This is a genomic window from Campylobacter concisus (assembly GCF_003048605.1).
Taxonomy (GTDB): domain Bacteria; phylum Campylobacterota; class Campylobacteria; order Campylobacterales; family Campylobacteraceae; genus Campylobacter_A; species Campylobacter_A concisus_BM.
Map to the genome: position 1 here is coordinate 1 of NZ_PIRX01000003.1, position 57,671 is coordinate 57,671.

55 protein-coding genes and 2 tRNA genes (1 of these 57 running past the window's edge) are annotated in these 57,671 nt (G+C 38.9%); 36 read left to right on the plus strand and 21 right to left on the minus strand.

Annotation, left to right across the window (positions count from 1 at the left end):
• Window positions 1-285: 285 nt before the first annotated feature.
• Window positions 286-2,703 carry an endopeptidase La gene (lon, locus tag CVS86_RS02430; RefSeq protein WP_107790855.1) on the minus strand — a complete coding sequence of 806 codons (2,418 nt, stop codon included), beginning with the start codon at window positions 2,701-2,703 and terminating at the stop codon, window positions 286-288.
• Between the two features lie 8 nt (window positions 2,704-2,711).
• Window positions 2,712-3,359 (minus strand): outer membrane protein assembly factor BamD, encoded by a 648-nt coding sequence (locus tag CVS86_RS02435; RefSeq protein ID WP_021084369.1) that lies wholly within the window; start codon window positions 3,357-3,359, stop codon window positions 2,712-2,714.
• 112 nt (window positions 3,360-3,471) lie between these two features.
• Here CVS86_RS02435 and fliW point away from each other — a divergent pair, with 112 nt between their 5' ends.
• From fliW to CVS86_RS09810, 13 genes are all read left to right on the plus strand, one after another.
• Window positions 3,472-3,855, plus strand: a complete 384-nt coding sequence (gene fliW, locus CVS86_RS02440; protein ID WP_012140104.1) for a flagellar assembly protein FliW — start codon at window positions 3,472-3,474, stop codon at window positions 3,853-3,855.
• Between the two features lie 188 nt (window positions 3,856-4,043).
• Window positions 4,044-8,312, plus strand: coding sequence for a hypothetical protein (locus tag CVS86_RS02445; RefSeq protein WP_159070808.1), 4,269 nt, complete (start codon window positions 4,044-4,046; stop codon window positions 8,310-8,312).
• Window positions 8,313-8,435: 123 nt separating this feature from the next.
• Window positions 8,436-12,695, plus strand: a complete 4,260-nt coding sequence (locus CVS86_RS02450; protein ID WP_107790857.1) for a hypothetical protein — start codon at window positions 8,436-8,438, stop codon at window positions 12,693-12,695.
• Window positions 12,689-13,339: a type II secretion system protein gene (locus CVS86_RS02455; protein WP_107790858.1), complete on the plus strand. Its 651-nt coding sequence runs from the start codon at window positions 12,689-12,691 to the stop codon at window positions 13,337-13,339. Before CVS86_RS02450 ends, CVS86_RS02455 begins: the two co-directional genes overlap by 7 nt.
• Window positions 13,336-14,307 (plus strand): prepilin-type N-terminal cleavage/methylation domain-containing protein, encoded by a 972-nt coding sequence (locus tag CVS86_RS02460; RefSeq protein ID WP_107790859.1) that lies wholly within the window; start codon window positions 13,336-13,338, stop codon window positions 14,305-14,307. The genes CVS86_RS02455 and CVS86_RS02460 overlap by 4 nt, the downstream gene beginning before the upstream one ends.
• Complete coding sequence (locus tag CVS86_RS02465; protein ID WP_199906505.1) at window positions 14,304-14,741, plus strand: hypothetical protein; 438 nt, start codon at window positions 14,304-14,306, stop codon at window positions 14,739-14,741. Before CVS86_RS02460 ends, CVS86_RS02465 begins: the two co-directional genes overlap by 4 nt.
• 80 nt (window positions 14,742-14,821) lie before the next feature.
• Complete coding sequence (hpf, locus tag CVS86_RS02470) at window positions 14,822-15,349, plus strand: ribosome hibernation-promoting factor, HPF/YfiA family (protein ID WP_004317788.1); 528 nt, start codon at window positions 14,822-14,824, stop codon at window positions 15,347-15,349.
• 111 nt (window positions 15,350-15,460) lie between these two features.
• Window positions 15,461-15,535, plus strand: a tRNA-Asn gene (locus CVS86_RS02475).
• A gap of 269 nt (window positions 15,536-15,804) precedes the next feature.
• Window positions 15,805-16,290 (plus strand): PepSY domain-containing protein, encoded by a 486-nt coding sequence (locus tag CVS86_RS02480; protein ID WP_107790860.1) that lies wholly within the window; start codon window positions 15,805-15,807, stop codon window positions 16,288-16,290.
• Between the two features lie 43 nt (window positions 16,291-16,333).
• Window positions 16,334-16,987, plus strand: a complete 654-nt coding sequence (locus tag CVS86_RS02485; protein ID WP_107790861.1) for a hypothetical protein — start codon at window positions 16,334-16,336, stop codon at window positions 16,985-16,987.
• Between the two features lie 41 nt (window positions 16,988-17,028).
• Window positions 17,029-17,688, plus strand: coding sequence for a response regulator transcription factor (locus CVS86_RS02490; protein WP_107790862.1), 660 nt, complete (start codon window positions 17,029-17,031; stop codon window positions 17,686-17,688).
• The gene (locus tag CVS86_RS02495) at window positions 17,672-19,021 is read left to right on the plus strand and encodes a sensor histidine kinase (RefSeq protein ID WP_107790863.1); all 1,350 of its coding nucleotides are present in this window, start codon (window positions 17,672-17,674) and stop codon (window positions 19,019-19,021) included. Before CVS86_RS02490 ends, CVS86_RS02495 begins: the two co-directional genes overlap by 17 nt.
• A 95-nt stretch (window positions 19,022-19,116) precedes the next feature.
• Window positions 19,117-19,278 carry a hypothetical protein gene (locus CVS86_RS09810; RefSeq protein ID WP_159070809.1) on the plus strand — a complete coding sequence of 54 codons (162 nt, stop codon included), beginning with the start codon at window positions 19,117-19,119 and terminating at the stop codon, window positions 19,276-19,278.
• A 130-nt stretch (window positions 19,279-19,408) separates the two neighbouring features.
• Here the strand turns inward: CVS86_RS09810 and nifB are convergent, their stop codons facing one another.
• Genes nifB through CVS86_RS09965 form a run of 4 tightly spaced genes read right to left on the minus strand, consistent with a single transcriptional unit; the run spans window position 19,409 to window position 21,884 of the window.
• The gene (gene nifB / locus CVS86_RS02500; RefSeq protein ID WP_107790864.1) at window positions 19,409-20,236 is read right to left on the minus strand and encodes a nitrogenase cofactor biosynthesis protein NifB; all 828 of its coding nucleotides are present in this window, start codon (window positions 20,234-20,236) and stop codon (window positions 19,409-19,411) included.
• Complete coding sequence (locus CVS86_RS02505) at window positions 20,236-21,048, minus strand: 4Fe-4S binding protein (RefSeq protein WP_107790865.1); 813 nt, start codon at window positions 21,046-21,048, stop codon at window positions 20,236-20,238. The genes nifB and CVS86_RS02505 overlap by 1 nt, the downstream gene beginning before the upstream one ends.
• Window positions 21,049-21,051: 3 nt before the next feature.
• Window positions 21,052-21,756, minus strand: coding sequence for a substrate-binding domain-containing protein (locus tag CVS86_RS02510; protein ID WP_234399216.1), 705 nt, complete (start codon window positions 21,754-21,756; stop codon window positions 21,052-21,054).
• Complete coding sequence (locus CVS86_RS09965; RefSeq protein ID WP_234399217.1) at window positions 21,732-21,884, minus strand: twin-arginine translocation signal domain-containing protein; 153 nt, start codon at window positions 21,882-21,884, stop codon at window positions 21,732-21,734. The genes CVS86_RS02510 and CVS86_RS09965 overlap by 25 nt, the downstream gene beginning before the upstream one ends.
• Before the next feature lie 377 nt (window positions 21,885-22,261).
• Between CVS86_RS09965 and CVS86_RS02515 the strand changes: the two genes are divergently transcribed.
• The 6 genes from CVS86_RS02515 to CVS86_RS02540 are packed head-to-tail and all read left to right on the plus strand — an operon-like array spanning window position 22,262 to window position 30,465.
• Window positions 22,262-22,846: a restriction endonuclease subunit S gene (locus CVS86_RS02515; protein WP_103598527.1), complete on the plus strand. Its 585-nt coding sequence runs from the start codon at window positions 22,262-22,264 to the stop codon at window positions 22,844-22,846.
• Between the two features lies 1 nt (window position 22,847).
• A complete protein-coding gene (locus tag CVS86_RS02520; protein WP_107790866.1) occupies window positions 22,848-24,338 on the plus strand; it encodes a type I restriction-modification system subunit M in 1,491 nt (496 codons plus the stop codon).
• Window positions 24,335-25,483, plus strand: coding sequence for a restriction endonuclease subunit S (locus CVS86_RS02525; RefSeq protein ID WP_107790867.1), 1,149 nt, complete (start codon window positions 24,335-24,337; stop codon window positions 25,481-25,483). Before CVS86_RS02520 ends, CVS86_RS02525 begins: the two co-directional genes overlap by 4 nt.
• 2 nt (window positions 25,484-25,485) lie before the next feature.
• The gene (locus CVS86_RS02530) at window positions 25,486-26,727 is read left to right on the plus strand and encodes a haloacid dehalogenase-like hydrolase (RefSeq protein ID WP_199906506.1); all 1,242 of its coding nucleotides are present in this window, start codon (window positions 25,486-25,488) and stop codon (window positions 26,725-26,727) included.
• 17 nt (window positions 26,728-26,744) lie between these two features.
• Window positions 26,745-29,816, plus strand: a complete 3,072-nt coding sequence (locus tag CVS86_RS02535; RefSeq protein WP_107790869.1) for a type I restriction endonuclease subunit R — start codon at window positions 26,745-26,747, stop codon at window positions 29,814-29,816.
• Window positions 29,806-30,465 carry a M48 family metallopeptidase gene (locus CVS86_RS02540; protein WP_107790870.1) on the plus strand — a complete coding sequence of 220 codons (660 nt, stop codon included), beginning with the start codon at window positions 29,806-29,808 and terminating at the stop codon, window positions 30,463-30,465. Before CVS86_RS02535 ends, CVS86_RS02540 begins: the two co-directional genes overlap by 11 nt.
• A gap of 101 nt (window positions 30,466-30,566) precedes the next feature.
• On the opposite strand, the gene CVS86_RS02545 is transcribed toward CVS86_RS02540, so the two are convergent.
• The 5 genes from CVS86_RS02545 to aspS all read right to left on the minus strand — a co-directional run bounded on the left by CVS86_RS02545 (window position 30,567) and on the right by aspS (window position 34,381).
• Window positions 30,567-30,643 (minus strand) — tRNA-Ile (locus tag CVS86_RS02545).
• Between the two features lie 124 nt (window positions 30,644-30,767).
• The gene (gene ppa, locus CVS86_RS02550) at window positions 30,768-31,286 is read right to left on the minus strand and encodes an inorganic diphosphatase (RefSeq protein ID WP_004317619.1); all 519 of its coding nucleotides are present in this window, start codon (window positions 31,284-31,286) and stop codon (window positions 30,768-30,770) included.
• Window positions 31,287-31,355: 69 nt separating this feature from the next.
• The gene (locus CVS86_RS02555) at window positions 31,356-31,685 is read right to left on the minus strand and encodes a NirD/YgiW/YdeI family stress tolerance protein (RefSeq protein ID WP_265094619.1); all 330 of its coding nucleotides are present in this window, start codon (window positions 31,683-31,685) and stop codon (window positions 31,356-31,358) included.
• A 113-nt stretch (window positions 31,686-31,798) separates the two neighbouring features.
• A complete protein-coding gene (locus CVS86_RS02560; protein WP_107790872.1) occupies window positions 31,799-32,368 on the minus strand; it encodes an adenylate kinase in 570 nt (189 codons plus the stop codon).
• Between the two features lie 255 nt (window positions 32,369-32,623).
• Window positions 32,624-34,381: an aspartate--tRNA ligase gene (gene aspS, locus CVS86_RS02565; protein WP_087580965.1), complete on the minus strand. Its 1,758-nt coding sequence runs from the start codon at window positions 34,379-34,381 to the stop codon at window positions 32,624-32,626.
• 92 nt (window positions 34,382-34,473) lie between these two features.
• Between aspS and CVS86_RS02570 the strand changes: the two genes are divergently transcribed.
• From CVS86_RS02570 to mrdA, 13 genes are all read left to right on the plus strand, one after another.
• Window positions 34,474-35,349, plus strand: coding sequence for an NAD(+) kinase (locus CVS86_RS02570; RefSeq protein WP_103601905.1), 876 nt, complete (start codon window positions 34,474-34,476; stop codon window positions 35,347-35,349).
• Window positions 35,342-36,862, plus strand: a complete 1,521-nt coding sequence (locus tag CVS86_RS02575; protein ID WP_199906507.1) for an AAA family ATPase — start codon at window positions 35,342-35,344, stop codon at window positions 36,860-36,862. The genes CVS86_RS02570 and CVS86_RS02575 overlap by 8 nt, the downstream gene beginning before the upstream one ends.
• An 88-nt stretch (window positions 36,863-36,950) precedes the next feature.
• Window positions 36,951-38,207 carry a diguanylate cyclase gene (locus tag CVS86_RS02580; RefSeq protein WP_107790873.1) on the plus strand — a complete coding sequence of 419 codons (1,257 nt, stop codon included), beginning with the start codon at window positions 36,951-36,953 and terminating at the stop codon, window positions 38,205-38,207.
• Window positions 38,204-38,989 (plus strand): TatD family hydrolase, encoded by a 786-nt coding sequence (locus CVS86_RS02585; RefSeq protein WP_107790874.1) that lies wholly within the window; start codon window positions 38,204-38,206, stop codon window positions 38,987-38,989. Before CVS86_RS02580 ends, CVS86_RS02585 begins: the two co-directional genes overlap by 4 nt.
• 65 nt (window positions 38,990-39,054) lie before the next feature.
• Window positions 39,055-40,266 carry a lytic transglycosylase domain-containing protein gene (locus CVS86_RS02590; RefSeq protein ID WP_012140081.1) on the plus strand — a complete coding sequence of 404 codons (1,212 nt, stop codon included), beginning with the start codon at window positions 39,055-39,057 and terminating at the stop codon, window positions 40,264-40,266.
• On the plus strand, window positions 40,253-41,113 hold the full coding sequence (locus CVS86_RS02595) for a septal ring lytic transglycosylase RlpA family protein (protein WP_009294185.1): 861 nt from the start codon (window positions 40,253-40,255) through the stop codon (window positions 41,111-41,113). The genes CVS86_RS02590 and CVS86_RS02595 overlap by 14 nt, the downstream gene beginning before the upstream one ends.
• A gap of 15 nt (window positions 41,114-41,128) precedes the next feature.
• Window positions 41,129-41,704: an imidazoleglycerol-phosphate dehydratase HisB gene (hisB, locus tag CVS86_RS02600; RefSeq protein WP_035142991.1), complete on the plus strand. Its 576-nt coding sequence runs from the start codon at window positions 41,129-41,131 to the stop codon at window positions 41,702-41,704.
• The gene (locus CVS86_RS02605; protein WP_107790875.1) at window positions 41,701-42,189 is read left to right on the plus strand and encodes a KdsC family phosphatase; all 489 of its coding nucleotides are present in this window, start codon (window positions 41,701-41,703) and stop codon (window positions 42,187-42,189) included. The genes hisB and CVS86_RS02605 overlap by 4 nt, the downstream gene beginning before the upstream one ends.
• Window positions 42,180-42,707 (plus strand): LPS export ABC transporter periplasmic protein LptC, encoded by a 528-nt coding sequence (gene lptC / locus CVS86_RS02610; RefSeq protein WP_107790876.1) that lies wholly within the window; start codon window positions 42,180-42,182, stop codon window positions 42,705-42,707. The genes CVS86_RS02605 and lptC overlap by 10 nt, the downstream gene beginning before the upstream one ends.
• Entirely contained in the window at window positions 42,680-43,156 is a 477-nt protein-coding gene (gene lptA, locus CVS86_RS02615) for a lipopolysaccharide transport periplasmic protein LptA (protein WP_103615407.1), read from the plus strand. Before lptC ends, lptA begins: the two co-directional genes overlap by 28 nt.
• Window positions 43,153-43,764 carry a ribosome biogenesis GTP-binding protein YihA/YsxC gene (gene yihA, locus CVS86_RS02620; protein WP_004317590.1) on the plus strand — a complete coding sequence of 204 codons (612 nt, stop codon included), beginning with the start codon at window positions 43,153-43,155 and terminating at the stop codon, window positions 43,762-43,764. Before lptA ends, yihA begins: the two co-directional genes overlap by 4 nt.
• 1 nt (window position 43,765) lies before the next feature.
• On the plus strand, window positions 43,766-44,257 hold the full coding sequence (locus CVS86_RS02625) for a hypothetical protein (RefSeq protein ID WP_107790877.1): 492 nt from the start codon (window positions 43,766-43,768) through the stop codon (window positions 44,255-44,257).
• A complete protein-coding gene (mrdA, locus tag CVS86_RS02630; RefSeq protein ID WP_107790878.1) occupies window positions 44,254-46,077 on the plus strand; it encodes a penicillin-binding protein 2 in 1,824 nt (607 codons plus the stop codon). Before CVS86_RS02625 ends, mrdA begins: the two co-directional genes overlap by 4 nt.
• A 224-nt stretch (window positions 46,078-46,301) precedes the next feature.
• On the opposite strand, the gene rpsR is transcribed toward mrdA, so the two are convergent.
• The 6 genes from rpsR to CVS86_RS02660 form a co-directional block, all read right to left on the minus strand.
• On the minus strand, window positions 46,302-46,562 hold the full coding sequence (rpsR, locus tag CVS86_RS02635) for a 30S ribosomal protein S18 (protein ID WP_087580958.1): 261 nt from the start codon (window positions 46,560-46,562) through the stop codon (window positions 46,302-46,304).
• A gap of 16 nt (window positions 46,563-46,578) precedes the next feature.
• Window positions 46,579-47,106: a single-stranded DNA-binding protein gene (locus tag CVS86_RS02640; protein WP_103639587.1), complete on the minus strand. Its 528-nt coding sequence runs from the start codon at window positions 47,104-47,106 to the stop codon at window positions 46,579-46,581.
• A gap of 13 nt (window positions 47,107-47,119) precedes the next feature.
• Window positions 47,120-47,539 (minus strand): 30S ribosomal protein S6, encoded by a 420-nt coding sequence (gene rpsF / locus CVS86_RS02645; RefSeq protein ID WP_004317779.1) that lies wholly within the window; start codon window positions 47,537-47,539, stop codon window positions 47,120-47,122.
• Window positions 47,540-47,616: 77 nt separating this feature from the next.
• Complete coding sequence (gene holA, locus CVS86_RS02650; RefSeq protein ID WP_004317781.1) at window positions 47,617-48,615, minus strand: DNA polymerase III subunit delta; 999 nt, start codon at window positions 48,613-48,615, stop codon at window positions 47,617-47,619.
• Window positions 48,608-50,527, minus strand: coding sequence for an RNB domain-containing ribonuclease (locus tag CVS86_RS02655; protein ID WP_107790879.1), 1,920 nt, complete (start codon window positions 50,525-50,527; stop codon window positions 48,608-48,610). The genes holA and CVS86_RS02655 overlap by 8 nt, the downstream gene beginning before the upstream one ends.
• Window positions 50,524-51,342 carry an HDOD domain-containing protein gene (locus CVS86_RS02660; RefSeq protein ID WP_012140069.1) on the minus strand — a complete coding sequence of 273 codons (819 nt, stop codon included), beginning with the start codon at window positions 51,340-51,342 and terminating at the stop codon, window positions 50,524-50,526. The genes CVS86_RS02655 and CVS86_RS02660 overlap by 4 nt, the downstream gene beginning before the upstream one ends.
• 147 nt (window positions 51,343-51,489) lie before the next feature.
• Between CVS86_RS02660 and ilvC the strand changes: the two genes are divergently transcribed.
• Genes ilvC through ruvX form a run of 4 tightly spaced genes read left to right on the plus strand, consistent with a single transcriptional unit; the run spans window position 51,490 to window position 55,111 of the window.
• Window positions 51,490-52,512 (plus strand): ketol-acid reductoisomerase, encoded by a 1,023-nt coding sequence (ilvC, locus tag CVS86_RS02665; RefSeq protein WP_107790880.1) that lies wholly within the window; start codon window positions 51,490-51,492, stop codon window positions 52,510-52,512.
• A 3-nt stretch (window positions 52,513-52,515) separates the two neighbouring features.
• On the plus strand, window positions 52,516-53,964 hold the full coding sequence (locus CVS86_RS02670) for a divergent polysaccharide deacetylase family protein (protein WP_107790881.1): 1,449 nt from the start codon (window positions 52,516-52,518) through the stop codon (window positions 53,962-53,964).
• Window positions 53,961-54,731, plus strand: a complete 771-nt coding sequence (gene dprA, locus CVS86_RS02675; RefSeq protein WP_107790882.1) for a DNA-processing protein DprA — start codon at window positions 53,961-53,963, stop codon at window positions 54,729-54,731. The genes CVS86_RS02670 and dprA overlap by 4 nt, the downstream gene beginning before the upstream one ends.
• The gene (gene ruvX / locus CVS86_RS02680) at window positions 54,728-55,111 is read left to right on the plus strand and encodes a Holliday junction resolvase RuvX (RefSeq protein ID WP_004317765.1); all 384 of its coding nucleotides are present in this window, start codon (window positions 54,728-54,730) and stop codon (window positions 55,109-55,111) included. The genes dprA and ruvX overlap by 4 nt, the downstream gene beginning before the upstream one ends.
• Here ruvX and CVS86_RS02685 read toward each other — a convergent pair.
• The 4 genes in view from CVS86_RS02685 to tatB are tightly spaced (each overlapping or abutting the next) and all read right to left on the minus strand, a layout consistent with a single transcriptional unit that may run on beyond the window.
• Window positions 55,106-55,900: a hypothetical protein gene (locus tag CVS86_RS02685; RefSeq protein ID WP_107790883.1), complete on the minus strand. Its 795-nt coding sequence runs from the start codon at window positions 55,898-55,900 to the stop codon at window positions 55,106-55,108. The genes ruvX and CVS86_RS02685 overlap by 6 nt on opposite strands.
• A complete protein-coding gene (queA, locus tag CVS86_RS02690; protein ID WP_107790884.1) occupies window positions 55,897-56,919 on the minus strand; it encodes a tRNA preQ1(34) S-adenosylmethionine ribosyltransferase-isomerase QueA in 1,023 nt (340 codons plus the stop codon). The genes CVS86_RS02685 and queA overlap by 4 nt, the downstream gene beginning before the upstream one ends.
• Window positions 56,912-57,667, minus strand: a complete 756-nt coding sequence (gene tatC / locus CVS86_RS02695) for a twin-arginine translocase subunit TatC (protein WP_107790885.1) — start codon at window positions 57,665-57,667, stop codon at window positions 56,912-56,914. Before tatC ends, queA begins: the two co-directional genes overlap by 8 nt.
• Window positions 57,667-57,671: the end of a Sec-independent protein translocase protein TatB gene (gene tatB, locus CVS86_RS02700; RefSeq protein WP_012140063.1), read on the minus strand. It continues 394 nt past the right edge of the window; the window shows 5 of its 399 coding nt (coding positions 395-399); its start codon lies off the right edge, out of view — the gene reads right to left on this strand; its stop codon occupies window positions 57,667-57,669. The genes tatC and tatB overlap by 1 nt, the downstream gene beginning before the upstream one ends.

Genomic DNA, 57,671 nt, shown 5'->3' on the forward strand with positions numbered 1-57,671 from the left:
AAGCCGTCCCCTTATCCCCCTTTTTAAATCCCCTAACCCCCTCGCACGTTAAAGGTGGCATGCAATGGTGCTTCGCACTGCATGCATTTTAAAAGCTCTAGCAAGTTTAAAATTTGGTGATATGATATACACACTCATAAATTTTAAAATTTGTTTTTTTAGTGTGTCACATGTGTTATGTTATTTAAATTATTAACTACTTATATGTGCTATATGGCTTTTTGTGCTTTTGGGATTATAAATTTTTCTAGCCCCGAGTGAGAGAAAATGGGGCTAGAATAAGGATTATTTTTTAGCTACAAGAGCGTTTTTTAGTACATCATCGATCGTATCAACTGCGATGATCTTCATGTCGCCTTTTACTTCAGCTGGGATATCGACAAGGTCGCGGTCATAGTTTTTACGAGGTATGAGAGCTGTTTTGATGCCAGCTTTATGAGCGGCGATAAGCTTCTCTTTTAGCCCGCCGATAGGCAGCACCCTGCCACTTAGCGTGATCTCGCCAGTCATTGCGATGTCGTGTTTGACCTTTGTGTCAGTTAGTATCGATGCGATCGCAGTTGCCATCGTAATACCAGCACTTGGGCCATCTTTTGGCACGGCGCCCTCTGGCACGTGCAAGTGTAGATCGTAGCGTCTATAAACGTCGCTGGCTTCTAGCTTGTGCTTGTCGTCGTCAAATTTTGGCACGATAGCCATCGGCACTTTTAGCTTTTTGTTGTCTATTAATACTTTTACCACGCTAAATGCGATATGAGCGCTCTCTTTCATCACGTCGCCAAGCTGACCGGTGATCTGCATATTGCCTTTGCCTTGGATCCTGATAGCCTCGATCCTTAGCACGTCGCCACCGACACTCGTCCACGCGAGGCCATTTACCAAGCCGATCTGATCTTTTTTATCAGCTGGCTCTATCTCATAGACCTTTTTCTCTAAAAACTCTTTTAAATTTTTAGCCGTGACGCTGATCTTGCCCTCATTCTTTTTAGTGAGGATATTTTTGGCGACTTTTCTTAGTATGTCAGCGATCCTGCGGCGTAAATTTCGCACGCCACTCTCTCTTGTGTAGTCGCTTATGATTAGCTCAAGTGCCTCTTTGCTGATACTAACGTCGCTTGGTTTTAGGCCGTGCTTTTTAAGCTCTTGGGGCAAGAGATATTTTTTAGCGATCTCAAATTTTTCTTGTGGAGTGTATGAGCTAAGCTCGATAAACTCCATCCTGTCGCGAAGTGCGGCTGGTATCATACTCACGTCATTTGCTGTGGCGATGAAGATGATCTTGCTAAGATCAATGTTGAAATTTAGATAGTAGTCTCTAAATTTATTATTTTGCTCTGGGTCTAAAATTTCAAGTAAAACAGCGGTCGGATCGCCCCTGTAGCTTCTGCCGACCTTGTCGATCTCATCTAGTACAACCACTGGGTTCATCTGCTTGGCTTCTATGAGCCCTTGCACGATGCGGCCTGGCATAGCGCCTATGTAAGTGCGGCGGTGGCCTCTTAGCTCATTTACATCCTCAAGTCCGCCAAGTGCGATCCTAACTAGCTCACGCTTTAGCGCCTTTGCGATCGAGTTTGCAAGGCTAGTTTTACCCACACCCGGAGGGCCTGCAAAGCATAAAATGGCGCCATTATTTACCTTTTCGCCAACGCCTCTAAGCTCTAAAAGCTCACGCAATGCAAAATACTCCTCTATGCGCTCTTTTGGCTTCTCTAAGCTGTAGTGGTCGGCATTTAGGTGCTTGCTCACTTCGGTGATAGATGACTTTTTCTTATATATGTTTTCAAATGGAATTTCAAGTACCCAGTCAAGGTAACTTTGCAAAGTATTTGCGTCGGCTGAGTCTGGGTGCATGCGGCTAAGCTTATCTATTTGTTTTTTGATCTCTTTATAGGCGTCATCTGCCATAAATTTCTTCTTCGCGTCAAGCTTTTTATTATACTCTTCAAGCTCCTCTTCACGGCTCGTGTCCGCTCCAAGCTCAGCTTGAATTTGCTTTAGCTGCTCTTTTAGAAAGTACTCTTTATTTGTCTTGTCGATCTTTGAATGGACTTTATTTTTGATCTCTTTTTGAAGCTTGTTTGCCTCGATCTCTTCGATGACGTAGTCGATGAGCTTTAGTAGGCGCTGCTCTAAATTTTCTTCGACAAAAAAGCTATAAGCGATCTGTTTTTTTAGGCGAAGCGCGCTTGAGACTAGATCGCAAACCCTGATCGCCTCAGCACTCTCTTCGATCGTTTTTAAAAGATCAGGCGGGAAAAAGTGGCTAAACTGCGAAAGCTCTCTTACTTTTTCTCTTAAAACTACGATGAGAGCGTCAGTTTTGACCTGCGATGGGCGCTTTACGTGGAGCATATCGACGATACCACGGAGTGGGTTTATGCCTGATTGTTTTAAAATTTTACCTTTGTCGATGCCCTGAAATAGCACTTTTACGCGTCCGTCAGGTAGAGGCACACGGCGCATTATCGTGCCGATAACGCCTGCGTCATAGATGCCGTCAAAGTCTCTAGCGCCGTCTTGCTGGGGCTTTGTAGGCACGACAAGGATCGGTGTCTCTCCTTGTATGGCAAGCTCAAGCGCTTTTAAATTTTCTTCGTCGCTTAAAAAAAGCGGCGTTATCATAAATGGATATAAAAATAGCTCGTCCTCAACTATGATAGGGATCTCAGTTGGGAAGCCTTTGTTTTCGTTTATTTGCAAAATTTCTCCTATTCAAACAGTTTTCTATACCATGCCACGTCAGGTTTGATAAGGTCTGAGTTTTTAAACGGTGACTCTTCAAGCTTTTGCTCGTAAATTTTAGCCGAAACGTCACGGCCAGTTCTCTTGTAAAGATCTGCTATTTGCATATCTAAGAAGTAAAGAGCGAGCTTAAATTTGATAAGCATGGTCTCGATAAGCGGCTTATACTCGGTATTTGGATACATATAAAGAAATTTTTCGATCTCAGTTACGCTATCCTCCATTAGCTTTTGATTGCGGTTTGGCTGGGTAAATGAGTCAAAATTTGCTTTTATCTTTAGATATTGAGCAAATTCTGTTTTTGGGCCGTTATCGCCGTATCTTTTGATGTATTCATCAAGATAGTGATTTGCCATGAGATACTCTTCATCATTTGCGTGAGCTTGGGCAAGGATGAGTAAAATTTGCTCCAAAAGCGGGCTTGCAACGTGCTCGCTAGCCATTGAAACGTAGTGTTTATCAGCTGACTCCAAGTCGCCATCTTTGATATCAGCGATAACTTGAGCGTACCACTCGTCTGGAGTTAGATTGTAAAGTTCGGTGTATTTTTCAGCACAACCACTAAAAAGCCCTAAAAGAGCTACGACTGCTAGAAATTTAGAAAATTTTTTCATGCTTTTCCTTAAAAATTTTAAATTCGCTTATTTTACATTTTTTGGCATTATTTTTGTATAAATTTTTTAAAACTATGCTAAAATAAGGCAATTTTACAAAACAGGAGTTAGTATGATTTTTAGTGTTAAAAGCCCTATTTTAGGCTTCGAGCATATCAAGACGATGGAACTTATTGAGCTCGATAAATTTTTTGTTAAGCTAGCGAGCAAAGATGACGAAACATCTTTTACAATGATAAATCCTTTTGCGTTAAGAAGTTATGAATTTGACATCCCAAGCTACTACGAAGAGCTTATGGATATCAAAGAGAGTTCGCAACTTAGAATTTACAACATCATCGTAGTTGCCCTCCCTCTTGAGAAATCAACCGTAAATTTCGTGGCTCCTATCGTTTGCAATATGGACAATATGACTTTATCTCAAGTAGTGCTTGACGTTACAAAATATCCACAATACGGACAAGCTGAAATGATAGAAAATTTCATACAAAAGTAAGTCGCAGGGAAGCTTTTTAAAAACAATCCTTGGTTTTCTTTTGTATCAAGGAGATTACAATGAAAACTATATATCTTCTCCTATTTGTTATTACATTTAGCTGGTGTGCGCCTGGGGAATGCACATCAGACGAAGCAAAGTCTATCGGTTGTAAAGTTACTAAACCTTATATTGAAAATGGCACGAAGGTGCAGTATTTGTGCTTTGTAGATGCCGAAGAGTATGTTGATGGTTCTTCTAAAAATATCCCTCACTGTATAACAACTTATCCTAGAACTTGGACGGTAGATACAAAACCTTTTCCACTTTTTTCTTCGCTAGCGCAAGATCACTTTCATATCTATGTTTATAACGGCGGGTTTAAGTCATTAAAAACCGCTGTAGATGACCATTCTTCAGCAGGGTTAAAACAAAGAGTTATAAATGGTAACCTAAATACAAGAGTAAATGGTGATATGGCAACCATTGGTGCTACTATTATGATCCAACGCGACGGCGAATATAACTTTGATCCTAGCCCAACTAATAATAAATCATCGGTTTATTCTGAAAAGATTTTTAAAAATGATGGTAGCTTTAGTGTTAGTAACTTTACACAGTGTCGAAGTGATTTTATTTATGATCCAAATAAACTTGGTTATTGTCAAAACTCGGCATCATCAACATTCGACTTTAGTGAAAAAAACGATCATGTACAAAAATATCTAACTGGCAAAAACGTGGTCTACGCCAGGCTCTACTGGGGTGGTTCTATCTATCAAAATTGGAAATTTAAAAATGAAGTAGCGTCAGATTTTATATCAAATGCATTGAACTTTATAAAAGGATATAGCAGGATAGACTTTAAAGTTCCTGGTGAAGAACAAGCCATAACGATAGACGCCAAACCAGAAGATATCTTTTGGACAGGTTCGTTCAGCGAGTATCGACCAAAGTCAATGACTATGGAGGCATACGAATACTATGGAGAAGAACACAAAGAACACCATAAAACGGCTGTAAAAGCTGGTATAAGCTACGTATATGTTGCAAGTGCTGATGTAACAAAGATTGTTCAAAAGAGTCTTGGAACAACAGAAGAGGAGAGAACTTTTTCTGCTGGAAATATCAGAGCTACGAATACTCCTTTTAAATACGATTTGCTAGAAGATAGTGATAGGTATTTTACTAGTAGAAAAGGAAAATCAGGTGATTTAGGAGGTGTATGGGGCTCATTATTGTTTTCGCCAGTTAATAAAAATAAATATGGCGGATATTGGATGCAGACACATCCAGCGCAATATGCTGGTTGGAGTCTGGTTATCATCTATGATTTTGATGATGAAACTGCCAGAGAAAATAATATAGAACCAAAGATGATTAGTATATTTGACGGTCTTGAAAAACTTGCTCCAGAGTGGCTTACAAATGATGAGCTTAAGCCGCCTGGGCCTTCTAAACCAAAAACTTCCAATATAGATATTGATTTTACTAATCTTAATAATCCAAAACATGGAGATATAAACGCTACGCTTACGATGCTCTCTTTTGGTGCCAAAAGGGAGGTTGAGGGTGATGATATAGAGATAAAAACAAAGCATAATAGTCTCTTTAAGAGTGTAACCAGCGAAAATAACAAAAAAGGTAATCAGTTTAACTCAACTATGACAAAATTTGGAAAACTCATAAATCATGACCAGAATTTTACTAACCAAATCGATCTAGATATATTTGATATCTCAAAATTTATAAAAAATAATGACACATATGTCAATATGCGTTTTACAGTTGCAACGACTTTGCTAGGAGATGATAACTTTAGGTCGGTAAATGCAGATCGTCCATATTTGGCCTTAGTTGGTTTTTCTAGTCGTATGTATAGACCAGAAGTTTGTTATGTAGAGGATTTGTACTATCAGGAGCCTGGCAAAAGCGGGTTCGTAAAAGCAAATAAAAAAAAGATAATGGACAAAGGAGTGTTAAAAAAAGAGATAATAGAAGCAAAAGGCATAAAAAAAGGGACTATATTAAAATTTATTGTAAAGATAATGAATAGTTCAACAAATGAAGATGCTGAAAATTTTGTGCTAAAAACCATTATTAATCCAAGCCAAAAATATGAGCCAAATTCAACGAATATAGTTAAGACAACGACAATACCTGACTATTCTGATAGTATGTCAGGGCTTGAGCACTACAACGACAACACTGGCTTGCAACGAAGTAGTGGTAATAATCTGACCTTTTTTTTAGGGAAAGGTGCTATATCAAATAAAGGTGGAACAATAAAGAGAAATGAAGGCGACTTTGCCTATGTTGTATACAACACTGAACTTAAGCAAGAATTTAAAGAAAATAGCTACAAAACAACCATTACAAGTACAAATCCTGCTATAAATTTAGATCCTTATGATACATATATTAAAAAATGCCAACCTTATGATTTTAATATAACATTAGAAAAGCAAGAAGAGCCAAATAGTTTTGTCCCAAGTAGCAAAGCAGATGATGGCACAGGGGCTTTTAAAAATAGACTTTTAACACAGATAGTCTCAAAGCCATTTGATATTTATATCACAAACTACGGAGAGGACGGTAAAAAAAGAGCGCCACACTATCCAGTAGATGTAAAGTTGGAGTTGGTTACATCATGCAACGCTACATCAAATTTATATGAAAAAAATATAAATTTTAGTGAAGATATGATTACAAATAAAAAAAGCGAGATCTTACTAAAAGATATCAAAGTAGATAAGGCTTATAGCACTCTTAAATTTAGAATTTCTCATCCTAACCCTAAGAAAAAAACAGATCCTACAGCACCAGATAAAATCACAGCATGTGAAAATTTAGATGACTTTGCCGTTAGACCAAACCACTTTAGACTCTGGGACAATGAGGCAGGTGCTATTATGAGTACTTCAACAAAGTCTTTTACGGGCGGCGAGACATATAATGACGCCATTTCGCTTGCTGCTATGAAGCCAAACGATAGTGATCTAGCAAGAGGCTATGCAAATAGCCTACTTGCAAGCCTTGTAGCTAAAAATGGTAACGTCTGTAATGCCATTTTAGATAGCAAAAACAGACTAAATGTAAATTTTACAGAGGCAAGCGGAGGGCTTGGCAAGATCACACGTAGTGCAAATAGCAACGATGGCTTTTCATACTCAGATATAGGCGATACAACTTTTTATGTAGTAGATAGCAGTTATACTTCAGTAGATCAGCACATTTCTCCAAGAGGTGATGACTGTGTGAAAAAATACAAAAAACCAGTGTTTGATCCAAACAACCCAGCAGATGATCCAGATGGTATCGGCAGGGTTAGCTGTGATATCGAGCTCAAAAAAGAAGGCAATGTCACATTTCAGTTTATCCCAGAAGATATGCAAATAAGTAATTTAAAAATCATAAAAGACGATGCCGTGACCTATCTTGACAATGACGGTATGCAAAAAGTAAAACTTTGTTTTGATGTGACTGCAAAACTATCTGATACATTAAAAAATCTGCATCCAGAGCTTTATGGTGACTATAGATATTTAGATGAGAAATATCTACCTGCAAAGTTTTATGTCGATGCTTGCTATGCAAATGAGGCTAATTTTGAGCTAAAACTGCATAAAGTTCCTTTAAATTTCACAGATAACAACGGCAATGTTGGCACGCTTGAAAAGGCAAATGAAGAAATTTTGTTTTTTGAAGTTCTTGGATCAAATACTAAAAAATTAACTGATTCTAACGCTAAAAAAGGTATGTTTTGTATTAAAAAAAGTGCTTTTGAAGAAGGCAAGGCTAGCGCTGAGGTATTTTTTAACTTCGCTAGAAAAGTAGATCACGCTAAAAACCCTTTTACGGTATCTAGCGATGATTTTAGTCTTGATAATTTAGATACGATTATAAATTCTAAGTCTTATAAATATGAATCTCCAGCCAAAAAAACATCGGCAAATTTCTACTATGGCAGGGTCTATGCGCCTTATTACGAGGGTCCAGCAGATGGATTTTTTGCCAAAATTTATTATGGTATATATTGTGATGATTGCGACAAAGCTACATATTTAACAAGCGGTACTGGCACATGGCAAGCTTTTCCAGCGGCTACTTCATGGTATGTAAATCCTTCACATAAGGTAGGGGTGCTTAAATTTGATGATTTTAGCTTTTCTAATAATACAGTTTTAGGAAATAATGTAAGTGCTGTAAATAATGGCGAACAACTCATTTTTGTAAGCAATCAAAAGCCAGTTAAAGACATAGCAAAGATGCATGCTAATATGTGGCTAATATATAATGAATTTAATAAAGATGCTGTAACGAATGACTTTACATTAAAATTTCTAGTGCCAGATGGTAACTGGGCTGGTAAGACACTAAAAGAAGGTTCAGAAAAGGGCGATGTAGGAAATGTAGTGGGTGCAGAGGGAAATTTCAAAGACCTAAGCAAGAAGACAAATAGGAGAATTTCTTGGTAGATTCTAGCCATTTTTTTGTAGATTTTAAATTTCAAAAAATAAGCATACATTTAGAACCAAGAAGATATACTTGCCCACTATGGCAAGATGCCACTATGTTAGTTACATTACGGAGATTGTAATTTGAAAATTCTTTTTTTTATTCTTTTATCTTTTATCTATGTTTTTGGTGATGCTGATCCTGATGAGCTTGAGTTGCCTGCTACTGTTAGAAAGTGTACTTCTGCTGAGGAAGCGGCTTGTGGTGCAGGCATTGTTTGTAGGATCGACTATGACAACATTAGACACTGTATAGGTGGATCTCAGGGAGTAGGACCAGTCTATCCGAAAAAGCCAGAAGTGGTTAATGGTGGTTCAATAAGCCTAAGTGGATACAGGGATGTAAGCTATTATAAAGACCTAAACAATAGCAACCAAATGAACGGAAAAGATAAATTTGTAAGAATTATCGGAGATATGGATGTTGTTGGTGCTAGTGTTGTTATGCCAAGAGTGAGTGGCTTTGGTTTTGAACCATCACTAAATGGTACAAAGGACGATCCTAGTGCAAATACTTCACCAGTAATAGAGAAAATATATATAAATGAAGAACCTGGTCTTGGCACAAGTAAATTTCCAAATTCATCTCGCGCGACTTTTAATTTTGAAGATAAAAGCGAATTTGAAAGAACAAATATAGATAAAACTAAGATCATATATGCCAGGCTTTTCTGGGGCGGTGCAGTTTATGACGACTGGGAAAAAAGTAGCGGTTTACTGAATGTCATGTATGAGAATATTTTTGGTTATTCAAGTGTTAGATTTAAAACTCCTGATGGCTTAGTGCATGTTATAAAAGCTAGAGAGGATGACATTAAATGGGATGCATCATTTACTCCGTATAATCCAAATACTGTAACACGTGATACATATTATAAATACTGCAAAGATCCAAAAAACCCTGATGATACTGGTGGTTGTGACACAAAATATACTTTACCACTTCACCCTGACCCTAATGATAAAACCAAGCCTCTAAAATCAACCGTTGGTGTAAGAAGTGGTATGTACTTTACTTATCAGGCGAGCGCTGACGTTACCGATCTAGTAAGGGCTAGTCTTGGTAAAACTAAAGAAGGTAGGACATTTGCAGTTGGCGGTATAGCATCAACTATCAAAAAAACTACTCCAAGAAGCTATAAAGTAATGATAGATGCACAAGAGCAAGACGCAAAGGTGGCTCATGGTACAGCTTTGTACGCTGATGGTGACTGGAGTATTAGCTATGTTGCATCCCAGTATGGCGGCTGGAGTCTAGTTATAGTTTATGATTTTAAAGAAGAAGGGGAGTTGAAATTGCCGCCAAAAACGGTAAATATCTATAGGGGTATGTCAAATATCTCGCCTCTTGTAAAAAGAAAAAAATCAACTTCAACACAAACTACTCAAAATACTTTATTGGGTTTAACCTTTGATGACCTTTTTACACCGACTACAGGAACTGTAAAATCAACTCTGGCTTTTATGGGCTTTGGCGGACGTAAAGAGCTTAAAGGGGAAGATATAAGAATAAAAAAAGGTGATAATTTTCAGAGTGTTTTTAGAACACCATCTTCATCAGAAGATGTTTTACCAAACTATGGAAATTTAGAACACAATCAATTTGATTCATCTATAACAAGATTTGGTAAGCTTGCTAATGATAAGAAGAAATTTAATGCGATGATGGATCTAGATATCTTTGATGTATCAAATTTTGTGGGTAATAAACTAAAAAAAATAAACATGCAGTTTGAGACGGTTGCTTTAAATACTGGTGGAGATACTCAGGGTGATAGACTAAATCTTGGCATGGTTGCCTTTTCAACTGAGCTTTATGATCCTAAGGTTTGCTATAGTGAGATATTGCAAGTACTTGATGCTAAGACAAATGTTTGGAAAGATGTTGCCATAAAAGGAGCCAGTGCCAAAGAGAATGAAGGTAAGGCAAAAACAGCAAAAACTGGAGATAAGTTAAAAACCATAGTAACCATACAAAATAATGGCAACGAAGATGCAGAAGAAACTTTTTTAAAGATAAAATTTGATCCTAAATTTATAAGCTATGAACAAAATTCAAGTTGTTTACTTGTAAACACTACTAACCCAAAAGCAGTTGACTGCAATCCTTTTAATGATAAAGATAAGAGAGTGGAAATAAATCAAAAAGAACATAGCCTCGAGTACGTAATAGGTGATGGTGCAGATGTAAAGAAAGGTGGTAGGCTTAAAGCAAACCATGAAAACTATGCTAGGCTGAGATTTATAGGTGTATTAAATTCTGAATATAAAAAGACAGAATATAGTGTAAGGTTTAAAAATAGCTCAATAGGCTTAAATTACAACGGTAAGATAAAAGAGTGCGATCCTATTGCATATGATCTAAAAGTTTTAAATGAAGAAGAAAATGACTTTTATCCTAGAAGCCAAAAAAATGACCCAAGTGGGAATTTTAAAAACAAGCTTTATACAAAGATAGCAAATAAGCCTTTTGACATAACTATATCAAACTATAAAAAGACTGATGGTACTCTAAAAGCACCTGACTCAAATACTGATGTGACATTAAAGCTAGTGACTGATTGTAGTTCTGATAAATCAGTCATACCAGCTGAGACTTTGCACTTTACTACTTCAACTCACACTATCACAAGAAGAGTGACCGTGCCAAGACCATATCCTGACTTACATGTAAAGCTTAGCTATCAAAATAAAATCACAAATTTAACCGATGAAAAATGTGCTGCTTTTGATAGTTTTGCAGTAAGGCCAGCAACATTTGGTCTTTATGATGCGATTACAAATTCAGCCTATACGGACAAAACTTTAATAGGTGGCAAAAGCTACAGTGAGATCACTCTTGGAGCTTATGACGCAAATGGTGGTTTGGCAAACGGCTATACAAACACCTTAAAAGCTGATAGCACAACCGATAAAGTACTACTTGCTTCAGTGAAAAAAGGCACAAGTGATTGCATCTTGCCAACAGCTATAAGTGATGGAAGTAGCGATCAGCTTCAAGTAAGTTTTAATGATCCTGATAAAGCCATAGGGATTATAAGCAAGCTTGGATCTACAAGCGATGATGATAGTGGATTTTCTTTTTCTGATATAGGTGAAGCGTACTTTGATGTAAGGGATGCTAGCTATACAAAAGTAGATCAAAAAGCAACACAGCAAGACAGTGACTGCGCACTTGGCAAGAGTTATAATGAAGAGGATGGGGATGGTAAATTTGGTTGTGATATAAATTTTAATCAGCATAAATTTAATTTTGCGCCAAAGGATCTTGAGGTAAGCGACTTTAAGATATTAGGAGGTGGTGTTAGTTATATTGCAAACGAAAAAGAAGCCCCATCTCCAACTTTAAGTTTTAAAGTAAGAGCAAGGCTTTTTAACGACAATCCAGCACTTCTTTACCAAAATGGTTGCTATGCAAACAATACAACATTTAAAATAAAAGCTGGAGAGATCATAGCTGAATATACTGATAATAGTGGATCAAAGTTAAGTAGTGATGCTGCTGGGGTAGATAGGCTAAATAGTGAAATAATATTTTTTGATGATAGCAATCCTGCCGCACTTGTAAAAAAGGTAAATTTATCTCCGCATGATGGAGCTTATAGTGTTAAGAAAGAGGCATTTGGAAGTGACGGCTATGCTGATGTAAGTCTAAAATTTAACTTCGCTCGCGAAAAAAATGTAGCCAAAAATCCTTTTGAGGTGACAAGCGATATATTTACTTTTGAAAGCTTGGCTGAGGATCAAAGTAGTAGAAATAAAACAAAGGGAGACAACTACAAAAAGCCAACCACAAAAACATCGGCGAAATTTTACTACGCTAGGACATATGCACCTTACTATGAGGGGCCAAACACTGGCTTTAAGGCAAAAATTTACTACGGAGTGTATTGTAATGGCTGCGACGAGAGTAAATTTATGTTGCAAAAGCCAGGATCGAGCGCTCGCTGGGAGGAGTTTGTAGGTACGCACTCATGGTATGTAAATCCTCTTCACGATGCTAGTTACGGCAATGTAGATAGATACGAATTTTCAAATCACACTATGCGAGATACAACCAAAGAGACAGCTCTTAGTGATGGCATAAGCTACATTTATGTAAAAAATAACCGAGCAGTTACAGATATAGCCAAGATGCATACAAAAAACTGGCTCATATATAATGAATTTGATAAAGATGCGGCGACAAATGATTTTACGCTGAGATTTCTCGTGCCAAATGGTGACTGGGCTGGCAAGACCCTAAAAAGTGGCTCTAGTAAAGGTGACGTGGGAAATGTTATAGGCGGCGAAAATAACTTTAACGATCTAAGCGATAAGACAAATAGGAGAATTTCTTGGTAAAAAGAGGCTTTTCTCTTATAGAGCTTATTCTCTCGATAGTCGTTGTGGCGATCATCAGCACGTCGATACCGCTTGTACTAAAGACCACATCTGAGCTAAATCAAAAGGCGGTTACGCAAGAGAGCTTGATGAATGCTAAGACCTACATGGGGCTTATCTTAAAAGCTCCTTTTAGCGACAAGGTCATCAAGGTCTCGACAAACATTGGCGGCAGTAGCGCTGAGGCGGCTTACTTTTTTCCTATCATCCTAAAGCCAGGTGATCATAGAAACGAATTTTATAAGATAAACAAAATAACAGGCGACGGACATAGAGTTTTTGCCTATACAAACTCATCAGATTTAGCACCTGATACGGCAGTTAGGTCTGTGGATTATTACAAAACAAAAAATAAAAATTTAAACACAACAAATCAAAATAGAGACTATATAGTTGGCTCAGACTATAATGTAATTGTGAATGAGAGCAATGGCTGGTTTAAGCCAAAATTACCATTAAAAATAAAAAGCAGCGACGTAAAAGAGATAGTAGTAACTGCAACTTCATACAAAAATGATACAAAACAAAAGACGACATCGGTGTTAAGATCTTACGCTTTTAACCTAGGTGAGGGCGGCTCGCTAAATACGAAAGCGTGGAAATGAAAAGAGCCTTTACGCTTCTTGAGCTTGTAGTCGTCATCGTCGTACTTGGTATTATCGCTATGATGAGCTTTAACGCGATAATGAACATCTACTCAAACTACTTTCAAACAAGGACAGTAAATGAGCTCGAGACGCAAACTGAGATCGCGCTGGAGCAAATTTCAAAGAGGCTAGAGCACCGCATAAAGCCAAGCGTGATCGCTAGAAAAACTGATGGAGCTTTTTTGGCGCTAAATGATAGCGGGGTAAATTTAAATGCCGAGTATGAAATTTTAGAATTTATCCCCTATGCGTATGAAATTTTTAATGACGTTATATCTCTTGATGCTAATGACAATGTCATAGAACAGGACGAAAAAGCAGGCAGATATAGTGGTTACGTGGATCTTACTAAGAGCTCACCAGCAACTGGTCTGATAAGTCCGGGAAGTAATTTTACTACTGGAGTTGTAGAGACTATAAAAGATATTACTTGTAGAAATGAGACAAGAGATGCCACTTGTGTGGATTTTGAAAATAAAGATGGCGGCGTTGTAGCGATATTTTCTGATGTTTATTACAATGTACAAGATTCTTTTGGATATAAGGGTGATATTACAAAGCTAGACATAGCAAAAGTTGGTGTAAAGGATGGTCAAAGAGGTATAAACGGCAACACGCTAGAAATTTCTGGTTTTGCAAACAAACAAATTTCAGAGCAATATCATCTAGCCTACACAGCAAATGCCATAGTACCAGAGCAGAGCCAGAGCCAAGCAGACAAAAATAACGGCGTTTTTGATCTAAATTTATACTATGACTATCGTCCATGGATGGGGCAGGGCTATAAAAACGGCGAAAAGGCAACCCTTGCCAAAAACGTTACGAGGTTTGTCTTTACTGAAAAAAATGGCGTCATCGTGCTAAAACTTTGCATGAGGGCAAAAAACTCAGAGATAACCATCTGTAAGTCAAAGGCGGTTTATTGATGAGACGAGGATTTACACTCATTGCAGCGATATTTTTTGTGGTAATCGCAAGCTCTATTTGTATGCTAGCTCTTTCGATCGCTAGCACTTCAGTTAAACAAAATAGTGAAATTTATCTAAGAGAGCAAAGCGAGCTGGTAGCCCGCGCAGCGACAGAATACGCCATGCTAGCTATCATAAGCAATGACTTTTATAAAACTGGAGCAGTTTGCCTTGGCGACGAGCATAATCCGATAACTGGCGAATTTGGTGATCTTTTTACCTTTAGAGTATTTGTAAAATACTTTGGCGATATGGGCATTTGCTCTGGTGACGCAGTGGCTGCTACTGGAGCAAATCAAGGCACAATAATGCTCGATGTCTTTGTCAGCTCAAAACCAGGAAAAGCCTCAAATCCTATAAATTTTCACAAACGAACTCTTCAGAAACTTTAAAATTTTATAAAGATTTTACTTTAATTTGCTTTTAGTTTAGCCGTGTTATAATCATCTTACTTTCTATAAAGGAGATTGCGATGAACATAAGCATTGTAGGAAAACAATTTGAGCTAACAGAGCCCATCAAAAACTACATCCAAGACGCTTTTGACACCCTTGGCAAGTACAACCTTGACATCATCTCAGCAAGATGCGTAGTAGGAGCAGACGAAAAGCAAGGTAAAAAGGGCTTTAATGCAGAATTTTCTCTAAATATGGCACATAAAGACACGATAGTCGTTCGCCAAAAAGATAAAGATCTCTATGCAGCGATCGATCTTGCTATCGAAAAGGCTTCAAAAGTTTTAAGAAGAGAGCACGATAAGAAATTTACAGTAAAAGGCAAGGCTGATGATAAAGAATTTCGCTCTAGAATAGGCGAAGAAAAGATCGAAGGTGTCGAGGAGATTGTGCCTATGGAGCTTGAAATTTACAAACCTCTTGAGGTAGAAGAAGCACTTGATAAACTAAAATCAAGCGATAAACAATTTTACGTATTTAACGATGTCGATGCCAAAATGCGCGTCATCTACAAAAGAACAGACGGAACTTTTGGTCTATATTAAAACTAGGGGGCGCTTTGCCCCTAAATTATTTTTAATATAAATTCTCTATTCTTTAGTTATTTAAGCTATTTTTAAATGATTGCTAACTATAATACGACTTCTTTTAAGTGTTCCGGATTAGCTCAGCGGTAGAGTAGGTGACTGTTAATCACTTGGTCGCTGGTTCGAACCCAGCATCCGGAGCCATTTATATTCAAAAATCCTTTTAAAATCCCGATTTTAACTATATTTCAAGAACTTTAAGTTTTCTTATTTTTTGTATTTTTCCCCTTTATTTCCTCTCAGTTTTATTGCTATTTCAAAGTATATTATTCTGTTTTGCTGTCAAAATATGATTATATGTTCGGCTTTTGGTGAAGTTAAAATAATTTTTTTATTCATCCTAGCTTCATTTTAGGCTTTTATAATGCGCTCATCCAAACGAAAGTTGGAAATCAAAAATAAAAGGATTAAAAATGAAAAAGGTATTAGGTGCAGCAGTTTTAGCAGTAGTTTTAGGAGCAACAAGTTTGCAAGCAGCCATCACGTCAAAAGAGGCTTTAAACATAGCTGAGAAAAACTTCCCAGGCTCAAGCGTCAAAGATATCGAGATGAACGTCAAAAAGGGCGTTACTTTTTATAAGATAGAGTCATTTAAAGATGGTGTCAAACAAGAGATCAAGATCGATGCTAACAGCGGTCAGATCGTTAAAGTAGAGAATAAAAATAAAAAACATATCTTGCCGATCGAAGCGGTAGATTTTTCAAAATTTGCTCTTAGCATTGATGAGGCTGTGGCTAAAGCTCAAGCACTCGAGGCTGGCTGGAGCCTTGATGAGGCAGAGCTTGATAATAAAAATGGTGCTTGGATATACAAAGTAGAGCTTAAGCGCGACAGGAGCGAGAAAAAAGTGATCATAAACGCTCAAAATGGCGAGATAATCGGCAACTATACAAAGTGATCTAGCGCCCTTTTTGGGCGTTAAATTTATAAAGGTGAAAAAGATGAGCGAAAATTTAGAGCAAAATTTAAACGATAAAGTTAGCAAGCAGGGTTTAGAGAAAAATTTGAACGAAAATTTTAGCCAAAACGCGAGAGAAAATTTAAGTAAAAATACCAAGCCTAGCGTTTATAAAAATAGTTGCGAAAATTTAGGCAATAGCGAGCAAAGCCCTGAAAATTTGGATAAAAATCCTAGTGAAGAAAGTAGTAGCGCAGAAATTTTAAGTCAAGCTACCTCAAAATGCAAAGCTCAAAATTTCTTTAAAAATGCGCTTGAGCTTTCGCTTCAAGGTGCAGCGGATTTGCTTATCTACACTGGCAAGGCTGGAGTTTGGCTATCAAACGCTTCAAACTGCCTAAAAGACGAGGCGCAAAGGGCTGAGCTATCAAAGAAAAATGAAGAGCAGGCAAAATTTGAAAGAGTGGCTTGCATCTTGCCAGAAAGAGTTAAAGAGCTCATTTTAGAGCGCCTAAAAACAAAGCCAGAAGAGGTGGAATTCGCGCCGATCTATCTAGCTAAAAAACAAAGTTTTGGCTCGCTTGGAGCGGAGTATTTTTATGAGGCAAGGGCTAAATTTAATGGCTTTTTATATGATTTTAAGATAGGCGCAGCAAATGGCGAAATTTTAAATCTAAAAATAAAAAGCCAAATTTGATAAAATAGCTGGCAAAACCAAGTGAGGCAGGTAAGGCAGGGATGAAAATTTTAGTCGTCGAGGACGAAATGGACCTAAATAGCGTCATTACAAGGCACTTAAAGAAAAACGGATATAGCGTCGATAGCGCGTTTAACGGCGAGGAGGCGATGGACTTTACCGCTGTGGCGCACTATGATCTCATCGTGCTTGATCTTATGATGCCAGTGATGGACGGACTTACATTTTTGCAAAGATCGCGCACCGCAAAGCTAGCGACCCCCGTGCTGATACTAACGGCAAAGGACGATGTGGATGACGTTGTAAAGGGGCTTGACGCGGGTGCGGATGACTACTTGGTCAAGCCATTTGACTTTAAGGAGCTGCTAGCTAGGGTGCGCACGCTCATTCGCCGAAACAGCGGTAACGTGGCTAATGAAATTCACGCAGGCGAGCTAAAGATCGACCTTTCTAAAAAGTCAGTCGAATTTAGCGGCGAGCAGATCGAGCTAACTGGCAAAGAGTATGAAATTTTAGAGTTTTTAATGCTAAACAAGGGCAGAATTTTAACTCGCGACCAGATCAAAGAGCACGTCTGGGACTTTGACTACACGGGCGGCTCAAACGTCATCGACGTGCTTATAAAAAACATAAGAAAAAAGCTTGGCGAGTGCGATGTGATCCAGACTAAAAGAGGGCTTGGCTATGTTGTTAAGGATTAAACAAGCGCTTGCAAACATCCCGATAACCGCGCGCGTAACGCTTTGGTACTCGTTTTTTATCATCGTTATTGTGGCGGCTTTAGTTGCTATCTCGGCAGTCGTGGCGGATGAGGTTTTTGAGGACGTTAGCCAAAAAAAGCTAGCCAAATCAGTCACCAAAATAGCCAATGATATGGATGAATTTGAGCCATATGATGATGGGATATTTTTTATAAAATATAATGCAAAAGGCGATGTGATCGGTGGTCTAGCGCCAAAACACTTTCAAATTTCACTTAAAATGAATAGCGGTGCAGTGCGCCTTTTTGAAAACGGCGAAAACCGCTTTTACTACTACGATATCGCAGCTAAAGGCAAAGGTGTCTGGGTCAGAGGCGTGATAAATGCGGAGAAATTTTTTAAAAAAGAGGGGCTATTTTTACTGGCTCTTGGCGTTTTTGTGCCGGTTTTGTTTCTCTTTGTGCTTTACGGCGGCTATAAAACGATAAAAAACGCGATGAAACCAGTCGCCACGATGTCTAAAACTGCGCTTGAGATAGGCAGCAGCCAGGACTTTTCAAAGCGCATAGACCTGCCTGCTAGCAAAGACGAGCTGCACGCGCTTGCAAGCGTTTTTAACCAGATGCTCGACTCCCTAGAAAAGGTCTATCAAAACGAAAAACAGCTCACCTCAGACGTCTCGCATGAGCTACGAACACCACTTTCTGTCATCATGGCTGAGAGCGACTACGCTAAAAATTACTCGCAAAATTTGGACGAGGCCAAGGAGTCGCTGGAGGTCATCTCTAAGCAGTCAAGAAAGATAACCTCGCTGATAGATCAAATTTTGGAGCTTTCAAGACTGGAATCTGGCAGAAATTTGGAGCTAAAATATATAAATTTAAGCTCTATCTTGCAAAATTTAGCTACCGACTATGAAAAGCTAGCAAATGCAAAAGGGTTAAAATTTAGCTGCGTTGTAGCGTCAGATGTCCAAATCCTTGGCAATGAGCTGATGATCTCAAGGCTGGTGGATAACTTTTTAAGCAACGCACTAAAATTTGCAGAAGCTAAGATCGAGCTAAATTTAAGCCTCACAAAAACGCATGCACTTTTGTCTGTAAAAGATGATGGCGTCGGTATCTCTAAAAAAGACATCGAGCTAATCTGGAATAAATTTTATCAAGTTGAAAGCTCAAGAAACAAGAGCCAAAACAGAGGCAGTGGTCTTGGCCTTGCCATCGCTGCAAATATAGCTAAAATTCATGGCGCAAAGCTTGGTGTAAAAAGCGAAGCAGGAGCTGGAAGCGAATTTTGGGCTGAATTTGATCTTGTAAATTTAAAACAAGTATAAATTTAAGCAGTTTGCTAGACAAAATTTACGCAAGAGAAAAACAAATATAAGAGCGAATTTAAATTTCACACAAAACTATCAAGGCTATGAGATAGATGAAAGTTGAGCAAAGTATATTAAGATGTGTGATTAAAAGCCGATTTAAAGGGCTTTTAAAAGAGTTTGTAAAGTTTTGTAAAGAAATTTTTGCCACCTTGTCTTTGAGCAAAACTCACTCTGACTACGAATTAACTGCACTTTTCTATGCCTTTTTATAACTTTGATATTTAGCAAGCTTTACAAAATTTAGCCAAGAGCCACGAGCCAAACAAGAAAAAGTCAAAAGCCACGCGAGCAAAAACCAAAAACCAAAAACCAAAAAGACACTAAATCTAGTGCCTTTTATCGTTATCTTTTGCCAAGCTTCCCGCACGCATCAGCGCGGCACCTACTGCAGTGTGACATCTGGTCTATATCGCCGCCTATCGATCTGCGGATGCGGTGGATCTCATCAGTTGAGGGGGACTTTAAATTTTCAAAAGGGGTGTCATGCACCGGTATCATCGCCATGCAGTTCATTATGTCAGCTCCCCACTGCTTTGCCTTTGCCGAGATGCTTTGAACGTGATTTATATTGACCCCAGGGATGACTACGGTGTTTATCTTTACTAGCATGCCAGCCTCTTTTAGCTTGCGGATGCCCTCGTCCTGGCGTGCTAGCAGTATCCTAGCAGCCTCTTCGCCGTAGTAGTTTTTACCCTCATACCTCACCCACGAATAGACCTTCGAGCCAACATCTGGCGTCACGGCATTAACAGTCACTGTCACGTGGCTCACGCCAAGACGTACGATCTCATCAACGTGCTCAGGCAGCGCTAAGCCATTAGTCGAGAGGCAGAGCAGGGCGTTTGGGAAGTGGGACTTGCACTTTTCAAAGGTCGCTAGTGTCTTGTCAGCGTCGCACATCGGATCGCCAGGTCCAGCGATGCCGATGACGGATATATCTTGTCTAAATTTAAAGAGCTTTTCTAAAAATTTCACCGATTCATCTGGCGTTTGCACCTTTGCTGTTACGCCAGGGCGATTTTCATTAGCGCAGTCATATATGCGGTTGCAGAAGTTGCACTGGATGTTGCAGCGTGGGGCAACTGGTAGATGCACGCGTCCGTAGCTAGCGGAGGCCTTTTTGTTAAAGCATGGGTGACTATCAAGATCAGCTTTAGTGCGAAAGATCATTAGCTCTTTTTCCTTCCAAATTTAATGGCATTTGCATGGCAGACATTGAGGCAGTCTCCGCAGTTTGTGCAGTTTATCTCATCAGGTCTTGTCTCCATCTCGCACTTGCGCAAGCATGCGTCGCAGTCGTCACAGGCGCTTGTTTTATAGACGCGAAAGATCGAAAATTTACGCAAAATTTCAAGCACGCCACCTGATGGACAGACGAAGCGGCACCAAAGGTTGGCTATGATTAGAGAGGCTAGCATGACCGAGATGATGATCGCCGTGCGTGTGACCCACTCCCATTCGCCAAAGCGAAGTGACAAAGTAACGGCAGTTAGATACTCGTCGCTCGTTCTTATAGGTATCATCATGCGTGGATTGCCCCAGACGAAATAGACCCAAAGGCTGATTGCTATGGTAGCTAGCATGCCTATTTGAGCGATTATCAGCTTTTTGCTGCGGATTTTTAGCTTGAAAAATGCAAATTTACCAAGCATTTGATTGACAAAGCCAGCTGGACAGACCCATCCACAAAATGCCCTACCAAAAAGGATGACAAGCGCTGGGATAAATAGCCAAAATCCAAAAAACAGCGACGTGATCCGCCCCCAACAGGTGATGATAGGGCAGTTTTGGCAATTTACAAATGGCACTACAAAAGGGCATCTAAAAATGCCGTAATATGCCCACTGACCGATGCCTGCTATAAAGATAAGCTGCACTAGGCGTCTTGTCTTTGTTGTGGGGGAGTTTTTGCTTTTCTTTTTTAAATTTACATTGCCGCATGCACCGCTATTAGAGTATGCGCTATTACAGCTACTACACATCTTTTACACAAACCTTTCTATAAGCTCTAGCCCACGCGCTGAATAAATGGAGGTAAAGCCATGTTTTTCAAAAATTTCTTGCCCCTCGGTGTCGCAAACAAAGTCTGCAAAGTCATTTGCGAGCCTTTCATCTTTTACATATTTCATTATATTTAGCGTAAAAGTGAGCGGTCCAGGCGGGATGAGCTTTTCATCGATGGGCATATACTCGATCTTATCTTTAAACCTATCATGTGTTGTTAGGCGCTTTTCGATGATCGAAGCATCGCCCTTGCCATCAACTAGATCGCACATCATATTTATGACGCATGATCCGTTTGCGACCATGTTTTTCATCACCGCATCAGTGAGGTTTGAGTTTTTTAAGATCCCTTTGACTGGGCCACTGCCAGGGGGCGATGATCTAAGAGGCAACATCACTCTAACTCCTGGCTCTGCAAGGTCCTTTAAGTCGCGAATGCCTGCTGGATTGCCTTTTGGCACGACTAGGACGTAGTCGGTAAAGCATAGCGGTCTAAAGTGAAGGCTAAGACCAGCTTTGCGAAGTTTTTTAGAAAGCTCTAAAACCCTTGCTCCAAAGAGCTCGGTCGTGCTTTGAAGTGCTAAAAGCGACTTGCCAAGAGCACCAGCAAAGGCGCCGGTGTATTGGATGTTGTGCCCTGTTCTTGACTCGTAAATGGCATTTAGCTCATTAAAAGCTTCAGACAAGCCTCCACACGACCAAACTTAAATGGCGTAAAGCCAGCCAGCATCGTTTGCGGAGTGGCAACAGCGGCTGTGGCTAAAGCGCCTTTTAAAAAGCCACGGCGTGATATACCGGTTTGTTTTAATTCCACGAAATCTCCTTTTGGGATTTAAGAAATGTAAATTTGATATTTTCGGCACGCGAAACTTGTGAAATTTGACTTTTGAAATTTGCAAAAATGGTAGTTGAAGGTAAATTTATGCAAATGTAAATTGCGACCGCAATCTAGATTTGAGTGATTATAGCCAAATGCTAGCTTAAAAATCGAGATAAATTTTAAAGCGCAGGGATAAATTTGCTAAAGTAAATTTATTGTTTAAAAAATAATTAAGAATTTAGTCGTCGATTTGATGTATTATTTTATAAATAATATAAAAATGTATTGTCAGTTTTTACATTTTTTGATATACTTCGTTCATAAAATCATTAGTATTATTTTTAAAATAATACAGAAAGGGGCATCTTGAAATGATAAAAATAAGCGACATATCTGAGATAAAAACTGGTCTAGTTTTAATCCGCAAAAAGGCGGATAAAAATGTAGATAAGAAATTTAGCTATAAAGTAGTCTCGCTAAAGTCCTTTAATGAAAATGCACTTTTTGATGACACATTTGCCGATGAGTTCATATCAAGTGAAAAAATAAGCGAGGAGTATAAAGTGAGCCATGGCGATGTTTTGTTGCGCCTTAGAGAGCCAAATTTCGCCGTTTATATAGACAAAGATTATGACGATCTTATCTACTCATCTTTAATGGTTCGCATAAGGGTTAAAAGCGACATATTTGATCCGCGTTTTGTGGCGCATTATCTAAACAGCAGCGCCGTTAAAAGAGCCCTTGCACCAGATGTTTCAGGCACTACAATAGCGATGATTGGCGTTGCAAGCTTAAATAACATAAAAATACCAGCCATAAATTTGCAAACTCAAAACAAGATAGTAAAATACCTAAATTTAGCTCGCCAGGAGAGCGAAATTTTACGAAATTTAGTAGCTCAAAAGCAAAGATACCACAAAAGCATATTTGAAAATTTAATAAAAGAGGAGAACTAAGATGCAAAAGACCACTCAAGATACCATAAATAACGTAGTTTGGAAGGCTTGCGACACGTTTCGCGGCACAATGGATGGAAGCGACTATAAAGACTATGTCTTAACGATGCTTTTTGTTAAGTATCTATCTGATTTTTATAAAGAAAAGCTTGAATTGCTAAGAGCCGAATACGGTGACAAGAACGAGAGGATCGAAGCAAAGCTAAAGAAAGAGAAATTTAAGCTTGATGAGAGTTGCACCTTTGAGTATCTTTTGGCACACAAAGAGGCGGTAAATTTAGGCGAGATAATGAACAAAACGTTAGAAAAGATCGAAGAGGACAACAAAGATAAGCTTGAAGGTATCTTTAGAAGCATCGACTTTAATAACAAAAACAAGCTTGGCGACACAAAAGAGAGAAACGCTATCTTGAAAAATTTGCTCGAGGATTTTAGCGACGCTAGGCTAGATCTTCGCCCATCTATGCTTGAGGGCAACGACATAATAGGCGACGCATACGAGTATCTTATAGCTCATTTTGCGAGCGACGCTGGCAAAAAGGGCGGAGAGTTTTACACGCCAAGCGAGGTTTCGGCGCTTCTTGCAAAACTGGTTGAACCAAAAGAGGGCGATATGATCTACGATCCTACCTGCGGTTCTGGCTCGCTTCTTATCAAGGCTTCAAAAGAGGTCGGTAGCAAAAATTTCCGCCTTTACGGACAAGAGAAAAATGGACAAACTCACGCACTTTGCAAGATGAATATGTTTTTGCATGAGATAAACGACGCTGTCATTGAGTGGGGTGACACGATCAGAAACCCGCTTCATCTACAAGACAACCTTATAAAGACATTTGACATAGTCGTGGCAAATCCACCCTTTAGCCTTGATAAATGGGGTGCTGATTTTGCTGGGAACGATCCTTTTATGAGATTTGCTAGCTATGCTTTACCGCCAAAGAGCAAGGGCGACTACGCATTTGTCGTGCATATGATAAAAAGCTTGGGCAGTAACGGCAAAATGGGCGTCGTACTTCCGCATGGAGTGCTATTTCGCGGGGCAAATGAGGGCAAGATCCGCCAAAAGCTGATCGAAGAAAATTTACTAGATGCCGTCATCGGACTACCGGCAAATTTATTTTACGGCACGAGCATCCCTGCTTGCATACTCGTTTTTAAGAAAAACCGCGCAAACGAAGATGTGCTATTTATCGACGCTAGCAAAGAATTTGAAAAAGGCAAAAACCAAAACTCGCTAACCGAGCAAAATATAAAAAAAATAGTCACTACCTATAAAAATAGAAGCGAGATAGAAAAATACTCCCACTTAGCAAACCTTAGTGAGATAAAAGAGAACGACTACAACCTAAACATCCCTCGCTACGTCGATACATTTGAAGAAGAAGAGCTTGTGGATATCGAGGCTACAAAGGCTGAGATTTCACGCCTAGAAGCCGAGCTAAAAAGCGTTCAAAGCAAGATGAGCGAGTATCTTGCGGAGCTTGGGCTATGAGCGAATTTAAAAATTTACCGAGCGGATGGAAGGTCGTGAGGCTTGGAGAAATTTGCAATGTTAAACAAGGATTGCAAATCCCTATATCGGAAAGATTTTGTGAAAATGCACAAAATAGATATTTTTATATAACAAATGAGTTTTTAAAAGAAAAATCGGAAGTCAAGTATTATATTGAAAATCCTCCAGAGAGTACTATTTGTTTTTGTGATGATATATTAATGACGAGAACTGGTAATACGGGCATGGTTGTCACGAATGTTTTCGGTGTTTTTCATAATAATTTTTTTAAAATTGCATATGATAGACAACTTATTAAAAAAGAGTATTTTGTTTTTTGTCTTACTGGATCAAAAATACAAAGTGAAATTTTAAAAAGAGCCGGGAGCTCAACAATACCAGACTTAAATCATAGTGATTTTTTAAGTATAAAAATTCCGCTTCCGCCACTAGACGAGCAAGAAAAGATAGCAGAAATTTTATCTACTTGGGATGAGGCTATAAATTTGACTATAAATTTGATAGAAAGCAAAAAACAGTTTAAAAAAGCTCTTATGCAAAATTTACTCACAGCCAAGATCCGCTTTCCCCAGTTCAAAGAAAAGTGGAAAGAAATAAAGCTTGGTGAAATTTGCGAAATACAAACTGGAAAGTTAAATGCAAATGCTATGATACAAGGCGGAAGGTATAAATTTTTTACTTGCGCAAAAGAGGTTTTTGAAATAGATGATTACGTATTTGATACAGAGGCTATTCTTGTTTCAGGCAATGGAGAAAATGTAGGGTATATACATTATTTTAATGGTAAATTTAATGCGTATCAAAGAACGTATGTGTTGGATAAATTTACAGAGAATATTTTATTTATAAAATATTTCTTAGAATTTGCCCTTAAAAGAAAAATAGAAATAGAGAAAAAGGATGGAAATACGCCATATATAGTCTTATCAACGATATTTGGTTTTATTGTAAAGCTTCCAAATTTAAAAGAGCAACAAAAAATCGCAGAGGTTTTAACGGCTTGCGATGATGAGATAAATTTACTAAATTTAAAGCTTGAAAATTTGAAAAAACAAAAACAAGGCTTGATGCAAAAACTACTAAAAGGAGAAATGAGAACATGTTATGTGAAAAAAGCAATGTAATAATGGCAATCGCATATGATTTTGACGGAACACTAGCAAGAGGCAATATACAAGAAAATTCTTTTATACCAACAACACTATGTATAAAAAAAGAAGATTTTTGGAACAACGTAAAGGAACTATCTGAAGAAAACAATATGGATGAGATATTGTCATACATGTATTTGATTGTGAAGAAAGCAGATGGTGCTGGTGCAAAAATTACAAGAGAGGAGCTTAGCAAACACGGTAAAACTGTTAAATACTTTAACGGTGTGGAAGAGTTTTTTGAAAGGATTAATGATTATGCTGCACGAAAGGGGATATCGATTGAGCATTATATAGTATCATCAGGCACCAAAGAAATGATCGATGGAACGACTATAGCGAATAAATTTAAAAATATTTATGCGTCATCATTTATGTATGATGAATACGGCAAACCGACTTGGCCAGCTTTGGCAATTAACTATACGACAAAAACTCAATATTTATACAGGATAAGCAAAGGAATTCTTAACGCTTGGGACAATAAACTAATTAATAAATATATACCAGAGAATGAAAGACGTATTTTATTTGAGAATATGATATACATAGGTGATGGAGAAACCGATGTTCCAGCTATGAAGTTACTAAAAACTAATGGTGGAACTTCAATTGCTGTTTATGATGAAAATAAAGAGACTGCCAAAACTCTTTTGGAGCAAAATAGAGTTAATTATATTGCTAAAGCTGACTATACTGACGGATCGGAGATAGATGCTATTATAAAATCTACGATAGATAGAATTAGTTTAAATTTAACAAATGGAAAATTGCAAATATATAATAAGCAAAATACTGCAGAAATAAACATACAAAAATCCAATAATCAAGTAAGAGATAAACAATATTATTTAGGTGTTCTTAAAACGGAAGGATTTAAATTAGAAGATACTAACAAGGCGAATAAAATATATTTAAAAAAATATTCATGGGATGACCACGGATATCAAACCTCGTTTTATATATGGAATAATGGAAATTATATTGGGACAGCTAAGATAGCGAAACTAAGTCAAAATAAAAAAGAGCATACTGCAGATTTACTGGAGAAGAATTTTGATAAGTTAGATGATGATTTTTTCTCTGTTATACGCTTTAAAAAAGATGAGATAGATGAAGAGACTAAAGAGGCATTGAGGTTTTTATTGAATGATATTAGTAATACTAATAAATACGATAATAATGAAATTGTAAAAAAATCTTTAAAGAGAAGTTAGCCAAATAAGGATACCAAATGATCCCAGATACTTCAGAAAATAAGATCCAGCAAAACAGCATAAATTTACTTCAAAGCTTGGGCTATAAATTTATAAGCAGAGAGGAAAATTTAAAACTTCGCGGCGGTAAATCAAGCGAGGTTTTGTTTAGGGAAATTTTAACCAAAAAGCTTGGTGAGATAAACGGCTATGAGTATAAGGGCAAGAGGTATAAATTTAGCCAAAGTAATGTCTTAAAAGCGGTCGATGAGCTAGCTGGGGTATCTTTAAACGAAGGGCTAATGGTCGCAAACGAAAGGATCACAAATTTACTCTTACTTGGCACCAGTTTGGAGGAAAATTTAGAAGATGGGACGAGGAGGAGCTTCTCTTTTAAATTTATAGACTTTGAAAATTTACAAAATAACGACTTTTACGTAACGGAAGAATTTGAAGTAAGCAGAGTAAGCCAGAGCGACGCACAAAAACACAGAAGACCCGATCTTGTGCTTTTTATAAACGGCATACCAATAGTCGTGATCGAGCTTAAAAAATCAAGCGTGAGCCTTGAAAATGGCATAAAGCAGCTTGAAAAAGAGCAGGGCAAAGATGAGATAGCGCACCTTTTTAAATACATCCAGCTAACTATCGCGGCAAACGGCAGTGGAGCAAGATATGGCACAACTGGCACGGCGTTTAAATTTTATAGTGTGTGGAAAGAGCAAGACGAAGCAAAAGAGAGCTTAAAGAGCTTGATAAATGGTAGAGAGGTGAGCGCGCTTGATATGACGCTCTTTGCGCTACTATCTAAAGATAGGCTGCTAAGGCTAGTTAGGCACTATATAGTGTTTGATCAAAAGATGAAAAAAGTTTGCAGATATCAGCAGTTTTTCGCTATCGAAGAGACGCTAAAGAGAGTATCAATGATAAAGGACGGCGTAAGAGCGGGCGGACTCATCTGGCATACACAAGGAAGCGGCAAGTCGCTCACGATGGTGATGCTAACAAAGCTTTTAAAGCAAATTTATATAAACTCAAAGATCATCGTAGTAACTGATAGGATAGATCTAGACGGGCAGATACACAAGACCTTTGAAAACACGGACGTAAAAGCAGGACGAGCAAGTAGCGGAAGCGATCTGATAGAAAAGCTACAAAGTGGCGTTAGCGTGATAACTACGCTTGTGCATAAATTTGAAAAGGTGCAAAACCAAAAGGTAGTGATAAGAGATGGCGATATATTTGTGCTAGTAGATGAGAGCCACCGCACGCAAGGCGGCAATCTGCATAAGGCTATGAAAAAGGCATTGCCTCTTGCTTGTTATATAGGATTTACTGGCACGCCGCTTTTAAAACGTGAGAAAAATAGCTTTGCGAAATTTGGTGGAGAAATTCATAGATATACGATAGATGACGCGGTAAAAGACGGAGCCGTCTTGCCGCTACTTTATGAAGGGCGATATGTGGGTCAAGAGGTGCTAGACCCTGAGGGGCTAACTAGGAAATTTGATCTCATATCAAGAGAGCTTGGCGATGAAGCTAAGAGGGACTTGCAGCAAAAGTGGGCGAGGTTTGAGCGTGTGGCATCAAGCGAACAAAGGCTGGAGCTAATAGCTGTGGATATAAATGAGCACATTAAAAAGACTTTGAAAAAAAGTGGCTTTAAGGCGATGCTGGCAACGCAAAGAAAATATGACGCTATAAAATATCATAAGATATTTGAAGAATTTGGAGAGATAAAAAGTGCTTATGTGATATCAAGCAACGAGCACGAGGAACTTGAGGGTGGTCATAAAGAGTATGTCGCAAAAGCGTGGCAAGAGACTATAAAAGACTATGGCAGCGAGGAGGCGTATCTAAAGTACGTAAAAGACGAATTTATTTATGGCGACGAGATAGACCTGCTTATCGTCGTGGATAAGCTTTTAACTGGATTTGACGCGCCGAGAGCAAGCACGCTTTATATAGATAAACAGCTAAAAGAGCATAATTTGCTCCAAGCCATAGCTAGAGTAAATAGACTTTATGACGGAAAAGATTATGGATATATTATTGATTATAGAGGGCTTTTAGGCGAGCTTGATCAGGCGCTTACTAGCTATGCGTCGCTAAGTGGCTTTGACCCAGAAGATATAACTGGAGCTGTGATAGACGTAAGAAGCGAGATCGTAAAGGCAAAGACCTACTATACTCATCTGGACGATCTTTTTAGTAGTGTGAAATTTAAAGACGATCTGGAAAGCTACGTGGCGGTTTTAGAAGATGTGCAAAAACGAGACGACTTTAAAGAGTGGCTATCACAGTTTGCTAGGGCGTTTAAGCTAGCGCTTTCTAGCGAGAAAATTTCCGATATCTTAAGCGAAGAGGAGATCAAAGTTTATAAGCAAAGGGTTAAATTTTATAACGAGCTAAGAAAGACTGTGCAACTAAGGTATCACGAGGCTTGCGACTTTGGCAAATACGAAGCGCAGATGCAAAAGCTGCTCGATACTTACGTAAATGCACAAGGGGTCAATGAGCTTACGAAGCTCGTAAATATCTTTGAGACAGAATTTGACGATGAGGTGCAAAGGGTCGAGGGTAAAAACGCAAAGGCTGATACGATCATCAGCGCCGTAAGCGCGGTGGTAAAAGAGAAAATGGACTCAAATCCAGCGTTTTATAAATCAATAGCGCAACAGATACAAGATATCATCGACGAGTACAAGGCAAAAAGGCTAAGCGAAGAGGAAAAGCTTACCAAAGCAAAACTGCTAAAAGACCTAATAACTGGTGCTTTAAAACCAAATGAAGACAGGTATCCAAAAGAATTTAATGGTAAGAAAATTTTGTTTGCCATTTATGATAATTTGCTTGACATTTTAGGCGATGTGGGGCTTATGGATGTCGAGGTAGTAGCTAAAAATTTGAGCGTGAAATTTTATGAAATTTATGAAAAAGCCTCAAAAAAACCAGAATGGCACAAAAATAAAGACGTAGAAAACGAGATAACAAGCCAGATGGAGGATGCTCTTTGGGATGTCGAGGACGAATACAGCGTTTCTATCGATGAGAAGGAGAAAATTTACCAAACTATCCGAGGCATAGGGATAAGCTTTTATGTTAAATGAGGTGAAAATCATCAAAAAAGAGGTGAAAAATATCACCTTAAAAGTTAGACCAAATGGCGAAGCGATCCTAACTGCGCCAAAAGCCGCAAGCGATGAGCATATAAAATTTATCATAAAAAAAAGAGCTAAATGGATAGCACAAAAGCGTGCGTTTTTTGCCTCATTTAAGACGCCCAAAAAAGAATACGTAAGCGGCGAGGACTTTAAATATCTTGGGCGAAGCTACCGGCTTAAAGTCGTGCAGTCTAAAGAGGAGCGTGTAAGGCTGCAAAGAGGTTATCTGGAGCTCTTTGTGAAAGATAAAAGCGACCTAGAGCGAAAAAGAAATTTGGTCTATAAATGGTACCACGAAAAGGCGATGCTATATTTTTTTAATATCTTGCAAGAGTCTAACAAGATGGTAAAACAAGATATCAAAAGCGTAAAAATAAGGCAGATGAAAACAAGATGGGGGAGTTGCAACCCATATAAATCATATATAAATTTAAACATAGAGCTTATCAAAAAACCAAAATCGTGCATCGAGTATGTCGTATTTCATGAGCTTGCTCACCTGCTGTATCCAAATCACTCAAAGAAATTTTATGACTATCTAGTGCTTTATATGCCTGATTGGCAAAAACGAAAGGAAATTTTAGAAAGAGCTTAGAAATTTTGGCTTAAATTTTGGGCTATTAAACATTTTTTGTATTTTAAAACCTAAGAAAAAGTTATGAAAAAGTTTTGATTTTTTAATGTTGATAAAGTAGCTGGTGGGTTCACCAGGACTCGAACCTGGGACCATCCGGTTATGAGCCGGATGCTCTAACCAACTGAGCTATGAACCCGCAGTTGAAAGAAAATCGTATTATACAAGAAAAAGCTTATCTAAATATAAAAAATAGTCTTTTTTATGTGGAGTGTAAAACGAATAAATTTAAAAAGAAAAAGCCCTAAAATAGGGCTTATAAATTATTTATAATTTTTTATCGCAGCGTCTAAAATCTCTTTTGCAGCATTTGCATCTTTAAATTCTTTCACCTTAACCCATTTGTTTGGCTCAAGAATTTTATAAGTTTCAAAGAAATTTTTGATCTTATTTAGTGTCGCAGCTGGCAGGTCTTCGTAGCTTTTTATCGCCTCATATCTTGGATCGATCTTTGTAACTGGCACAGCCAAAAGCTTCTCATCCATGCCTGCTTCATCCTCCATCACTAAAACGCCTATCAAACGGCAAGGGATAACGCTACCAGCTTGGAGTGGGTACTCGTTTAGCACCAAAATATCAGCCGGATCGCCGTCAGCTGCAAGTGTGTTTGGCACAAAGCCGTAGTTTGCTGGGTAGAACATCGCTGAGTAAAGCACGCGATCAACTACGACTGCACCGCTATCTTTGTCGATCTCGTATTTGATATTTGAGCCATAAGGTATTTCGATTACGGCATTGATTTTGTCTGGGTTTGAGCCAAATTTGATCTTTGAAACGTCCATATATTCGTCCTTTGTGTTAGAAATTTTCGTGATTTTAGTATTTTTTGCATTAAATACTCGTAAATTTAACTACTTTACAACCTCTACGCTATCGACATCGATCTTCGTTTTTGTAAGCTCTTTATCCACCTCGCCTCTTATCCTTAAAGGCGTATCTTCGTTAGCTGTTACATTGCCCCACTTATTATTGTCAATCTCAACAACGATAGTATCGCCATTTTTATCGGCAAATTCATATTTGTCTGATTTGATGTGTGACTTTATCTTGCCCTCAAGTACGACTTTTGCGTCGTCATTTAGTTTTAAAGCTTCTTTTACGCTTATAACATTTTCGCTTTTGTGATTTGAGGCAAAGCCTCCAGCCATTGCGATGCTAGCAGCCAGTGAAGCGATAAAGATTTTTTCATTTTTATCCTTTTTGGTTGGTTGTTAAAATTAAAGGATATTATATTTTTGGTGTTAATAAATGGTAAGTTTTAAAACCTTGCACCTTTTGATGCAAGGTTTGTGAATTATAGAAGTTTAGCTAGTAAATTTTTGATGTCAGCTACGATCTCGTCGATGCCACGCTCACCATTTACCACGTGAAGTAGCTCTTTTTCGCTGTAAAATTTACGGATAGGTTTGATCGGATCAAGATAGACTTTCATACGGTTGTTAAAGACTTCGTTATTATCGTCAGCGCCTCTTGCACGGCCTAGCACTCTAGCTCTTGCCACATCTTCGCTGACATCTACTTCGATGACACCTTTTAGAGAAATTTCATCTTGCTCGCTTAAGACCTTGTCAAGCTCAGTCATTTGCTCAACGCTTCTTGGGTAGCCGTCGATTATGATGTTTAATTTGCTTGAACTTTTGATAGCTGAGACGATCGCATTTACGACAACGTCAAGTGGGACCAAATTTCCTTTTGAGATAAAGCCGTCTATCAGCTTGCCAAGCTCGCTACCACTTGCGACTTCAGCTCTTAAAAGATCGCCAGTTGAAAAGTGTGCAAATTTCTCATCATGCTGTGCGATGATCGATGCATCTGTTGTTTTGCCGCTGCCTGGAGCGCCGATGATTAAAAATAAATTCTTCATTTTTTCCCTTTTATTGCCTTTGTCTTTTGAGCGCTTTTTGCGGAGCTAGTAAAATTTAGCTTGATGAACTAAGTGTTCTATCTGCGCAAAATTTTACGTCGCAACCACAAAAATCATCTCAAACTACTTAGGCAAGTTTTGATTTAATTAGCCGCCAAGTTGGAGGCATCTTTTTATAAATTTAAATTATTAGGATGGAATTTGTCTAAGAAAAATATTTAAAGACAAAATTCCATCTCTTTTTAAAGGCAAATTTTAAGCCTTTTGCTCTTTTTCTCTTATCCTTAGTCCTAACTCCCTAAGCTGTTCGTTGCTAGCGTAGCTTGGTGCCTTTGTGAGTGGGCACTGAGCGCGTTGTGTTTTAGGGAATGCTATGACGTCGCGGATCGAGCTTGCTTTATTTACAAGCATATTTAGTCTGTCAAAGCCGATCGCGATACCACCGTGTGGAGGCGCACCAAATGTCAAGGCATCAAGTAAGAAGCCAAATTTCTCACGCTGCTCGGCTTCATCTATACCAAGAAGCTTAAAGACTTTTTGTTGGATGTCGTTTTTGTGGATTCTTATACTTCCGCCACCAAGCTCAAAGCCATTTAGCACGACGTCGTGAGCGATAGAGAGGATATCTTCAAGATCAGGCTCGTCTATATTTTTTGGCATTGTAAATGGATGGTGCATCGCAGAGTAGCTGCCGTCGTCATTTTGCTCAAACATTGGGAAGTCAAGCACCCATAAAAACTCAAGCTTGTCTTGATCGATTATACCCATTTGCTCAGCCAAGAAAATTCTAAATCGTCCCATATAATCAAGCACGATTTTTTTCTTGCCAGCACCAAAGAATACGACGTCGCCAACCTTTAGCTCACATCTTGAGACGATCTCGTCAAGATCGCTTTGCTCGAAAAATTTGCAAAGCGGACCTTTTAAGCCATCTTCTTTCATTTGGAAGTAGCCAAGGCCTTGTGCGCCAAATTTACGTACAAACTCCTCAAATCTATTCATCTCGCGCTTACTAAAGATATTGTCGCCATTTGGCACTTTTAGCGCTTTTATGCGGTTTTTCTTCTTATCTTTTGCGATAGAGCTAAAAATTTCATTACTTGAGCGCTCAAAAATATCGATCACATCGATCATTTTTAGATCATATCTAAGATCAGGCTTGTCCGAGCCATAAGTCTCAGTCGCCTCTTTGTAGCTCATGCGCCTAAATGGTGTTTTGATGTCGTATCCGCAGGCTTTAAAGATATCTTTTAGCATTGTCTCAGCCATATTTATGATATCTTCTTGCTCGACAAAGCTCATTTCGATATCTATTTGAGTAAATTCTGGTTGGCGATCAGCCCTTAAGTCCTCGTCGCGGAAGCATTTTGCTATCTGAAAATATTTATCAAAGCCAGAACACATCAAAAGCTGTTTAAATAGCTGTGGGCTTTGTGGTAGCGCATAAAACTGGCCCGGATACACGCGGCTTGGCACTAGGTAGTCTCTCGCACCTTCTGGAGTTGCGCGTGTTAAAACTGGAGTTTCAAACTCGATAAAGCCCATTTTATCGAGGCTGTTTCTAGCTGCGATAGCTGCGCGAGAGCGCATTTTAAAGATATTTTGCAAGCGCTCGCTTCTAAGGTCTAAAAAGCGGTATTTTAGCCTGATGTCCTCATTTACGCTCTCATCGCCTATCATAAATGGTAGTGGCTCGCTTGGATTTTCGATGATCAGCTCGCTTACTATCACCTCTATCTCGCCAGTTTTTAGCTTTGGATTGGTTAGTCCTTCGCCCCTAGCTCTTACTTTTCCTTTTGCTTTTAAGACATATTCATCTCTTACTTTTGCAGCCACGTCGTGTGCTTCTTTGCTGTCAGCAGGGTCACAAACTAATTGTATAAGCCCGCTAACGTCTCTTAAGTCGATGAAAACAACGCCACCGTGGTCTCTATATGTGTTTGCCCAGCCACAAAGTATTACTTCTTTGCCGATATCAGCTTTGCTAAGATCGGTGCAATAATGACTTCGCATAAAATGCTCCTTTGCAATGTTTTTTAGGCAATTATAGTCGCTTTTTTCTTTTGAAAAGCTTTGTTAAAATAAAATATGTTACAATCATTTCTATGAAAAATGAACAAAAATTTAATACCACAAACGCCAAAAAAGTGGGACTTATCGCGAAAGATTATCCATTATTTAAGCAGGATTTAGCAAAGCTAGAAAAAATTTTAAAAAAGTATAACGCAGAAATTTTGCTTGAAAAAAGCTGTGCAAAACAGGTAGAAAAAAGTGGCTTTGAGCTGATAAAACTAGCCAAAGAGTGCGAATTTCTTATCACGCTTGGCGGCGATGGCACGATCATCTCAACTTGCAGAAAGCTAGCTCACATCTCGCCACTAATCCTAGGCATACACGCTGGCAGGCTAGGCTTTTTGACAGATATAACGATAAATGAGAGTGAGAAGTTTTTTAAAGACTTTTTTGATGATAAATTTGAGGTAGAAACGCCTTTTATGCTTGATGTGACGCTTCATAAAAATGATGGCAAAACTGAGAAAAAGATAGCATTTAACGACGCGGTCATCGTTAGTAAAAATGGCGGCTCGATGACGCATATCGAGGCACTTTTAAATGAAAAGTATTTTAACTCATATTTTGGAGACGGCGTCATAGTGGCGACACCTGCTGGCACCACGGCTTATAACATGAGCGCAAATGGCCCGATTATATATCCGTTAAGCGAGGTCTTTGCGCTAACTCCCATCTGCTCGCACTCGCTCACGCAGCGTCCAGTCGTGCTTACGAAAAATCACACGGTTAAATTTAGAACAAATAGCGACGCCATTTTAGTCATAGACGGACAAGACCGCTTTGATATGAGTAAAATTTCAGCCGTCAGCATGAGTCTGAGCGAGAAAAAAGCGAGGCTGATACGCCATATTGGCAGGGATTATTTTCAAATTTTAAAAGAGAAACTTCACTGGGGTTATAATGATTGATCGAATTTTGATTAAGGATTATCTAAATTTTAAAAATGTTGAGCTAAATTTCAAAGAGGGTCTCAGCGTATTTACAGGCGTTAGCGGTGCTGGTAAGTCGGTGCTGATGAGCGCGATAATGGCCGTTTTTGGGCTAAAAGATAGCGAGGCAAGGCTAATTGAGGCTGACGTGGAGCATAAATTTGAGCTTGATGAGTTTGGCATAGAAAACGAAGAGGTCAATATTTTCAAGCTTTTAAAAGATAAGAGCACGAGATATTTTATAAACCAACAAGCCATCTCAAAGAAAAATTTAGCCCAAGTGGCGCGCGAGCACATCAAATATCTCTCGGCAAAAGAGGCAAATGAATTTGAAAATGAGAAATTTCTAAATTTGCTTGACAGGCTTGAAATTTCAAAAAATGAGAAATTTAAAGAGATAAAGCAAGAATTTGAAGCGGCGTTTTTAGAATTTTCTAAAATTTCAAAAGAGCTAGCCACTATAAAAGAGGAAGAGAAAAAGGTCGAGGAGCTAAAGGAGCTTGCTAGCTTTGAGATCGAGAAGATAAGAAGTGTCGGGCCTAAAAAAGGCGAGTTTGAAGAGCTTATGGAGACTAAAAAGAGGCTTAGTAAAAAAGATAAGATAAATGAGGCGTGGGCTAGGGCTGAGCGGATATTTGAGCTAGAGCACAGCGTAAATGAGGCGCTAAGCATCAGCGACCTTGACAACGGCTTTTTTGAAGATGCGATGAACGAGCTGAGGGTCGCAAGAGATAGCCTAAATATGGAGGAGCTTGACGATATCGACGTAGAGAGCGTGCTTGATAGGATAGAGGCGCTAAACGCCATTATTAGGCGCTATGGCAGCGAGGAGGAGGCGTTAGAAGCGCTTGCTAAAAAAGAAAAAGAGCTTGCTAGATATGAAAATTTAAGCTTTGAAAAGAGCGAGCTTGAGAAGAAATTTGAAATTTTAAGCAAAAAGGCAAATGAGCTAGCCAGCATTTTAAGCAAGGCAAGGAGCGTAAATTTAAAAGAGCTTGAGGCTATGATAAATTTATACTTAAAAGAGCTTTATATGCCAGATATTACGCTGAGTATTGAGGCTAAAAAGCTTGATATTTTAGGCGCTGATGAAATTTGTTTAAATTTAAACGAGACCTCGCTTAAAAATTTAAGCTCAGGCGAGCTAAACCGCTTAAGGCTGGCCTTCATAGCTGCCTCTAGTGAGATCACAAAAACTGGCGGTGATGTCATAATTTTAGACGAAATAGATGCAAATTTAAGTGGAAAAGAGGCGATGAGTATCGCAAATGTCTTGCTTAAGCTTGCAAATTTTTATCAAATTTTTGCCATTTCGCACCAGCCGCAGCTTAGCTCAAAGGCAAATTCGCACTTTTTAGTAGAGCGTCACGACGAGAGCTCAGTCGTAAGAGAGCTTGACAAAGAGGAGCGTGTAAATGAGCTTGCGCGTATGATAAGTGGCGAGCATATCAGCGAAGAGGCGATAAATTTTGCAAAAGGACTTTTAAAATAGCTTGAAATTTAAGTTTTAAATTTAAGCTTTGTGATTAGGTTTATTTGTTAAAATCCGAGCTAGTTTAATAAAAAATCACAGGAATAATATGGAAAGAATTCTAGTAGTTGATGATAATAAGGCACTTGCGAAGCTAATCGTCATGCAGATGGAAAAGAGCATTGAGGATATGGCGATCGACGTTGCGTACGATTTTGCCGAAGCCCAGATGCTAATTAGCGAGCACGGCAAAGATTATTTTATGACTATCTTGGATCTAAATTTACCTGACGCACCAAATGGTGAGATCGTTGATTATGTCCTTGCTCAAGGGCTCTGTGCTATCGTTTTAACTGGTAGCATCGATGATAAGACGAAAGAATTTTTTATAAACAAAGACATAGTTGATTACGTCTATAAGGGCAATATGGATGATATCAACTACATCTTTCAAATGATAAACAGACTAAGCAAAAATAGACAATACAAAGTTCTAGTCGTTGAGGACTCACTACCTTTTAGAAATATGATAAAAAAAATCTTAACTAGCCTTCAGTTTAAGGTTTTAGCAGCAGCTCACGGCGAAGAGGCGATGAACTATTTTGCTGATAATCCTGATATAAATTTAATCATAACTGACTATAGAATGCCTGTTAAAGATGGTTTAGAGGTCTTAAAAGAGGTTAGAAAAGAGAAAGACAAAAACCACCTTGGCGTGATCGTGATGACCTCGCCTAGCGAAAAGACTGATGCTTCGATATTTTTAAAAAATGGAGCTAGCGACTTTATAGCAAAGCCATTTTCAAAAGAAGAGCTCATTTGCCGTGTAAATAACACCATTGAGGCGATGGAGAATATAAATAAGATAGCAAATTTTGCCAACCGCGACTTTTTAACTGGCGCTTACAATAGAAGATTTTTTTACCAAGATATAGAAGAGTATGTCCAAGCAGCTGAAGAGCTTGATGAGCCTTATGCATTTGCTATGCTTGATATAGATCACTTTAAAAAGATAAATGACACATACGGACATGATGGTGGCGACAAGATACTAAAATCACTCGCAAAGATACTAACTGACAACACAAAAGGAAGAGATGTGGTCGCTAGGTTTGGTGGCGAGGAGTTTTGTGTCGTTCTTAAAAAGATAGAAAGAGAAGAGGCGATTAAATTTTTTGTAAATTTAAGAGCAAAAGTGGCTGAAAATGAGGTAATCATAAAAGATAAGATCGTAAGAGTGACCGTCTCTATCGGCATATCTTTTGGAAAAGGTCACTGTGAGATAGATGATATGCTTGAAGCTTGCGACTCGGCGCTTTATGTCGCAAAAGAAAATGGTAGAAATAGGGTAGAAATAGCTTTATGATTATAGATACGCATTGCCATTTGGATAGTAAAGTTTATGATTTTGACCTAGAGCGAATTTTATCTGAAGCCAGAAATTTAGGGCTAAAAGGCTTTGTTATCCCTGGAGCTGATATTAATGATTTACCAAAAGCGGCTAAAATAGCGCACGAAAAAAATGATATTTTCTTTGCCGTTGGGGTTCATCCCTATGATAAAGAAAATTTTGATATGGCGACTTTAAGAGAATTTGCCAAAGACAAAAAGTGCGTGGCTATCGGTGAATGTGGGCTTGACTACTACCGCTTGCCAAAAGATGAAGAAGAAAAGATAAGAGAAAAAGAAGATCAAAAACGTGTTTTTCTAGCTCAACTTGATTTGGCAGTTGAGTTAAAAAAACCCGTTATCCTCCACATCAGAGAGGCTAATGAGGACTCTTTTAACATTTTAAAAGAGTATGCGCCAAAGCTTGAAGCTGGGGCAGTTTTGCATTGTTATAATGCCTCGCCACTTCTTTTGGAGCTTTGCAAATTTGGGAATTTTTACTTTGGCATAGGTGGCGTTTTGACATTTAAAAACGCTAAGAATTTAGTTGAAATTCTGCCAAAAATTCCTTTTGATAGGGTATTGATAGAGACTGACGCCCCTTATCTCACGCCAGAACCAAATCGTGGCAAGAGAAATGAGCCGGCGTTTACGACATTTGTTGCTAAAAAGATAGCTGAAATTTTAAACCTTGAATTTGAAGTAGTTTGTAAAACGACTTCAGATAATGCCAAAAGGTTATTTAAGTGCTTTGCCTAAATTTTGGGCATTGTGCTTGCTTAAGATGCTAGCATCATTAAGCTTTGACACGAAAAAGGATAGAAATGAAAGCAATGCTTAAGATATTTTTATTATTTGCATGTAGCACCTTGCTACTAGCAAATGCCCCTGAGAAGAGCTCTTATGACACTCAGGTTAAAATTTTAAAAGAGCTAGACATCGATGCTAGCTTTATGAAAACTTCTCACTATGCAAAGATGAGACAAGGCATACAAAACTCACAGGTAAGAACATTTACAGATGCCTTGAAAAATGGCTATATGTATATACCAATGATAAAAGAGCAGATCAAAAAATCAGGCGTGCCTGAGTCATTTTTCTATCTAGCTATGATAGAGTCAGGCTTTTCAAATCACACTGTCTCAAATGCTAAAGCTACTGGTATGTGGCAGTTTATGGAGCAAACAGCAAAAATTCATGGCCTAAAAGTAGGGCAATACACCGACGAGAGAAAAGATCCAGTCGAATCAACTGTCGCAGCTACAAACTATCTAAGATCACTTAAAAATCAATTTGGCAAATGGTACTTGGCAGCAATGGCATATAACTGCGGCGATGGTGCATTAAAAAAAGCTATACAAAAAGCTGGTACAGACGATCTTGTAACGCTTCTTGATGCTGAGAAAAAATACCTCCCAGCTGAGACTAGAAATTTTATCATTAAAATTTTAAGAGCGGCATATATAGCAAAAGATGCGGACTTTTTGATATCTAAAGAGTCGTCTTTACTAAACATAAATGGCGGATTAAGACTTACGAAAGTAAAAGTGCCAGGCGGTACAAATTTGGCTCAGATAGGCGACAGCATCGGTCTTAGCACAAAAAAGATGAAAAGTAATAACCCACATTTAAAATTTGTATTTACACCTCCAACTTTAAAAGATTATTACGTTTATATCCCTGAAAATAAAAAGCAACTTTTCTCAGATAATTTCAAACCATTTAATGGTAAAAATAACTTCTACGCATACACTGTAAAAAAAGGCGAGACCTTGCTCTCTATCTCTAAAAAAACAGGTGTTAGCCACAGAGCGATCAAGGACTACAACGAGCTTAGCACAAACGCAGTAAGCTACAATCAAAAACTAATAATCCCTTTTTCTACTCAAAATAAATCTCACAACTACGTAGTTCAAACAGGCGATACTATCGCATCTTTATCAAAGAAATTTAATGTAAGTGAAAAAGATATAAAAGATGCAAATTCTTTGGCTAGTTCAAATTTAAATGTCGGAGCAAATATTGTCATACCGTAAGAGCCTAAATTTCTACTTAGGACTAAGTTTTACACTTCTAATCACTGGTTGTTCTTGGAGCGGGGCTCCATTTACTCCAAGTGGCCCAACTAATGTAAGAGGCAACAACTCCGCCTCAGTTCAAAAAGCAACAATGAGACCATACACGATAAACGGCAAAACATACTATCCAACCGTCGTAAGTGTCGGCGATAAAGCTAGCGGAACGGCAAGCTGGTATGGTCCAAATTTTCACGGTAAAACAACCTCAAATGGCGAAGTTTATAATATGTATAATATGACTGCGGCGCATAAGACTTTGCCGATGAATACAATACTTAAAGTAACAAATTTAAGAAATCAAAAAAGCGTCATCGTGCGTGTAAATGACAGAGGACCTTTTGTGGCTGACAGGGTGCTTGACCTTTCAAAAGCAGCTGCGATGAAGCTTGATGTCATCGGCACTGGCACAGCTCCAGTTAGTATGGAGGTTATCGGCTTTAATGAAGACATTAACGCTGTTACAACCGCTAGCGCGCAACCAACAAAACCAACAAGTACTGGCATAAAAGTGCCAAATCCAGTCTCTCCAACGGCCCCAGTTGGCGGCATCGTGATCTCATCAGAGCAACGCGTTGTGGGTGGAGATTTTATGGTGCAAATTGGCTCGTTTAAGAACCTTGAAGGCGCAAACAGATACCAAAGAGAGCATAAAAGTATAGATGGCTATAGATCAGTCGTTAAGACATTTACGATAGATGGCTCAACTATTTATAGGGTATTTTTAAATGGCTTTAGAAGCGAGGACGAGGCTAGGGATTACGCAAGAAGCGGCAAATTCCAAGGCGCATTTATAGTAAGAGGTTAGGGCGTGAGAGAGGAAATTTTAGAACTAACTAGAAACACAAAAGAGACGCAAATTTCGATGAAGCTCAAAATTTACGGCTCTGGGGTTGCAAAGATAAGCACAGGCATTGGCTTTTTTGACCATATGCTTGAAGCTTTTACCAAGCACTCTTTGCTTGATCTTGAAATTTCATGTAAGGGCGACACGCATGTGGATTTTCATCACAGCGTCGAGGATGTTGGCATAGTTTTGGGGCAGCTTTTAAAAGAGGCTTTATATCCATTAAGTGGTGTTGAGAGGTTTGGCGAGGCGAGCGTTGTTATGGACGAGGCGGCTGTTTTTTGCGCACTAGATCTTAGTAACAGAGCTTACCTTGTATATGAAAATTTTAATGAAAATGCTAAGGTTGGCGAGTTTGACACTGAGCTTGTGGAGGAGTTTTTTAGAGCAGTTGCTATAAATTCAGCCATCACCCTTCATCTAAATCAAATTCGTGGCAAAAACACTCACCACATCATTGAAGCAACGTTTAAATCATTTGCCGTAGCACTCCGCAGAGCACTTGCCAAAAACGCAAGGATCGGCACTCCAAGCACTAAGGGCGTTTTATGATAGAAATTATATTTTTAGATGTTGATGGGTGCCTCACTGATGGCAAAATTATCTACAATGCAAACGGCGAAGAGCTTAAATTTTTTGATGTAAAAGATGGCTACGCGATAGAGAGCTGGCTAAAACTTGGCAAGAAAGTGGCTATCATCACTGGCAGAAAGTCGGCTATCGTTGAGCGAAGGGCTGAGGATCTAAAGATAAACCACGTCTATCAAGGCGTTGGCGATAAATTTGAAGTAGCAAGCGAGATATTAAAATTTGAAGGGCTTAGCTTTAAAAACGCAGCGGCTATCGGCGATGACTACAACGACTATAAAATTTTAGACGCAGTTGCATGGAGCTTTAAGCCAAAAGATGCCATTAAAGAGCTTGGTGTAAAGACAAAGCTAAAGCACAAAGGTGGCAATGGCGCTGTTAGAGAGATGATCGAGATGATCATAAAATCAGAAAATTTATATGACGAGTGGTCTAAGCGTTGGTTGTAAAAATTTTCTACTTCGTCGTGGCTATTTTTAGTGCTGTGATGATATTTTTAGCGGCTCAAGACCCATACCTAGCAAACGTTCTAAAAGTAGATACCAAGATATCAAATATGCAGGTAAATGACGTGGTTGATTATGAGATAAACTCGACCAAGATAAGCGGAGTTTATGAGAGCGACGAGCTAAACAGATATAGCGACAGGGATGAATTCTTAGACTTTAAGGCAAAAATTTTAAGAGGAAATTTGAAGCACTTTCTAAGCTCAGACAAGGCTATCTCGCAAAATGATGAGATAATCTTTCAAAAAAATGCAAACTATGAAAACAATGATAGTTTGAAATTTAAAAGCGATGAAGTTATATATAACACAAAGACAAAAATAGTAAGATCAGAGGCAAATTTCACCATCACTAGAAATGGCGACAAAGCACTAGGCGATAGTGGAAGCTACGATCTTGGTAAAAAACAAACGCAGATAAAAGGGTTAAGGGCATGGGTAGAAGAAAAGCAGCGATTTTAGCGATGATTTTGGGCTTTACATTTTTAAATGCAGAGCAAGTTGAGATCACTTCAAATGATTTTTTTGCAGATGAAAATAAGCAAATCAGTGAATTTGTGGGCAATGTAAATATCAAAAAAGGCTCATACGACGAGCTAAAGGCAAACAAAGTCGTTGTGCATTTTGATAAAAAGCGCCAGCCAGTAAAATATGTAGCCACAGGCAACGCTAGAGCTAAAATTTTCATGAAAGATAAGCACTATGAAGGCAAGGGCGATACGCTTACATACGAGCCTGCAAAGCAGACATACACAGTAACTGGCAACGGCTACTTGCACGAGGTAGAGACTGATAAAAATGTCTATGGCGATAAGATCGTGGTCAATCAAAAAGATGGCACATATAGCGTAAATAGCGATGAGAAAAAGCCGGTTAAATTTATCTTTCAGATCGAGGATAAAACCAAGTGATAAGAGCTTTGAGCGCTAAATTTATCACATCAAGCCCAAGCATAAAAGAGGCTCCAAGCTTTGTGACAAGCGAGGTGGTCTTTTTAGGCAGGTCAAATGTAGGTAAAAGTAGCCTCATAAACGCACTTGTAAATCAAAAAAATTTAGCCAAAAGCTCATCAACTCCTGGCAAAACGCAGCTTATAAATTTCTTTGAGGCTGAGTTTTGTGAGGAAAAGGAAGAGAGTGAAAAAGAGAAATTTAAGCTCATCTTGGTCGATCTACCTGGCTTTGGCTATGCAAAAGTGGCAAAGTCAAAACACGACGAGTGGCGCAAAAATTTAGATGAGTTTTTGAAATTTAGAAGCGACATCAGACTTTTTATACATCTAATCGACGCTAGACACTTTGACCTAGACATCGACGTAAACGTGGATTCTTACCTAAAAAGCTTTTTAAGAGCTGATCAGAAAATCTTAAATTTATACACAAAAAGCGACAAGCTAAATCAAAGCCAAAAGAGTGCGATAATGAAATTTGACCCAAGTGGCATTTTGGTCTCGACACTCAGCAAAAGCGGCATCGACAAGGCACGGGAAGCTATCATAAACCACGCTCTTGGTAGGTAAAATGCAAACCATAAGCAGCTTAGATATTAAAATTTTCAAAGGCTTTTGGTGGGTCATTTTTTTGCTCTCTTATGAGATCGCAACTACGCAGTTTGGCTTCTTGCCGCCACTTATTGGCATCTTTTTTACATATATGATTTTAGAGTATTCAAGAAAGCAAAAGCAGTATGATGAGTTTAAGCCCTCATGGTATTTTTCGCTCGTTTTCTTGGTCTTTGCTGAGCAAATTCATGGCTTTTATCTCTTCTCAACGATCATTGCGTTTTTGCTATTTTACAACTTCGTGCTAGATTGGCTCTATACGACGATGAAGTGGCGAAACTGCCTGCTCATCATCTTTGTCGCCTCTGGCTATGTGCTAACTTTTCTTGTAAATAACCTTTTTGCCTACGTCTTAAACGAGCCAAATTTGACTTTTAGCGCGGAGTATCTCTTTTTTATAGCGCTTGAAAGTGTGTTTGCTATCGTGCTTTTTAGGGACAAAGTGCTATGAGGATGCGTATCGTTTTTGGCGTGATCGCTCTTTTTTGGATCATGCTTTTGGGGCGGATTTATCACCTAAGTGTCAATTCAAACACCTACTACAACGAGATCGCTGAGCAAAATGCGATAAAAACTATCTACATCCCGCCAGTTAGAGGCATCATCTTTGATGCGCACGACAAGCCTATGGCGGTCAATCGCCTCGGCTTTTCTATCTATATAAGGCCGCACCTTAGCGCAAATAAAAAGGTAAAAATTTTAGACGATGAGTTAGCCTACATCGGCTCGCTATTTGGCGATCTAAATGTCACTAAGCTTAAAAATGAATATATCAAAAACGACTCAGCCTACAACCAAGACTTCATAAATGTGGTCGAATTTGTTGATTATGATAAATTTCTGCCATTTTTTGCACCCCTTTCTCTGCGTGAAAATTTAGAGATAAGACCCGCATCAAAGCGCCACTATCCATACAATGACCTGGCTTCTCACATCATCGGCTATGTCGGCAGGGCAAATCAAAAAGATATGGAAAACGATCCTTTGACAAAGCTTACAAACTATATCGGTAGAAGCGGCGTAGAGCGCTTTTACAACCCGATCTTACAAGGAATTCAGGGTTTTAAAAAGATCAAGGTAAATGCGCTAAATGAGGAGATCGAGCAGGTGAGCTATCAAGCGCCACAAAGCCAAAATATAAAGCTCGCCGTCGATCTTGAGCTGCAGCAGTTCGTCGCTGACGTCTTTGGTAAGGATGCAGGAAGCGTCATAGTTATGAGCTTAAAAGATGGCGCCATCATCGCAGCAGGAAGCTTTCCTGAGTATGATTTAAATCCTTTTGTGCTTGGAATTTCTCAGGCTGAGTGGGAAGAACTTGTAAAAAACGTCGATCACCCATTTACAAATAAGCTGATAAACGGCCTCTATCCGCCAGGATCTGTCGTAAAAATGGGTATGGCTCTTGCCTTTTTAGACAATGGCATGAGCAAATATGATAGCTTTTTTTGCAGTGGCTCGTATGAGCTTGGAGGGCGTAAATTTCGCTGCTGGAACTCACATGGTCATGGCACAGTTAATATGAACACGGCCATTAGAGAGAGCTGCGATGACTATTTTTACAAGGGTAGTCAAAAGATAGGCATAGACGCCATTGTGCCAATACTTGAGCGCATGGGCTTTGGTAGAAAAACGGAGGTTGATTTGCCAAATGAATTTGTGGGGACCTTGCCAAGTAGGGAGTGGAAGATGAGGAAGTATGGCAAGGCGTGGTTTCAAGGCGAGACGCTCATCACCTCTATCGGACAGGGAAATTTTCTAGTCACGCCTATGCAGGTGGCTAAATACACAGCAGGCCTTGCAACTGGGCTAAATGTGACGCCACATTTTTTAAAGAGCATCGATGGTAAGGATGTTGATTTTACGCCAACAGATGATGCTTTTACGCCGTTTGAGAAGTCACAGCTACCTGCCATTAGGCATGCGATGTATGAGGTGGCAAATCACCCAAGAGGCACGGCAAATAGGCACTTTGTGGGAAGTCTTGTAAAGGTTGCGGCAAAGACTGGAACGGCTCAGGTCGTTGGCATCTCACAAACTGAAAAGAAGCGTATGAAAGAAGAAGATATGGCATATCTGCAAAGATCTCACGCGTGGATGACGACCTATGCGCCTTTTGAGGATCCACAATTCGTCATCACGATGGTTGTCGAGCACGGCGGTCACGGTGGTAGCGCTGCTGGACCAAAAATCTCTCAAATTTATAACAAGCTAGTTGAAATGGGATATATAAAACTAGATAAAGTTCAGGATGAGAAAGAGAAGAAACAATAAATTCTATCTCTAAAAAAATACTAAATATGTCTGTGTATATTTGTTTGCTCGCGAAACGTGAAATAGTTCTTGAAAGATAAAAAAATATAATTAATGATTAGCTGCCTTATGGGTGACATGTATTCTTAATTTTGATATTAACTAAAATGAATATTTAAATTTGTAATAAAGTGATTAAAAATAGTTTTAGAATTTTAGCCCAAAACAGGGCTAAAATTTATGGATTATAGACCTTCAAAAGGGTTTGTAACTACGTCTTTGCGATCAACTATGTAAGGTATGATAGCTGCGTGGCGAGCTCTCTTGATCGCTTTTTCTACCATCTCTTGGTATCTTTTTGATGTGCCAGTTAGGCGTCTTGGCATGATTTTAAATCTTTCTGACAAACAATACTTCAAAAGTGAAGTATCTTTGTAGTCTATAAAATCAATCTTTGCTTCTGTAAATTTGCAATACTTGCGTGAATATTTTCTTTTTTCTGCCATTTTTTATCCTTTAAAATTAAAACGGTATTTCTTCATTGTTGAAGCTATCAGCATCAACGTCTATATCAGGAACTTCTGAATAACTCTCTTGCTTTCTTTGCGGCGTGGCTTGTGGTCTAGCTTCTTGTTGGCGGTTATATTGGTTATTTTGATATCCGCCTTGCTGTCCGTAGCCACCGCTATTTTGGCTATTCATAGAGTATCCGCCTTGTTGCGTTTGGTTATTTGAGCCAAGCATCTCCATACTCTCAACGGCGATAGAGTGTTTTGAGCGATTTTGTCCGTTATTGTCGGTCCACTGATCAAATTTAAGCCTTCCTTCGATAAGCAGCTTTGATCCCTTGTTAAGATATTGGTTTGCTATCTCTGCACTCTTGCCAAAAAATGATATATCAATAAAGCAAGTCTCATCTCTTCTTTCCCCATTTGAGGTGATTTTGCGTGTCACAGCTATACTAGAATTTCCTATGGCAACGCCGCTAGTAGTATATCTAAGCTCTATATCTCTGGTTAAATTTCCAACTAATACTACTTTATTGAACATTTTTTATCCTTGATTATTCTTCTGTAAATGTTTGCTCGTCTACTTTTTCAGCTCTTGGTTCGCGCGGTGCTCTTGGCTCGCGAGGTTCTTTTTTTATAGTTTGCTTGATACCTTTGCAAAGTCTTTCCCAAGCTGCGATTTCGCGTTTGTTTTCATATTTAACGCTTAAAAATCTTATGATATCTTCTGTGATTCTTACGTTTCTTGTAAGCTCTGCAAGAAGTGCTGGTGGAGCTTTATAGTAGATAACAAAGTATGTTCCACGCTCATATTTTTTGATGGTATAAGCTAGTTTTCTAGTGCCCATCTCAACGACAGTAGCGATCTCGCCGCCGTTTTTTGTTATGACTTCTTTTACGAAATCAACCTTAGCTTTAACTTCCTCTTCCGTCAATGTCGGCTTAAGAATAAATAAAAGCTCGTAATGTTTCATTTTTTCTCCTTATGGATATTTAGCTCACTTTGTGAGCAAGGATTTTGCATTAAGCAAGGGTGGATTTTAGCTTAAATTTACTTAATATTTGCTGTTGATATGAGGTGCTGGAGGTTTAAAATGGTTGATAAAACGAAAATTTCTTTATCCATTTTCGTATTTGTTTTTAGCTCTAGCTCGGCTAAATTTAGCGTTTTAAATATCTCTAAATAGGCATTTAAACTTAGCTTTAAGCTATTTGCTTTTAGTAAATTTGCTACATTTACAGGTGGCTGATAGCCTATCGCTTCGTCTAAATTTAAGCGGCCATTTATCTTGATGTAAGAGTAAATTTTAAATAGCCTAAAAAATGCTTTGTAAAGTGAGTTTAGAAGTAAAATTTCATTAAAATTTGGATCTTCTAAGTAGGTAAAAAAGTCGTTTTTTATATCTTTTAGAGCCATAAATTTATTGAAAAAATCATCAAAATTTATCCCACCAAGTCCAAAAACCAGCCTTTTTACATCATCTTGTTCGATGTGGGTGTTTAGGCTCTTTAGTTTTGTTAGCTCGCTTGCTGCAAGGTATAAATTTTCATTATGAGTAAAATAAAGCTCATAAAGTGCGTTTTTGGTTATGTTTAGGCCTATCTTAGCCGAGCTTTTGGCTAGTAAATTTATCGCTTCATCTGGGTTTGAGGGCTTAAAAAATCTAGCAAAATTTGTCCCAAATGCCTTTTGCGTATCAAAAACTAGCTTCATATCAGCCTCATAAAGCTCAAACAAAAAGTAGTTGTCATGGCTTTTTGAGCAAAGCGAGATGAGCTCTTTTAGCTCTTTTGCTGGGATCTTTTTGTCACTTTTTACATAGAGGATATTTTTGCCGCCAAAAAGCGACTGCTCGCTTAGGTGAGAGCTTGCCTGAGCGTAGTTGTACTCGTCAAAATAAAGGCTTAATAAATTTGCATCTTCGCTTGAGTAAAAGCTCAAAATTTCCTTGCCAAAAAGCTCGATCTGAAACTCATCTGCGCCAAAAAGCAAGAAGTAGTTGCTTAAATTTGCATTTGCTAAATTTAGCTCCAAATCTTTTCTATACATCGATCTTTCTTACTACTTTTGCAAAAATTTTAGCGCTTGCGATGTCGGCTTCTGTGATCTTTACGACAAGCTTTTGAAGTAAATTTGCGCTGTATCCAGTGATGAAAATCCTAGCTCCAACGAAATAATCATCGAGCTTAGTAACCAAGACATTTTGGTTTTCGCTCACGTGGCAGCGCACCTCTTTGCCGATATTTGCGGCTGCCCAGCGCGCAAATTTCCTATCCATAAAGTCGTAGGCTACCTTGTCGGCCTCTCTTTCAAGCTCGCTTAATGTTGCACATGTACTTTGGATGTTTAAAAGTAAGAAGTTGTAAAGCTTCTCATCTTTTGAAATTTTAGCCTTTAAAAGTCTGTGTAAAATAAGATCAGAATAGCGTCTAATAGGGCTTGTAAAGTGAGTGTATCTATCAAATCCAAGCCCAAAGTGGCCTAAATTTTCACTTGAGTACTCAGCCTTTTTTTGAGACTTGATTATGAGCTTGTCTATCTCTTCGCGGTTACCCAGCTCATCAGCCTTTGCTTGGATCTTTCTTATCAAATTTGCAAGGTCGCTCTCGTAGGTAAAGTCAAGTCCCAAAAGCTGCAAGTCCTCAAGCAAGGCATCTATCTTTTTAAAATCAGGCGATGCGTGGTTTCTAAAAACGCCTTTTGTGATGAGTTTTGCAGCGGCTTTGTTTGCTAAAAGCATGCAGTCCTCAACAAGTCTGTGCGAGTCGGAGTCGCTTTCAAACCTAGTTTGCGAAATTTGACCCTCTTCATCAAGGCTCATTCTAAGCTCTTTTGTCCTGAAGTCAAACGCGTGCAAAAGCCTTTTTTTGCGAAGCTTTGTGGTGAGTTTAAAAAGTGGCTTGATCCATGAAATTTCACACTCTCTTTTGCCTTCTAAAATTTCATCGATCTCATCGTAGTTAAATCTCCTTTTTGAAAGGATGATTGCTTCAAAAAGCTCCTCTTTTTTTACTTCGTTGTTTGCATCAAGTGAAATTTTAAAACAAAATGCAAGGCGCGGCACATTTGGCTTTAGCGAGCAGATATTTTCACTAAGCGCGCGCGGCAACATCGGCACTGAGATGTGCGGAAAGTAGATAGAAAAGCCTCTTTTTTTAGCCTCGCTATCAATGGCACTATACGCGGTCACATACTCGCTTACATCGGCAATTGCAACGTAAATTTCGCGCTTTTTCTCATCAAAATATATGGCATCGTCAAAGTCTTTGGCATCGACTGGATCGATCGTGCAAAACTCTAAATTTCTTAGATCAACCCTGCTTGGATACATGCTAGCATCGACTTCGTCGCCAAATGCTTTTGCTTCAAGCTCACAAGCCTCGCTAAATTTATCATTTTTATTATAAATAGCAAGCGAAATTTTCTCATCGCTTAGCGGATCTTCTAAATTTCCCAAAACCTCGACTATTTCGTTGTTTAGGTTATTTATCTTTAGTAGCGTCCCAAGCGGGAGCATCTTTAGACTTTTTTGAGTTGCTTTTAGGGTTGTGCTTAGCCCAGTTTTTAAATTTACCCCTAAAATGGCTGCCCCAAAGCGTTTTGTATAGACTACGCTTGTCTCATTTGCAAGCTTTAGGCTCATCACTATTTTAGCACTTTGGCGTTTTTTCTTAAGTGGCAAAAGCTTTGCTAGCACGATATCGCCAAGGTGAGAGTTGTTTAAATTTTTATTTTCGACGATGATATCTTGCTTGAAGCGCTTGTCAAATGGCATGATAAAGCCAGTTGCATTTTGGCTGATGTCTAGCTTGCCGCAGACATAGCCGTTGTTTAGGTAAAATTTATCTTTATGAGAGCTTACGGCACCAAGGTTTAGGAGATTACGTAAGACCTCTTTATCTTCGTTTGATATCTCTTTTTCTTTGATGCCAACGAGTAGTGATGTTAAAAATTCTTTCACAAATTGTCTTTGACTTTGCTAACAGCCATTAAAAATGTATCTCTCTCAAAGCCATATTCGTTTATAAGAAGTGTTGCGTTATTTACGCTCACATCATCAAGCTGGTTAAAGATATTAACCGCTGTTTTTACTACTTTTAACGCTCTTGCGTACTCTTTTATATGATCAGGTGCCTCTTCAGGAGTGTTTGAGTAGAGGATAGAATTTCCAAGCTCGATCTCTAAATTCCACTGCTCAAAAATTTTAGCTGTGACCTCTTCGTTTGTGATGTCTAAAATTTCAGACTCTAAAAGCGCAAGATCATAGGTAGATGAAATTTGTTTTAACTTTGTTTTAAACTCAGCGACTTGATTATTTTCTGTGAGCTCATGTGCTAAAACTATCTTGCCAACTTCAAGCATAAATGAAGCAGGAGAGAGAATTTCTAGATTTTTAGGTTTTATCTTAGAGTACCAGTGATACATCAAAGCATTTTGCATGATTGAGATATTTAAAAAATCTTGTGCGGTAATGTCATACGGCTCTAAATTTATAGAAAAGGTCTTTTTAATAGCACTTGATAGCGCAAAACCGCGGATAGTAGCCATACCAAAAAGTGAAATGGCTCTTGCGATAGTTGTGATCTCTTGAGAAAAACCGTAAAGTGGTGAGTTTGCTGAACGCAAGATATTTGCTGTTAGCATAGGGTCTTTCTCGACCACTTTTGTGAGGTCATTTATCGAGCTATTTTCGTCAGCATGTAGGCGCTGGATCTGTATGACAGTGTCGTCTAGTGGCGGAAGCGCTTTGATTTTTTTAAAAATTGATTCATTCATGTAAAGTGACTCTTTTGGTTAAAAATTTTGTCACATTATAGCAAAAAGCTGCAGCATAAAACTTAAAGATACTTTTTTGCTCTTTTTCAGCAACGTTTTTGTTGCTGAAATGTATAATTTCGCCAAATTTTAACAATAGGAGAAACAATGGCTATAAATGTTTATTATGATAAAGACTGTGATTTAAGCCTTATTCAGGGTAGAAAAGTAGCAATTATCGGCTTTGGCTCACAAGGTCACGCACACGCTGAAAATTTAAGAGATAATGGTGTAAGTGTCGTAATCGGTCTTGCAAAAGGCGGTAAAAGCTGGGCAAAAGCTGAGGCTAAAGGCTTTGAAGTAAAAACTGTAAGTGAAGCTACAAAAGGCGCTGATGTAGTTATGATCCTAACACCAGATGAGCTTCAAGCTGAAATTTATAAAAATGAGATCGAGCCAAATTTAAAAGATCACGCTGCTATCGCATTTGGACATGGTTTTAACGTTCATTTTGGACAGATCAAAGCTCCAGCAAACATAGACGTCATCATGATCGCTCCAAAAGCTCCAGGACACACAGTTAGAAGTGAATTTGTAAGAGGTGGTGGCATACCTGATCTTATCGCTGTTGAGCAAAATGCAAGTGGAAAGGCTAAAGAGATCGCTCTAAGCTATGCTTGCGGCATAGGTGGCGGTAGAACTGGCATCATCGAAACAACATTTAAAGATGAAACTGAAACAGATTTATTTGGCGAGCAAGCCGTGCTTTGCGGTGGTCTTTGCGCACTTGTAAATGCTGGCTTTGATACACTTGTAGAGGCTGGGTATGAGCCTGAGATGGCGTATTTTGAGTGCTTGCACGAGCTAAAACTGATCGTTGATCTAATGTATCAAGGTGGCATGGCTGATATGCGCTACTCTATCTCAAACACAGCTGAATACGGCGACTACGTAAGCGGCGTAAGAGTAGTTGGCGAAGAGAGCAGAAAAGCTATGAAAGAAGTTTTAAGAGAAATTCAAAATGGTAAATTTGCAAAAGACTTCATCCTAGAGAGAAAAGCAGGATATGTTAGAATGAATGCTGAGCGCGGTATAGCCGAGAGAAGCTTGCTAAATAAAACTGGCAAAAAACTTCGTGCAATGATGCCTTGGATAACTAATGGCAAACTTATAGATCAAAGCAAAAACTAAGCCTTGAGCGAAAAAAAGACTACAAAGAAGCGTCCTGCGAAAAAGAGTGCAGGTCGCTCTCATAATAAAATTTTCCTTGGTATCGGTGTTATCGCTGCTATTTTGATAGTAGCACTCATCGCAGCTCTTAGTATCAAAAACAAAGATGTTGAGCAGATAAGTAAAGTAAATGAGCCAAAGATCGAGAAGCAAATTTTAAAAAAAGCTGAGCAAAAAGTTGCTAGCAAAGATAAAAAACAAGAGTATGAGAAGAGAAAATACCCTCTAAAATTTGATGAAGATGAAAATTTAAGTAAAATTTTTACCGATCCTAAACACAAAAGCGAACTTGCTCTAAAGCCAAAAACTGAGCCAAAAGAGCAAAAAAAGATAACTCCTGAGATAAAACCTGAAGTAAAAGTAGAAGCTAAAAAAGAAGAGCCAAAAAAAGAGCAAAACGATACTAAAAATTTGCTTGCAAATTTATATAAAAATATGCAAAGTAGTGTAGATACAAGCTCTGAAGCAAAGAATGAAGAAAAGCCAGAATTAAAGGTCGAGCAAGTAATCGAGCCATTTTACGCAGGCAAAAATGAAGTAAAAGCAGATACAAAAACAGAGCAAAACAAAAGCGCTGAAGCAAATTTAAGCATAAAAGAAAATTTAAAGCATAGTGAAATTTTAAAACCAGAACCTGCTAAAAAAAGCGAGGTCGAGCCTGGCAAAAAAGATAAGAAGCAAATTTACAGTGAAAAACCGCAAAAAGAGAGTGCTAAAAAAGATGACTTTGCGGTTGTGCCATTTACTCCAAATAGCAGCGTAAAAGGGCGTGCTAAGCTAGTGCTAATAATAGATGATGTGGCGACATTTGAGCACGCAGGCATGATAAAGTCGCTTGGTCTAAAGATAACGCCGTCCATTTTTCCAGCGACAAAAACTCATCCAGATACGCCAAATATCGCTAGAACGTTTGAGTTTTATATGATACATCTGCCGATGCAGGCAAAGCACTTTGATAGTCCAGAGATAGGCACTCTCACGATCAACGAGAGCTTTGAGAGTATGCATGAAAAGATAAAAAAGATACGCAAAGACTTCCCGCGTGCAAAATATACAAACAATCACACAGGATCGCGTTTCACGAGTGATTATGACGCGATGGACAAGGCTTATAGAGCGCTGATAGAGCAGGGTTTTATCTTCGTTGATAGCAAAACTATCGCTCAAACTGCGGTGGCAAGGGCTGCGAAAAAGTATAATCAGCCTTACATTTCAAGAGATATATTTTTAGATGATGATCCATCGGCTAGTGCGGTTAGGCGTGAGCTTGTAGCTGCTGTAAATTTAGCCAAAAAAAGAGGCTATGCGATCGCCATCGGACATCCAAAGAAAAATACGATCGCAGTGATAAAAGCTAGCAAAAACAACATCTTAAAAGATGTAGAAGTTGTTTATCTAAAAGATATTTTATGAAGCTTGAAATCATCCCAGAGGTGCTAAATAGGCTAAAAAATCCCCCAAAAGAGCTAAATTTCATAGGCGACACTTCGCTTCTTAGCATGCCAAAAGTAGCAGTCGTTGGTTCAAGAAAGGCAAGTGTCTATACAAAAGAGTGTGTCACAGCACTTTGCGCAGCGCTAAAAAGTGCAAATGTCTGCGTGGTGAGTGGTGGGGCTATCGGTGTGGATATCACAGCTCATAAAGCCGCCATGCCACGAACTATCGGTGTTTTTGCAAATGGACTTGACATCATCTATCCAGCTCAAAATAGGGCGTCGATAAAAGAAATTTATGAAAAAGGCTTGGCTATAAGCGAGTATGACGAGGGTGAGCCGCCGATCGCTTATAGGTTTTTAGAGCGAAACCGCATAGTTGTGGGGCTTGCACAAGCCCTGGTTGTCGCTCAGGCTGATCTAAGAAGCGGCTCGATGCAAAGTGCAAGGCTTGCAAATGAGCTTAAAATCCCTCTCTTTGTCCTGCCGCAGCGCATAAATGAGAGCAATGGGACAAATGCCTTGCTAGCCAGCAAAAAGGCCGAGCTTATCGATGATTACGTTAAATTTGCCTCACTTTTTGGTGAGGTAAAAGAGCAAGAAAAAACAAGCGATGATATCTTGAAATTTTGCAAAAACGGAGTTAGCCTTGATGAAGCATTGGCTAAATTTGGCGAGATCATCTATGAGTACGAGCTTGACGGGCTAGTTGAGATATCAAATTTAAGAGTAAAAAGCGCGCTATGAGAGAGAAATTTATGGCGATCGATGTTGGACTAAAGCGCATAGGGCTTGCTTTTGGCTTTGGCGAGGTCGTGACGCCCCTTGAGCCAGTTCTCAGAAAAAACAGAAACCAAGCCGCAAGAGATGTGAGCCAAAAAGTAAATGAATACGCTCCAAACACGCTAGTGGTGGGCGTGCCAATCGGTGGTAGTAGCGAGGATGAGATGAGAAGGCGCATAGAGCACTTTGTCTCGCTTCTTGACGTGCAGGCTAATATCGTCTATCAAGACGAGGCCTTTAGCAGCAGCGAGGCAAGTGAAATTTACACAAACACAAAGCGAGATGGCAGGCTTGATAGCGTCTCAGCCACCATCATCTTAAAGAGATACCTAAAAATTTTATAAATTCCTAGCCACTATCCCCAAAGTCTCGTGCAAGCTATCGCTAGTAAATGGCTGTCTAAGCGTAGTCATCTTCTCGCTTTTGATGCTTTTGGCTTCATCCTTGCTGATGATGACGATGTAGAAATTCTTAAGCTTTTGATAAGTTAGCATCTCATCAAGCCTTGTTTTGTCGCTTAGATACTCCTTTTGCACAAAGATGATGTCTGGCTTAAAAATAGCATCTTTTATGTGTAAATTTAAACTCTCAAAGCTCTTTTGTTTGCTAAGCTTCAGCCCAGTAAAGCTTAGCTCATGACTTAGCGTTAAAAATAAATTTTCATCATCGCAAGCTATTATCGCATTTTTGCCTATAAGGCTGGCTATCTCGACGCTTTGCCTTTTAAATGTCCCGCTTTTTGGTAGTGGCACGCTTATGCTTATATTAAAGCCGTCCTCTGCTTTGTTCATCTTGGCATTTAGCTCTTTTAGTAGCTCGCCAGCTTCTTTTACTAGCTTCTCATTTGGCTTTTGCGGGCATGAAGTACATCTTATATGTATGTCAAAATGCACCAAACTTAGGCTATAGCTTACTAGAGTAAAGGAGATTAGCAGTTTTGAGTTGCTAACGCTATTTAGGTAAAATTTGCTTAAATTTTTGATCGCGCCTATTAGCTTGTGTGCTTCAAAGCTTAGATAGCGTGGGTAGTTTGGATTGTAGTTAAAGACGATGGCGTTATCTCTAGTGGTTGCGTCCTTAAAAAGTGCCTCTAAAAAAAGCTCCATTTGCGCGATAAAATCGACATTTTTCATATCACAAGCATCCCATCGCCATAAGAGTAAAATCTATACTTTTCACTAACCGCCGTTTCGTAAATCCTCATCGTCTCCTCAAGCCCTATGAAGCTAGTAACTAGCATTATCAGCGTTGATTTTGGTAGGTGAAAATTTGTTAAAAGGTAGTTTTGTCTGATAGGTTTATTGTTTAGATTTAAAAATAGCTTGCAAAAGCCGCTTGGCTGCTTGCTTCTAGCAAATTCTTCAACGCACCTAGTAACTGTCGTGCCAACGCCAAGGATGGGCTTATTTGAGCTTATGATCTCTTGAGCTTTTTCGCTTAGCTCGTAAAACTCAGAGTGCATCTTGTGGTCATTTATGTTTTGACACTCCACGCCCTTAAATGTCCCAGCGCCCACGTGAAGCGTGATGTAGGCGACCTCGTATTTTGCCTTTATTTTCTCTAACATCTGCTCGCTAAAGTGCAGACTAGCTGTCGGAGCCGCAACTGCGCCGCTATTTTTGGCAAATATGCTTTGATACCAGCTCTCATCGTCCTTTGTATCGGCTCTTTTTATGTATGGCGGAAGCGGGACATGACCGATCTTTTCTAGTTCGCTAAAAAGTCGCGCCGTATCTAAAATAACGCCATTTTTGGTGAAATTTACCACCCTTGAGCCATCATCATTTAGCTCCAGTATATTTACCTTTATATCATCAGCGAAATTTAAAACGCTACCGACACTTACTTTGCCCCTTATATAGACGCTAAATTTATTATCGCCAAGTGGTTGATTTAGCATCACTTCGCAGGCTCCGCCGCTTTGCTTGTGCCCTAAAATGCGAGCTTTTATAACCTTTGTATTGTTAAAAATGACTGCCGCGTCCTCTGGGATGAGGCTGGCTAGATCTTTAAATTTATAGTGTTTTATCTCTTTTGTTTTTTTAAGATAAACAAGCAGTCTCGCCTCTTCTTTGGGCAAAACTGGCTCTTTTGCTATGAGCTCACTAGGTAAAAAATAATCATAACTTGAGATGTCGTTTATATCACTCATCGTCTGCGTCGCTATTTATGTCGCTATCTTGTTCATCGTCGTCGCTTTTGCCGGCTCTTTTGGCGACTATTATTGAAATTCCATAAAGTCCGATGAGTGGCAGTGCCATTAAAATTTGACTTATAACATCTGGCGGTGTGACGATGGCTGCAAAGATGAAGATGACGACTACTGCGTATCTGAAATAATCTTTTAGCATCTTGTCATCGACAAGTCCTATCTTTGCTAAGAAAAATGTAATGACTGGCAGCTCAAATGAAATTCCAAAGCCGATCAGTAGTTTTGTAAAAAAGCCAACGTATTCGCCGATGCTTGGCAGTGCCGTAAAGAGCTGACCGCCAAAATTTACCAAAAATGTAAAGCCAAGCGGGATGACCACGTAGTAGCAAAACGCCGCCCCGCACGCAAACATAAATGAAGCAGAGAGCACAAATGGGATCACATATTTTTTTTCATTATCATAAAGTCCAGGTGCGACAAATAGCCAAAACTGCCAAAAAATGATAGGCAAAGCAAGCACTAAGCCAGCAAAAAATGCGACCTTCATCGCAGTGAAAAATGGCTCTTGAATTTGAGTAAAGATGATGTTTGAGCCAGCTGGCAAGACCTGCTTTAGCGGCTCGCTCATCCATGCAAGCAGTGGATTCCAAAATGTAAAACAGATGCCAAAACAGACAAAAACGCTTACTATGCTTATAAAAAGCCTCTTTCTAAGTTCGATCAAATGGGGTCTTAACTCTTCAAACATTACG

Coding starts and splice junctions, on each gene's coding strand:
- CVS86_RS02540 (WP_107790870.1), top strand. CDS start 29,806: ATGTTAAATGAGGTGAAAATCATCAAAAAAGAGGTGAAAAATATCACC.
- CVS86_RS02535 (WP_107790869.1), top strand. CDS start 26,745: ATGATCCCAGATACTTCAGAAAATAAGATCCAGCAAAACAGCATAAAT.
- CVS86_RS02580 (WP_107790873.1), top strand. CDS start 36,951: ATGGAAAGAATTCTAGTAGTTGATGATAATAAGGCACTTGCGAAGCTA.
- holA (WP_004317781.1), bottom strand. CDS start 48,615: ATGTATAGAAAAGATTTGGAGCTAAATTTAGCAAATGCAAATTTAAGC.
- CVS86_RS02660 (WP_012140069.1), bottom strand. CDS start 51,342: ATGAATGAATCAATTTTTAAAAAAATCAAAGCGCTTCCGCCACTAGAC.
- rpsR (WP_087580958.1), bottom strand. CDS start 46,562: ATGGCAGAAAAAAGAAAATATTCACGCAAGTATTGCAAATTTACAGAA.
- dprA (WP_107790882.1), top strand. CDS start 53,961: ATGAAGCTTGAAATCATCCCAGAGGTGCTAAATAGGCTAAAAAATCCC.
- CVS86_RS02590 (WP_012140081.1), top strand. CDS start 39,055: ATGAAAGCAATGCTTAAGATATTTTTATTATTTGCATGTAGCACCTTG.
- CVS86_RS02515 (WP_103598527.1), top strand. CDS start 22,262: ATGATAAAAATAAGCGACATATCTGAGATAAAAACTGGTCTAGTTTTA.
- CVS86_RS02505 (WP_107790865.1), bottom strand. CDS start 21,048: ATGTGTAGTAGCTGTAATAGCGCATACTCTAATAGCGGTGCATGCGGC.
- ppa (WP_004317619.1), bottom strand. CDS start 31,286: ATGGACGTTTCAAAGATCAAATTTGGCTCAAACCCAGACAAAATCAAT.
- CVS86_RS02625 (WP_107790877.1), top strand. CDS start 43,766: ATGCAAACCATAAGCAGCTTAGATATTAAAATTTTCAAAGGCTTTTGG.
- CVS86_RS02460 (WP_107790859.1), top strand. CDS start 13,336: ATGAAAAGAGCCTTTACGCTTCTTGAGCTTGTAGTCGTCATCGTCGTA.
- CVS86_RS02480 (WP_107790860.1), top strand. CDS start 15,805: ATGAAAAAGGTATTAGGTGCAGCAGTTTTAGCAGTAGTTTTAGGAGCA.
- CVS86_RS02685 (WP_107790883.1), bottom strand. CDS start 55,900: ATGAAAAATGTCGATTTTATCGCGCAAATGGAGCTTTTTTTAGAGGCA.
- CVS86_RS02520 (WP_107790866.1), top strand. CDS start 22,848: ATGCAAAAGACCACTCAAGATACCATAAATAACGTAGTTTGGAAGGCT.
- ruvX (WP_004317765.1), top strand. CDS start 54,728: ATGAGAGAGAAATTTATGGCGATCGATGTTGGACTAAAGCGCATAGGG.
- CVS86_RS02435 (WP_021084369.1), bottom strand. CDS start 3,359: ATGAAAAAATTTTCTAAATTTCTAGCAGTCGTAGCTCTTTTAGGGCTT.
- CVS86_RS02605 (WP_107790875.1), top strand. CDS start 41,701: ATGATAGAAATTATATTTTTAGATGTTGATGGGTGCCTCACTGATGGC.
- ilvC (WP_107790880.1), top strand. CDS start 51,490: ATGGCTATAAATGTTTATTATGATAAAGACTGTGATTTAAGCCTTATT.
- CVS86_RS02575 (WP_199906507.1), top strand. CDS start 35,342: ATGATTGATCGAATTTTGATTAAGGATTATCTAAATTTTAAAAATGTT.
- CVS86_RS02485 (WP_107790861.1), top strand. CDS start 16,334: ATGAGCGAAAATTTAGAGCAAAATTTAAACGATAAAGTTAGCAAGCAG.
- CVS86_RS02570 (WP_103601905.1), top strand. CDS start 34,474: ATGAAAAATGAACAAAAATTTAATACCACAAACGCCAAAAAAGTGGGA.
- nifB (WP_107790864.1), bottom strand. CDS start 20,236: ATGATCTTTCGCACTAAAGCTGATCTTGATAGTCACCCATGCTTTAAC.
- CVS86_RS02640 (WP_103639587.1), bottom strand. CDS start 47,106: ATGTTCAATAAAGTAGTATTAGTTGGAAATTTAACCAGAGATATAGAG.
- CVS86_RS02490 (WP_107790862.1), top strand. CDS start 17,029: ATGAAAATTTTAGTCGTCGAGGACGAAATGGACCTAAATAGCGTCATT.
- CVS86_RS02560 (WP_107790872.1), bottom strand. CDS start 32,368: ATGAAGAATTTATTTTTAATCATCGGCGCTCCAGGCAGCGGCAAAACA.
- CVS86_RS02585 (WP_107790874.1), top strand. CDS start 38,204: ATGATTATAGATACGCATTGCCATTTGGATAGTAAAGTTTATGATTTT.
- fliW (WP_012140104.1), top strand. CDS start 3,472: ATGATTTTTAGTGTTAAAAGCCCTATTTTAGGCTTCGAGCATATCAAG.
- mrdA (WP_107790878.1), top strand. CDS start 44,254: ATGAGGATGCGTATCGTTTTTGGCGTGATCGCTCTTTTTTGGATCATG.
- aspS (WP_087580965.1), bottom strand. CDS start 34,381: ATGCGAAGTCATTATTGCACCGATCTTAGCAAAGCTGATATCGGCAAA.
- lptA (WP_103615407.1), top strand. CDS start 42,680: ATGGGTAGAAGAAAAGCAGCGATTTTAGCGATGATTTTGGGCTTTACA.
- hpf (WP_004317788.1), top strand. CDS start 14,822: ATGAACATAAGCATTGTAGGAAAACAATTTGAGCTAACAGAGCCCATC.
- CVS86_RS02495 (WP_107790863.1), top strand. CDS start 17,672: ATGTTGTTAAGGATTAAACAAGCGCTTGCAAACATCCCGATAACCGCG.
- CVS86_RS09810 (WP_159070809.1), top strand. CDS start 19,117: ATGAAAGTTGAGCAAAGTATATTAAGATGTGTGATTAAAAGCCGATTT.
- queA (WP_107790884.1), bottom strand. CDS start 56,919: ATGAGTGATATAAACGACATCTCAAGTTATGATTATTTTTTACCTAGT.
- tatC (WP_107790885.1), bottom strand. CDS start 57,667: ATGTTTGAAGAGTTAAGACCCCATTTGATCGAACTTAGAAAGAGGCTT.
- CVS86_RS02530 (WP_199906506.1), top strand. CDS start 25,486: ATGGCAATCGCATATGATTTTGACGGAACACTAGCAAGAGGCAATATA.
- CVS86_RS02525 (WP_107790867.1), top strand. CDS start 24,335: ATGAGCGAATTTAAAAATTTACCGAGCGGATGGAAGGTCGTGAGGCTT.
- rpsF (WP_004317779.1), bottom strand. CDS start 47,539: ATGAAACATTACGAGCTTTTATTTATTCTTAAGCCGACATTGACGGAA.